Origin of the sequence: Hydrogenophaga sp. (assembly GCF_019635465.1) — a bacterium.
Lineage (GTDB): Bacteria > Pseudomonadota > Gammaproteobacteria > Burkholderiales > Burkholderiaceae_C > Hydrogenophaga.
Genome location: NZ_JAHBZK010000008.1, coordinates 169,778 through 210,931 on the forward strand (window position 1 = coordinate 169,778; position 41,154 = coordinate 210,931).

43 protein-coding genes and 2 tRNA genes (1 of these 45 running past the window's edge) are annotated in these 41,154 nt (G+C 66.6%); 20 read left to right on the forward strand and 25 right to left on the reverse strand.

Annotation, left to right across the window (positions count from 1 at the left end; genetic code table 11):
* A protein-coding gene (locus KF871_RS09400) for a heterodisulfide reductase-related iron-sulfur binding cluster (RefSeq protein WP_291141176.1) crosses the window boundary here: on the reverse strand, window positions 1-1,280 show its 5' portion. It extends 70 nt beyond the left edge of the window; only the first 1,280 of its 1,350 coding nucleotides appear in the window; the start codon lies at window positions 1,278-1,280; its stop codon lies beyond the left edge, outside the window.
* Between the two features lie 186 nt (window positions 1,281-1,466).
* Window positions 1,467-1,889 (reverse strand): rubrerythrin family protein, encoded by a 423-nt coding sequence (locus KF871_RS09405; RefSeq protein ID WP_291141179.1) that lies wholly within the window; start codon window positions 1,887-1,889, stop codon window positions 1,467-1,469.
* A gap of 245 nt (window positions 1,890-2,134) precedes the next feature.
* Between KF871_RS09405 and KF871_RS09410 the strand changes: the two genes are divergently transcribed.
* The 4 genes from KF871_RS09410 (at window position 2,135) to KF871_RS09425 (ending at window position 7,690) form a co-directional block, all read left to right on the forward strand.
* Window positions 2,135-2,761, forward strand: coding sequence for a VOC family protein (locus KF871_RS09410; RefSeq protein WP_291141181.1), 627 nt, complete (start codon window positions 2,135-2,137; stop codon window positions 2,759-2,761).
* A 10-nt stretch (window positions 2,762-2,771) separates the two neighbouring features.
* Window positions 2,772-4,502 carry an FAD-dependent oxidoreductase gene (locus tag KF871_RS09415; RefSeq protein ID WP_291141184.1) on the forward strand — a complete coding sequence of 577 codons (1,731 nt, stop codon included), beginning with the start codon at window positions 2,772-2,774 and terminating at the stop codon, window positions 4,500-4,502.
* Entirely contained in the window at window positions 4,499-4,684 is a 186-nt protein-coding gene (locus KF871_RS09420) for a DUF2783 domain-containing protein (protein ID WP_291141186.1), read from the forward strand. Before KF871_RS09415 ends, KF871_RS09420 begins: the two co-directional genes overlap by 4 nt.
* 102 nt (window positions 4,685-4,786) lie before the next feature.
* Window positions 4,787-7,690, forward strand: coding sequence for a valine--tRNA ligase (locus tag KF871_RS09425; RefSeq protein WP_291141188.1), 2,904 nt, complete (start codon window positions 4,787-4,789; stop codon window positions 7,688-7,690).
* A 60-nt stretch (window positions 7,691-7,750) separates the two neighbouring features.
* Here KF871_RS09425 and KF871_RS09430 read toward each other — a convergent pair whose 3' ends face one another.
* The 4 genes from KF871_RS09430 to cysM are packed head-to-tail and all read right to left on the reverse strand — an operon-like array spanning window position 7,751 to window position 10,513.
* Window positions 7,751-8,794, reverse strand: a complete 1,044-nt coding sequence (locus KF871_RS09430; protein ID WP_291141190.1) for an NAD(P)-dependent oxidoreductase — start codon at window positions 8,792-8,794, stop codon at window positions 7,751-7,753.
* Between the two features lie 8 nt (window positions 8,795-8,802).
* Window positions 8,803-9,030 carry a sulfurtransferase TusA family protein gene (locus KF871_RS09435; RefSeq protein WP_291141282.1) on the reverse strand — a complete coding sequence of 76 codons (228 nt, stop codon included), beginning with the start codon at window positions 9,028-9,030 and terminating at the stop codon, window positions 8,803-8,805.
* Between the two features lie 32 nt (window positions 9,031-9,062).
* Entirely contained in the window at window positions 9,063-9,602 is a 540-nt protein-coding gene (locus KF871_RS09440) for an NUDIX hydrolase (protein WP_291141192.1), read from the reverse strand.
* Window positions 9,603-9,610: 8 nt separating this feature from the next.
* Window positions 9,611-10,513 (reverse strand): cysteine synthase CysM, encoded by a 903-nt coding sequence (gene cysM, locus KF871_RS09445; protein WP_291141194.1) that lies wholly within the window; start codon window positions 10,511-10,513, stop codon window positions 9,611-9,613.
* A gap of 34 nt (window positions 10,514-10,547) precedes the next feature.
* On the opposite strand from cysM, the gene KF871_RS09450 reads away from it, so the two are divergent.
* Window positions 10,548-10,632, forward strand: a tRNA-Leu gene (locus KF871_RS09450).
* A 58-nt stretch (window positions 10,633-10,690) separates the two neighbouring features.
* On the opposite strand, the gene KF871_RS09455 is transcribed toward KF871_RS09450, so the two are convergent.
* Window positions 10,691-11,611: an NAD-dependent epimerase/dehydratase family protein gene (locus KF871_RS09455; protein ID WP_291141196.1), complete on the reverse strand. Its 921-nt coding sequence runs from the start codon at window positions 11,609-11,611 to the stop codon at window positions 10,691-10,693.
* A gap of 82 nt (window positions 11,612-11,693) precedes the next feature.
* On the opposite strand from KF871_RS09455, the gene KF871_RS09460 reads away from it, so the two are divergent.
* Complete coding sequence (locus tag KF871_RS09460) at window positions 11,694-12,725, forward strand: CDP-6-deoxy-delta-3,4-glucoseen reductase (protein WP_291141198.1); 1,032 nt, start codon at window positions 11,694-11,696, stop codon at window positions 12,723-12,725.
* A gap of 28 nt (window positions 12,726-12,753) precedes the next feature.
* The gene (locus KF871_RS09465; protein ID WP_291141200.1) at window positions 12,754-13,716 is read left to right on the forward strand and encodes a tripartite tricarboxylate transporter substrate binding protein; all 963 of its coding nucleotides are present in this window, start codon (window positions 12,754-12,756) and stop codon (window positions 13,714-13,716) included.
* An 86-nt stretch (window positions 13,717-13,802) separates the two neighbouring features.
* On the opposite strand, the gene KF871_RS09470 is transcribed toward KF871_RS09465, so the two are convergent.
* The 5 genes from KF871_RS09470 to KF871_RS09490 are packed head-to-tail and all read right to left on the reverse strand — an operon-like array spanning window position 13,803 to window position 17,852.
* On the reverse strand, window positions 13,803-14,399 hold the full coding sequence (locus KF871_RS09470) for an SCO family protein (RefSeq protein ID WP_291141202.1): 597 nt from the start codon (window positions 14,397-14,399) through the stop codon (window positions 13,803-13,805).
* Window positions 14,393-15,307: a heme o synthase gene (cyoE, locus tag KF871_RS09475; protein WP_291141205.1), complete on the reverse strand. Its 915-nt coding sequence runs from the start codon at window positions 15,305-15,307 to the stop codon at window positions 14,393-14,395. Before cyoE ends, KF871_RS09470 begins: the two co-directional genes overlap by 7 nt.
* Window positions 15,304-16,455 carry a heme A synthase gene (locus tag KF871_RS09480; protein WP_291141208.1) on the reverse strand — a complete coding sequence of 384 codons (1,152 nt, stop codon included), beginning with the start codon at window positions 16,453-16,455 and terminating at the stop codon, window positions 15,304-15,306. Before KF871_RS09480 ends, cyoE begins: the two co-directional genes overlap by 4 nt.
* Window position 16,456: 1 nt before the next feature.
* Window positions 16,457-17,134: a hypothetical protein gene (locus KF871_RS09485; RefSeq protein WP_291141211.1), complete on the reverse strand. Its 678-nt coding sequence runs from the start codon at window positions 17,132-17,134 to the stop codon at window positions 16,457-16,459.
* The gene (locus tag KF871_RS09490; RefSeq protein ID WP_291141213.1) at window positions 17,115-17,852 is read right to left on the reverse strand and encodes an SURF1 family protein; all 738 of its coding nucleotides are present in this window, start codon (window positions 17,850-17,852) and stop codon (window positions 17,115-17,117) included. Before KF871_RS09490 ends, KF871_RS09485 begins: the two co-directional genes overlap by 20 nt.
* Before the next feature lie 48 nt (window positions 17,853-17,900).
* Between KF871_RS09490 and KF871_RS09495 the strand changes: the two genes are divergently transcribed.
* The gene (locus KF871_RS09495) at window positions 17,901-18,131 is read left to right on the forward strand and encodes a twin transmembrane helix small protein (RefSeq protein ID WP_291141215.1); all 231 of its coding nucleotides are present in this window, start codon (window positions 17,901-17,903) and stop codon (window positions 18,129-18,131) included.
* Window positions 18,132-18,209: 78 nt separating this feature from the next.
* Here KF871_RS09495 and KF871_RS09500 read toward each other — a convergent pair whose 3' ends face one another.
* The 8 genes from KF871_RS09500 to KF871_RS09535 form a co-directional block, all read right to left on the reverse strand.
* Entirely contained in the window at window positions 18,210-19,091 is an 882-nt protein-coding gene (locus tag KF871_RS09500) for a cytochrome c oxidase subunit 3 (RefSeq protein WP_291141218.1), read from the reverse strand.
* A gap of 64 nt (window positions 19,092-19,155) precedes the next feature.
* Window positions 19,156-19,359, reverse strand: a complete 204-nt coding sequence (locus KF871_RS09505) for a DUF2970 domain-containing protein (RefSeq protein WP_291141220.1) — start codon at window positions 19,357-19,359, stop codon at window positions 19,156-19,158.
* A gap of 5 nt (window positions 19,360-19,364) precedes the next feature.
* Entirely contained in the window at window positions 19,365-19,970 is a 606-nt protein-coding gene (locus KF871_RS09510; RefSeq protein WP_291141223.1) for a cytochrome c oxidase assembly protein, read from the reverse strand.
* 16 nt (window positions 19,971-19,986) lie between these two features.
* Window positions 19,987-20,097, reverse strand: a complete 111-nt coding sequence (locus tag KF871_RS09515) for a cytochrome oxidase small assembly protein (protein WP_291141225.1) — start codon at window positions 20,095-20,097, stop codon at window positions 19,987-19,989.
* A 24-nt stretch (window positions 20,098-20,121) separates the two neighbouring features.
* Window positions 20,122-21,741: a cytochrome c oxidase subunit I gene (gene ctaD / locus KF871_RS09520; RefSeq protein WP_291141227.1), complete on the reverse strand. Its 1,620-nt coding sequence runs from the start codon at window positions 21,739-21,741 to the stop codon at window positions 20,122-20,124.
* 41 nt (window positions 21,742-21,782) lie between these two features.
* A complete protein-coding gene (gene coxB / locus KF871_RS09525) occupies window positions 21,783-22,988 on the reverse strand; it encodes a cytochrome c oxidase subunit II (protein ID WP_291141230.1) in 1,206 nt (401 codons plus the stop codon).
* Window positions 22,989-23,064: 76 nt separating this feature from the next.
* The gene (locus KF871_RS09530; protein ID WP_291141232.1) at window positions 23,065-23,484 is read right to left on the reverse strand and encodes a DUF2244 domain-containing protein; all 420 of its coding nucleotides are present in this window, start codon (window positions 23,482-23,484) and stop codon (window positions 23,065-23,067) included.
* Window positions 23,485-23,725: 241 nt separating this feature from the next.
* Window positions 23,726-24,625 carry a biotin synthase gene (locus KF871_RS09535; RefSeq protein WP_291141235.1) on the reverse strand — a complete coding sequence of 300 codons (900 nt, stop codon included), beginning with the start codon at window positions 24,623-24,625 and terminating at the stop codon, window positions 23,726-23,728.
* 288 nt (window positions 24,626-24,913) lie between these two features.
* On the opposite strand from KF871_RS09535, the gene KF871_RS09540 reads away from it, so the two are divergent.
* The 3 genes from KF871_RS09540 (at window position 24,914) to KF871_RS09550 (ending at window position 26,388) form a co-directional block, all read left to right on the forward strand.
* A complete protein-coding gene (locus tag KF871_RS09540) occupies window positions 24,914-25,420 on the forward strand; it encodes a ComF family protein (protein WP_291141238.1) in 507 nt (168 codons plus the stop codon).
* Between the two features lie 24 nt (window positions 25,421-25,444).
* Window positions 25,445-25,921 carry a tRNA (uridine(34)/cytosine(34)/5-carboxymethylaminomethyluridine(34)-2'-O)-methyltransferase TrmL gene (gene trmL, locus KF871_RS09545; protein ID WP_291141241.1) on the forward strand — a complete coding sequence of 159 codons (477 nt, stop codon included), beginning with the start codon at window positions 25,445-25,447 and terminating at the stop codon, window positions 25,919-25,921.
* A gap of 146 nt (window positions 25,922-26,067) precedes the next feature.
* On the forward strand, window positions 26,068-26,388 hold the full coding sequence (locus tag KF871_RS09550) for a hypothetical protein (RefSeq protein WP_291141244.1): 321 nt from the start codon (window positions 26,068-26,070) through the stop codon (window positions 26,386-26,388).
* An 8-nt stretch (window positions 26,389-26,396) separates the two neighbouring features.
* Here the strand turns inward: KF871_RS09550 and KF871_RS09555 are convergent, their stop codons facing one another.
* The 3 genes from KF871_RS09555 to KF871_RS09565 form a co-directional block, all read right to left on the reverse strand.
* Window positions 26,397-26,852, reverse strand: coding sequence for a MaoC family dehydratase (locus tag KF871_RS09555; RefSeq protein ID WP_291141246.1), 456 nt, complete (start codon window positions 26,850-26,852; stop codon window positions 26,397-26,399).
* Between the two features lie 53 nt (window positions 26,853-26,905).
* Window positions 26,906-27,523 (reverse strand): ParA family protein, encoded by a 618-nt coding sequence (locus tag KF871_RS09560; RefSeq protein ID WP_291141249.1) that lies wholly within the window; start codon window positions 27,521-27,523, stop codon window positions 26,906-26,908.
* An 87-nt stretch (window positions 27,524-27,610) separates the two neighbouring features.
* Entirely contained in the window at window positions 27,611-28,369 is a 759-nt protein-coding gene (locus KF871_RS09565; protein ID WP_291141252.1) for a sulfite exporter TauE/SafE family protein, read from the reverse strand.
* A 285-nt stretch (window positions 28,370-28,654) separates the two neighbouring features.
* On the opposite strand from KF871_RS09565, the gene KF871_RS09570 reads away from it, so the two are divergent.
* A complete protein-coding gene (locus tag KF871_RS09570; RefSeq protein WP_291141255.1) occupies window positions 28,655-29,293 on the forward strand; it encodes a trimeric intracellular cation channel family protein in 639 nt (212 codons plus the stop codon).
* Between the two features lie 20 nt (window positions 29,294-29,313).
* Window positions 29,314-29,748, forward strand: a complete 435-nt coding sequence (locus tag KF871_RS09575; protein ID WP_291141258.1) for a DUF1841 family protein — start codon at window positions 29,314-29,316, stop codon at window positions 29,746-29,748.
* Between the two features lie 66 nt (window positions 29,749-29,814).
* Here KF871_RS09575 and KF871_RS09580 read toward each other — a convergent pair whose 3' ends face one another.
* Window positions 29,815-30,483: a c-type cytochrome gene (locus KF871_RS09580; protein WP_291141261.1), complete on the reverse strand. Its 669-nt coding sequence runs from the start codon at window positions 30,481-30,483 to the stop codon at window positions 29,815-29,817.
* 132 nt (window positions 30,484-30,615) lie between these two features.
* Between KF871_RS09580 and KF871_RS09585 the strand changes: the two genes are divergently transcribed.
* The 7 genes from KF871_RS09585 (at window position 30,616) to KF871_RS09615 (ending at window position 40,472) form a co-directional block, all read left to right on the forward strand.
* Window positions 30,616-31,458: a MoxR family ATPase gene (locus KF871_RS09585; protein WP_291141263.1), complete on the forward strand. Its 843-nt coding sequence runs from the start codon at window positions 30,616-30,618 to the stop codon at window positions 31,456-31,458.
* Window positions 31,455-32,048, forward strand: coding sequence for a GNAT family protein (locus tag KF871_RS09590; protein ID WP_291141265.1), 594 nt, complete (start codon window positions 31,455-31,457; stop codon window positions 32,046-32,048). The genes KF871_RS09585 and KF871_RS09590 overlap by 4 nt, the downstream gene beginning before the upstream one ends.
* 16 nt (window positions 32,049-32,064) lie before the next feature.
* Window positions 32,065-33,252, forward strand: a complete 1,188-nt coding sequence (locus KF871_RS09595; RefSeq protein ID WP_291141267.1) for a hypothetical protein — start codon at window positions 32,065-32,067, stop codon at window positions 33,250-33,252.
* A gap of 7 nt (window positions 33,253-33,259) precedes the next feature.
* Window positions 33,260-35,323 carry an autotransporter assembly complex family protein gene (locus KF871_RS09600; RefSeq protein ID WP_291141268.1) on the forward strand — a complete coding sequence of 688 codons (2,064 nt, stop codon included), beginning with the start codon at window positions 33,260-33,262 and terminating at the stop codon, window positions 35,321-35,323.
* Window positions 35,323-39,396: a translocation/assembly module TamB domain-containing protein gene (locus tag KF871_RS09605; protein WP_291141270.1), complete on the forward strand. Its 4,074-nt coding sequence runs from the start codon at window positions 35,323-35,325 to the stop codon at window positions 39,394-39,396. Before KF871_RS09600 ends, KF871_RS09605 begins: the two co-directional genes overlap by 1 nt.
* A 48-nt stretch (window positions 39,397-39,444) precedes the next feature.
* Window positions 39,445-39,519 (forward strand) — tRNA-Arg (locus tag KF871_RS09610).
* 269 nt (window positions 39,520-39,788) lie between these two features.
* On the forward strand, window positions 39,789-40,472 hold the full coding sequence (locus KF871_RS09615; protein WP_291141272.1) for a hypothetical protein: 684 nt from the start codon (window positions 39,789-39,791) through the stop codon (window positions 40,470-40,472).
* A 94-nt stretch (window positions 40,473-40,566) separates the two neighbouring features.
* Here the strand turns inward: KF871_RS09615 and KF871_RS09620 are convergent, their stop codons facing one another.
* Window positions 40,567-41,064, reverse strand: coding sequence for a hypothetical protein (locus tag KF871_RS09620; RefSeq protein WP_291141273.1), 498 nt, complete (start codon window positions 41,062-41,064; stop codon window positions 40,567-40,569).
* Window positions 41,065-41,154 lie beyond the last annotated feature (90 nt).

Genomic DNA, 41,154 nt, shown 5'->3' on the forward strand with positions numbered 1-41,154 from the left:
ACGTCAAAGCCCTGGGCAATGTGGTGCCCGCCCAGCGGGCAGTCGGAGCTGATGACGTCGGGCGGGCTGCCGTCCTTCATGGTGGCCATGGCCTTGAACACCGGCTTGCCGATCTTCAAAGCATCCTGGTGGTGCCGCTTCTTCACGCCGTAGGTGCCGGCGTGGCCGGAGCAGCGCTCGATGGTATTGACCGTGGTGCCCGGCACCAGCTTGAGCATCTCTTCGGTCTTCTTGCCCACGTTCTGCACCCGGCTGTGGCAGGGCACCTGGTAGCTCACGTTGCCCAGGGCGTTGGGGAAGTCGGTCTTGAGCAGGCCGTCGCGCTTGCGCGCCATGAGGTACTCGAACGGGTCCCACATCGCTTCCTTGACGAGCTGGGTGTCCGCGTCATCCGGGAACATGAGTGGCAGCTCCTGCTTGAACATCAGCGCGCAACTGGGCACGGCGGCCAGGATGGCGTAGCCCTCGCGGGCGTACTTCGCCAGCACCGGGATATTGGCCTCCTTGCTTTGCTGCACCGAGTCCAGATCGCCCAACTCGAGTTTGGGCATGCCGCAGCACTTTTCCTTGTCGACCAGCTCGTAGGGGATGGCGTTGTGGTCGAGGATGCGCAGCAGGTCCAGACCGATGCCGGGTTCGTTGTAGTTGATGTAGCAGGTCGAGAAGATCGCCACCTTGCCGGGGGTCTTCTCCCCGTCAACCACGTTCGTGGCCTGGGCCTTGGGCGCGGCCGAACGGAATCTCTTCGTCGCCAGGTCGGGCAGCCAGGCGTTGCGGTCCACACCCAGCACCTTCTCCATGGCACCGCGCGCGGCCGGCATGTGATTCACCGCATTGGCCACCTGCACCACCACCGGAATGCCGGCAAAGCTGCCGTGCACATCGGTCGAGGCCAGGAACTGCTCGGCCTTGCCGACCTCGCCCTTGCGGAACTTGATGGCCTTGGCCCGCAGCATGGTGTGCGGGAAGTCCAGGTTCCACTCGTGCGGCGGCGTGTACGGACACTTGGTCATGTAGCACAGGTCGCACATGTAGCACTGATCGACCACCTTCCAGTAGTCCTTCTTGTCCACGCCATCGACTTCCATGGTCGAGCTCTCGTCGACCAGATCGAACAGCGTCGGGAACGAGCCGCACAGGCTCACGCAGCGGCGGCAGCCGTGGCAGATGTCGAAGATGCGTTCGAGCTCGTGGTTGAGCTTGTCCTCGTTCCAGAAGTCGGGGTTCTTCCAGTCGAGCGGATGGCGCGTCGGCGCCTGCAGGTTGCCTTCGGTGGCCATGTTCTTGTCTCCGTCTGAGCGGGGTCTGTCGTGGGGTCGGCAATGCAAAGGGCTCGGTGAGCCCTTTGCATTGCACTGCGCCCGGGTGGGCGCAGCTTCCAGGGTGCGGCGGATCCGGGTTTCCCGGTCCGCTCGCACCGCCCCCTTGAGGGGGTGACGCGCCGCAGGCGCGGCGCGGGGGTGGCCTCAATCCACCAGTTCGTTCAGCGCCTTCTGGTAGCGGTTGGCGTGCGAACGCTCGGCCTTGGCCAGGGTTTCGAACCAGTCGGCAATCTCGTCGAAGCCTTCTTCGCGGGCGGTCTTGGCCATGCCCGGGTACATGTCGGTGTACTCGTGGGTTTCGCCAGCCACGGCCGATGCGAGGTTCTGGCGGGTGCTGCCGATCGGCAGGCCAGTGGCGGGGTCGCCCGAGGCTTCCAGGAATTCGAGGTGGCCATGGGCGTGGCCGGTTTCGCCCTCGGCGGTCGAGCGGAACAGCGCCGCCACATCGTTCTGGCCTTCCACGTCGGCCTTGTTTGCGAAGTACAGGTAGCGGCGGTTGGCCTGGGATTCGCCGGCGAAGGCGTCCTTGAGGCACTGCTCGGTCTTGCTGCCTTTCAATGCGGGCATGTTCATCTCCTTGCGTGGGTTGAGGATTGCCCACCGGCGCACACGCGCCAGTGACGCTGGAGGACCTTAGTCCGGCCATGGACGATCGTCTAATTGTTCTGGGCTATGCGGCAAATTGCCCGTGCCTATCAGCAAATACTGATTGATAAGCGTTCTCATCGCCCCTGGTCGTCTCGACCAGGAATTACGTTTGGAGAAACGCATTTCGCTATGGTAAATTTGCCGCCCTGACGAAGGAGACCGCCATGACGCCCGCCAAGCCCCTTGCCGATCTGCCCGCACCGGCACCGATCCAGCAACTGCACCACTACGCGTACCGCGCCCGCGACGCCGAGGAGACCCGCCGCTTCTACGAAGACATCCTGGGCCTGCCGCTCTACCACATCATCCAGAGCGACTACGTGCCCAGCACCGGTGAGTACTGCCCGTACACACACTTCTTCTTCCGCCTGCAGGACGGCTCGTTCATTGCCTTCTTCGACCTGGGCGACGACGAGGCCGCACTGCCCAGCCCCAACACGCCGAAGTGGGTCAACCACATCAGCTTTCGTGTCAACACCGTCGACGAACTCGAAGCCACCAAGGCCCGCCTGGAAGCGAGCGGCATCGAGGTGCTGGGTGTGACCGACCACCACATCTTCAAGAGCATCTACTTCTTCGATCCGAACGGCATCCGCCTGGAGCTCACCGCGCAACTGGCCGACGAGTTCCAGATGCTGCAGGAGAGCAAGACCGCGCATGCCCGCCTGAACGAGTGGACGGCGCGCAAAGAGCAGTGGCGCCAGGACCGCGCCGCCGGCAAGGGCAATGCCCCTCTCAAGCCGCAGCAGAACGACCGCCCCGAAGTGGCCGAGCGCGCCGCCAAGGTCTGAGGAGGCACGCATGTCGCTGAACGCCTACCGCGAGGTGGCCCACACCAACGGCTACGAATTCACACAGGGCGGCGGCTATGAGCTGCCCAGCTACCCCTTCGTGCCGCCGCCGGAGATCGGCCAGTCCTCGCCCGCACACCACCCCATCGTGATCGTGGGCGGCGGCATCACCGGCCTCACCATGGCCTGCTCGCTGGCCCGCCTGGGCGTGGCCGCCATCCTGCTCGACGAAGACGACACGGTCGGCGTCAAGGGCGCGTCCTCGCGCGGCATCTGTTACACGCAAAAGTCGCTCGAGATCTTCGAGCGCCTGGGCGTGTACGCCCCCATCGCCGCCAAAGGCGTGCAATGGAGCGTGGGCCGCACCTACGCCGGTGACGACGAGGTCTACAGCTTCGACCTGCGCCAGCAGGGGGGCTACCACCTGAGCCAGCAGCCGCCCTTCATCAACATCCAGCAGTTCTACATCGAGGCCTTCCTGGTCGATCGCGTCCAGCAGCTGGGCCACGTCGAGCTGCGCTGGCGCAACCGCCTCAGCGCCTTCGAGCAGGACGACAAGAGCGCCCTGCTCACCATCGAAACGCCGGCCGGCAGCTACCAGGTGCGCGCCGACCACGTGATCGACGCCACCGGCTCGCACAGCCCGCTGCGCAAGTGGCTGGACGTGCCCTTCGACGGCAAGCGTGGCGATGACCGCTGGTGCATCGCCGACGTGCGATTCACCACCCGCCCGCCGCAGGAGCGCCACACCTGGATCGAGGCCCCGTTCAACGAAAACCGCGCCGTCTGGCAGCACCTGATGGCCGACGACGTCTGGCGCATCGACTACCAGATGGCCCCCGACAGCGACCCGGCCGAGGTCAGCCGCGAGGACGTGGTGCGTGAGCGCCTGGCCCGCCAGTTCGGCCCCGACGTCGAGGTCGAGATCGTCTGGGTCGGCCCCTACGCCTACCGCAGCGAGTGCGTGCACACCATGCGCTGCGGTCACGTGTACTTCATGGGCGACTCGGCCAAGATCGTCAGCCCCTTCGGCGCCCGCGGAGGCAACACCGGTGTGGCCGACGCCGACAACCTGGCCTGGAAGCTGGCGGCTGTGCTGCGCGGACGCGCCGCGCCGTCGCTGCTCGACAGCTACGACGACGAGCGCCTGGAGGCCGCGCGCGAGAACGTGCGCGTGACCAACCGCACCGCCCGTTTCCTGCGGCCGGCCGATGGCGTGGAGCGCCTGTACCGCAACGCGGCCATCGCGCTGGCCAAGCGCCATGCGTTGGCCCGTCCGCTGGTCAACACCGGTCGCATGGCGGTGGCCAACCCCTACACCCGCTCGCGCGCCTGCCTGTACCGCGCCGGCAGCGCGGCCGGGCAATCGGTGCAGAACGTGGCGTTTCGCTGGGCCAACGGCCGCGAAGGCCGCATGAACCAGTTGCTCGACTGGGCCGCGGGCGATCTGCTGTTGCTGGCCTTCGGGCCGCTGAGCAGCCAGGCCCGCCAGCGCCTGGCGGGCTTGAGCGCCACCACGCCGCTGCGGGTGGTGCAGGTGCTGGGCACCGGCGACGCGGCGCAGGCCGTCGAACAGGTGCGTGACCCCAAGGGGCACCTGCTGGGCGCCTGCCAGGCCAATCCGGGCGACTGGGCACTGGTGCGCCCGGACGGCTACCTCGCCGCCAGCGGCAGCGCCGTCGATGGCGCCTTGGTCAAGGCCATCGGCCTGTCCCTCGGGCTTACCGGAGTGCACGCATGATCACCACCCCCAACTGGCAGGACGCCGACACCTTCTACGAGCAGTTGCTCGACGCCCAGACAGGCCTCGACACCGAGCAGCAACTGGCCTTCAGCGCCCGGCTCATCCTGCTGCTGGCCAACCAGGTCGGTGACAGCCGCGTGCTGGCCGAGTGCGTCGACGCCGCCCGCGAAGCACTCTGACTGCGCTACCCCTGACCACCAGGGTGGGCCGGTAAAATCCTGGCCTCCCCCGTCTCTACCAACGGCATCCCGCGGGATGCCGTTGCCTTTCTGGCGCACCCCATGACCGACACCGTGCAACAACCCGGCCTCGACTCGCTGGCCAAGTCCTTCGAACCCGCCCCCATCGAAGCCCAGTGGGGCCCCTGGTGGGAGCAGCGTGGCGTCGGCAAGGCCGGGTTCCGTGGCACAGGCGAAGCGCGCGCCGACGCACCGGCCTTCTGCATCCAGCTGCCACCGCCCAACGTGACCGGCACGCTGCACATGGGGCACGCGTTCAACCAGACCATCATGGACAGCCTCACGCGCTACCACCGCATGATGGGCGCCAACACGCTGTGGGTGCCGGGCACCGACCACGCGGGCATCGCCACGCAGATCGTGGTCGAGCGCCAGCTGCAGGAGCAGAAGCTCAGCCGCCACGACCTGGGCCGCGAAGCCTTCACGAAGAAGGTCTGGGAATGGAAGGAAAAGAGCGGCAACACCATCACCGGCCAGATGCGCCGCATGGGCGACACGGTCGACTGGTCGCGCGAGTACTTCACCATGGACCCGAAGCTGTCGTCGGTGGTGACCGAGACCTTCGTGCGCCTGTACGAGCAGGGCCTGATCTACCGTGGCAAGCGCCTGGTCAACTGGGACCCGGTGCTCAAGACCGCGGTGAGCGACCTGGAGGTGGAGAGCGAAGAAGAAGACGGCTTTCTCTGGCACATCCGCTACCCGCTGGTGGACACGGATGGCAGCCTGGCAGCCGCGGGCATCGACTCGGTGGTGGTGGCCACCACCCGCCCCGAGACCATGCTCGGCGACACCGCCGTGATGGTGCACCCCGAGGACGAGCGCTACACCGCCATCGTCGGCAAGACGGTCAAGCTGCCGCTGTGCGATCGCGAGATCCCGGTGATCGCCGACGAATACGTCGACCGTGCCTTCGGCACCGGCGTGGTCAAGGTCACGCCCGCGCACGACCACAACGACTACGCGGTGGGCCAGCGCCACCAGTTGCCCACCATCGGTGTGCTCACGCTTGAGGCTTCGATCAACCAGAACGCGCCCGCCAAGTACCAGGGCATGGACCGCTTCGTGGCGCGCAAGGCGGTGGTGGCCGACCTCGATGCGCTGGGTATGCTGGTCGAGACCAAGAAGCACAAGCTGATGGTGCCGCGCTGCGCGCGCACCGGCGCCGTCGTCGAGCCCATGCTCACGGACCAGTGGTTCATTGCCATGAGCAAGGTCAGCGATCAGGACCCGACGGGCAAGAGCATCGCGCAAAAGGCCATCGACGCCGTGGCCTCCGGCGAAGTGCGGTTCGTGCCCGAGAACTGGGTCAACACCTACGACCAGTGGATGAAGAACATCCAGGACTGGTGCATCAGCCGCCAGCTCTGGTGGGGCCACCAGATTCCCGCCTGGTACGACGAGGACGGCCGCATCTACGTGGCGCGCAGCGAGGCCGACGCGCAAGCGCAAGCCCCTGGCAAAACGCTCACCCGCGACCCGGACGTGCTGGACACCTGGTATTCATCGGCCCTCGTGCCTTTCAGCACCATGGGTTGGCCCGACCAGAAGGCCGGCCCCACCGAGGACTACGACGTCTACCTGCCCAGCAGCGTGCTGGTCACCGGCTACGACATCATCTTCTTCTGGGTCGCCCGCATGATCATGATGACGACCCACTTCACCGGGCGCGTGCCGTTCCGCCATGTCTACATCCACGGCCTGGTGCGCGACGCGCAGGGCCGCAAGATGAGCAAGAGCGAAGGCAACGTGCTCGATCCGGTGGACCTCATCGACGGCATTGCGCTTGCCCCGCTGCTCGACAAGCGCACCACCGGCCTGCGCAAGCCCGAGACCGCACCCCGCGTGCGCAAGGACACCGAGAAGGAATTCCCCGAGGGCATTCCGGCCTACGGCGCGGACGCACTGCGCTTCACCTTCGCGGCGCTGGCCTCGCTGGGGCGCAGCATCAACTTCGACAGCAAGCGCTGCGAGGGCTACCGCAACTTCTGCAACAAGCTCTGGAACGCCACCCGCTTCGTGCTGATGAACTGCGAAGGCCACGACTGCGGCCTGAAGGAGCACACCAAGGCCGAATGTGCCGTGGGTCAGCCCTTCCACGGGTACCTGAGCTTCAGCCAGGCTGACCGCTGGATCAGCTCCACGCTGCAGCGCGTGGAGGCCGAGGTGGCCAAGGGCTTCGCCGAGTACCGCCTGGACAACGTGGCCAACGCCATCTACGACTTCGTCTGGAACCAGTTCTGCGACTGGTACCTGGAGATCGCCAAGGTGCAGATCCAGACCGGCGACGCCGCACAGCAGCGCGCCACCCGCCGCACGCTGATCCGCACGCTGGAGGCGATCCAGCGTCTGGCCCACCCCATCATCCCGTTCATCACCGAAGCGCTCTGGCAGAAGGTGGCCCCGGTGGCCGGCCGCGCGGGCGAATCCGTGGCCCTGGCCACCTACCCCGTGAGCCAGCCAGAGCGCATCGACGAGTCCGCCGAAGCCCACGTGGCACAACTCAAACGCCTGGTCGACGCATGCCGCACCTTGCGCGGAGAAATGGGCGTGTCACCGGCGCAGCGCCTGCCACTCTATGCCGTGGGCGACGCCGACTTCCTGCGTCAGGCCGCACCGGTGCTGCAGTCCCTGGCCAAGCTGGCCGAGGTGCGCGTGTTCGACGACGAAGCAGCTTGGGCCCAGGCCGCTGGCGTGGCGCCGGTGGCGGTGGTCGGCGAGGCGCGCCTGAGCCTGTTCATGGAAATCGATATGGCCGCAGAGAAGGCGCGCCTGGGCAAAGAGGCCGCGCGGCTGCAGGGCGAAATCGCCAAAGCCCAGGGCAAGCTGGGCAACGAAGGCTTTGTGGCCCGCGCGCCGGCGGCGGTGATCGATCAGGAAAAACAGCGCCTGGCCGATTTCAGCGCCACGCTGGAGAAGGTGCAGGCCCAGCTGGCCCGCCTGGGCTGAGTAGGCCTGGTCCGCTGAGCCAGAGATAACGCGGTGCCGGCCTGACCGGACCGCGCGCCGTCAATCCCGGTCCAGTGAGGCCAGCGCGGCCCACTGCGAGGGCGTGGCCGCCTGCGGATCGCCCGACTCGGGGAAGCCGGTGCTGTCCAGCGCCGAGAAATCGGAGTTGGCGGCGTCGCGACGCGCTTCGTCGGGCGAGAGCGTTTCGTGGATGCGCCGCGCCAGGTACCAGCTCGCCCGCAGCTTGGCCTCGCGCGTGTGCGAGCCCAGGCGCGGCGTGAGGTGCAGGTTGGGGATGCCGTGCAAGGGCGAGCCAACGGCGGCGAATTGCGGGTTGGCCCCGTCCAGCAGACAGGCGTCGATGCGACCGTCGCACAAGGCCAGCGCCAGCGCTTCCTGATCGAACAGCGCGCTGCGGCTCACGCCGACCCACAACTGGCCGTGCTTGCAGTGGTTGAGCACGCGCTCGTTGATCCAGCCCTTGAAGCGCGAGGCGTACACCATCTGCAAGGTGATGGCGTCGGAGCGCTCGAGCAGTTCGTTGATGGGCACAGGCTCGACGCCCAGCTTGTCCCACAGTTCGGCGGCGTGGTGCACCGCGGGGTCGTAGCCGAGCACGCGCACGCCCAGGCTGCGCAGCATGGGTGCCAGCGTGTGCGCCACCGGTGCCAGACCCAGCAGGCCCACGGTGCTGCCCGCCAGCTCGCGGCCCATGCGTACCTGGCCCAGCTTGCGGCCCAGCAGGGCACTGACCATGCCGCGGCGGTACAGCATCAGCAAGCCATACAGCAGGTATTCGGCATTGGAGCGCACCGTGGCGCTGCGCGCCTGCAGCACGCGCACGCCGCGGCGCGAGCAGGCTTCGAGGTCGGTGTTGTCGCTGGAGATCTGCATGCGCGCGACCATCATCAGCTTAGGCGCCTGCTCCAGCAGGTCCTGCGACACGATCACGTGCGGCGGCAGCACGATGGCCTTGGCCTCTGCGATGGCCTGGCGCAATTGCGCAGGGTCATCGGCCAGCTCGGGCTGGTAGACAACCTGGTAACGGTCCTGCAGCCATGCCAGGGCCTCGGGCACCAGCGGATCGACCAGCAGGACGTCCATTGCGCGTCTCACCGGCGCTTGAGCACCGAAATGTGTTCGCCACCCACGCTCTCCTGGTGCACCAGGAGGTTGCCGGTCTGTTTGGCGAAAGCCTGGAAGTCCCGGACCGAGCCCGAGTCGGTGGCCACGATCTTGAGCGTCTGGCCGCTGTGCATGTCCGCCAGGGCCTTTTTGGCCTTGAGGATGGGCAGCGGGCAGTTCAGGCCCCGGGCATCGAGTTCTCGGTCAGCGGCAATCATGAGGGCTCCGTGCTAGGTAACGCGGCATTTTAGGTCGCGCGCGGATTTGGTGTGTCTTCCAGGAAAGTCGGGGTCAGGCCGCGTGACAAAAGCCACTGTGCGAGGGCCAAACCGGTGCCAGCGCGCCAACAACGCACCGCTTCGGGCGCCATCAGGCGGTACTCGCTGAGCTCGGGCGAGAGCCTCACCTGGCCGGAACACCGGGCATGGTAGGTGATGATGACCTGGTTCATGCGCTGGAAATCGTGCACCGCCACCAGGCTCAATGCCTCGGTCTGCAACGCGGTCTCTTCGGCGATTTCGCGCCGGATGCCCTCCTCCGGCGTTTCGCCCGCTTCCATGAAACCGGTGATCAGACCGAAGAACTTGCCCGGCCAGGCGGCGTTGCGCGCCAGCAGCACCTGCCCTTCGAGCTCGACGATGGCCGCCAGCACCGGCGTGGGGTTGTTCCAGTGCGTGAAGCCACAGGCCGGGCAGCGCAGGCGCGACTTGTCGCCCCCGTCTTCGGCCATGGTAATGGCCTGCAGCGGCGTGGCGCACTGAGGGCAAAAACGGAACTCGGCCGACATCGTCGCGCTCAGGCGGGGAAGACGCCGGTGGACAGGTAGCGATCGCCCCGGTCGCACACCACGAAGACGATGGTCGCCTTCTCGACCGTGCGCGACACCTGCAACGCCGCCCACAGCGCGCCGGCCGCCGAAATGCCACCGAAGATGCCCTCCTCGCGCGCCATGCGGCGTGCCATGTCTTCGGCATCGGACTGCGACACATAGATCAGCTCGTCAACCGCCTTGGGATCGTAGATCTTCGGCAGATACTCGACAGGCCACTTGCGGATGCCCGGGATGCGCGAGCCCTCACTGGGCTGCGCGCCGACGATGCGAATGCCGGCGTCTTTCTCCTTCAGGAAACGCGATACGCCGGTGATGGTGCCGGTCGTGCCCATGGCACTCACGAAATGCGTGATGCGCCCGCCGGTCTGCTCCCACAACTCCGGCCCGGTGGTCTCGTAGTGGATGCGCGGGTTGTCGGCGTTGGCGAACTGGTCGAGCACGCGGCCCTTGCCGTCGGCCTGCATCTTCTCGGCCAGGTCGCGCGCGCCTTCCATGCCACCGCTCTTGGGCGTGAGGATCAGCTCGGCGCCAAAGGCCTTCATGGTCTGCGCACGCTCGATGGACAGGTCCTCCGGCATGATCAGCACCATGCGGTAGCCCTTGATGGCTGCGGCCATGGCCAGGGCAATGCCGGTGTTGCCGGAGGTGGCTTCGATGAGCGTGTCGCCCGGGCGGATGTCGCCCCGTTCTTCCGCGCGACGGATCATCGACAGCGCCGGGCGATCCTTGACCGATCCGGCCGGGTTGTTGCCCTCGAGCTTGGCCAGGATGACGTTGCCGCGGGCAGCGTTCTCGGCAGCGGCAATGCGCTGCAGCGCGACCAGGGGCGTGCGCCCGACCGCGTCTTCGATGGTGGGGTATGGCATGGCGCCACTGTGCCATAATCCGCGCCCTTGCCTGGCCGAAGTGGCGGAATCGGTAGACGCAGCGGATTCAAAATCCGCCGCCGCAAGGTGTGCCGGTTCGAGTCCGGCCTTCGGCACCACTCAGCGCAAGACCCCAGTCATCAAGCCCGGCCCCGCCGGGCTTTTTGCTGCGTGCGTTCAGGCGCGCAGGCCCTGCGCCACCGTGGGGTAACGCAAGCGCAGGCGCAGTTCGCGCTTGAGCCGATCGTTGTGCAAGCGGCGCGACTCGCTCATGAAGCTCAGCAGCATCAGCGGCAGTTGATCCTGCGCCGCGTCGCGGCCCACACGCGGCGGGCGCGGCAGCCCGTACAGATCGGCCGCCAGGTCGAAGTAGTCGCCCATCCTGAGTTCGGTGTCATCCACCGCGTGCACCACGCGTTGGGCACGCCCGCGCCACAGCGCCAGCACCACCGCGCGCGCCAGGTCGTCGGCATGGATGTGATTGGTGTAGACGTCGTCCTCGGCGCGCAGTACCGGCGTGCCACGCTGCAGGCGATCGCGCGGTGTGCCGCCCTCGCGGTCATTGGCGTAGATGCCCGGTATGCGCAACACGCTCACGCGCACGTCCAGCGCACGCCCCAGCCAGCGCAGTCGCGCCTCCGCATCGACGCGACGCTCGGCGCGAGGCGTGCGCGGTCGCGCAGGCACCGATTCGCTGGTCCACGCGCCCTGGCGGTCGCCGTAGACCCCGGTGGTGGAGCCGTACACCAGCACCGACGGCGGTGTGCGTTGTGCCAGCACGTGGACCAATGAACGCGTGCGCGCATCGATGCGCCAATCGCCCGGACCTTCGCTGGGTGGGGCCGCCAGGTGGATCACGCGGTGCGCCAGGCCCGCCAGTCGTTGCAGGCTTCGCGGCTCATCCAGGTTGCCCACCAATGGTGTGATGCCGGCCTGCCGCAGCGAAGCCACACGCGACGGGCTCGACGTGAGGGCCATGAGCCGGGCGCGCCGCCCCGACCCCAGCTCGCGTGCGCTGCGCAAGCCCACATCGCCGCAGCCCACGATCAGGACGCGTTCACGCCGAAAGCGTGCGGGCAAGGCGCCCAGCAGGTTCATGCCAATCCCGTTTTTGCGACAATGCGCGGTTGCTTTTTGCAGGGCACCTCTTTGGGTGCCCCTCCCGAGAAAGACCGCGAGTATGACATTCACGATCACCGTGCAGCCCAGCGGGCGCACCTTCACCGCCAACCCGGACGAAGCCATGCTCGCCGCCGGCATCCGCCAGGGCATTGGCCTGCCGTATGGCTGCAAGGACGGCGCTTGCGGTTCGTGCAAATGCAAGCTGATTGCCGGCAGCGTGGCCCATGGGCCGCACCAGGCCAAGGCCTTGAGCGCCGACGAAGAAGCCGCTGGCTATGTGCTCACCTGCTGCGGCGTGGCGCAGACCGACGTGGTGCTCGAATCGCGCCAGGTGACCGAGCTGGGCGCCTTCCCGATCAAGAAGATGCCCGCCCGCGTGAGCAGCTTGAGCCGCGCGTCGCACGACGTGATGGTGCTGCGCCTGCAACTGCCGGCCAGCGACACCTTCCAGTACCGCGCAGGCCAGTACGTTGAGTTCATCCTGCGCGATGGCGACCGCCGCAGCTACTCGATGGCCAACGCGCCGCACACCCAGTCCGAAGCACCCGGCATCGAGCTGCACCTGCGCCACATGCCCGGCGGCAAGTTCACCGATCAGGTGTTCAGCACGATGAAGGAAAAGGACATCCTGCGCATCGAGGGTCCGTTCGGCAGCTTCTTCCTGCGCGAAGACAGCAGCAAGCCCATGATCCTGCTGGCCTCCGGCACCGGATTTGCGCCGATCAAAGCCATCATCGAACACATGCGTTTCAAGGGCATCGACCGCCCCGCCACGCTCTACTGGGGCGGCCGCCGCCCGGGCGACCTGTACCAGAGCGACTGGATCGAGGCCCAGCTGGCGGCCATGCCCAACCTGCGCTATGTGCCCGTGATCTCCGACGCCTTGCCGGAAGACGCCTGGAGCGGACGCACCGGCTTCGTTCACCAGGCCGTTCTGAAGGACCACCCCGACCTGAGCGGCTTCGAGGTCTATGCCTGCGGCGCACCCATCGTGGTCGAATCGGCCAAACGCGACTACGTGGCCCAAGGCCAGTTGCCCGAAGAGTTCTTCTTCGCGGACTCGTTCACCTCTGCGGCCGACAAGGCCTGACACCCCACCCACAACAAGGAGACAAGCCATGATTTCCAGACGCCATGCGATCGCCCTCGGTGCTGCCGCCCTTTCATTGCCGAGCTGGGCACAGTCGCAGACCATGCGCATCGTGGTGCCCTTTGCACCCGGTGGTCCGATCGATGTGACCGCGCGCATCCTGGCCGAGGCCGTCAAGGACTCGCTGGGCACGGTGATCATCGAAAACCGGCCGGGCGCCGGCGGCAACATCGGCGTCGGTCTGGTGGCCAAGTCCGCGCCCGATGGCATGACGCTGGGTATCGCCACCACCGCCTCGCACGGCATCAACCCCTGGCTGTTCAAGTCCCTGCCCTACGACCCGGTCAAGGATTTCGCACCTGTCACGCAGATGCTGCGCGTGCCCAACGTGCTGGTGATGAATGCCGAGGCGGCTCAGCGCCTCAACATCAACAGCGTGCCCGACCTGATCCGCTACGCCAAGGCCAACCCCGGCCGCCTGAACTATGGCTCTGGCGGCAATGGCAGCGCCGGTCACCTCGCGGGCGAGCTGTTCAAGAACCAGGCCGGCATCTTTGCGGTGCACATTCCCTACAACGGCGGCAACCCGGCACAGCTGGGTCTGCTGTCGGGTCAGGTGGACTTCAACTTCGACAACCTCGCCACCGCGGCGGCCAACATCCGCTCGGGCAAGCTCAAGGCACTGGCGGTCACCACGGCGCAACGCAGCGGCGTGATGCCAGATGTGCCCACCGTGGCCGAGACGCTGCCGGGCTTCGAGATCGACACCTGGTGGGGCCTGATCGCGCCGGCCGGCACGCCCGCCGACGTGGTGGCGCGCCTCAATGCCGCCTTCACCAAGGCCCTGCAGTCGCCCGAGGTGAAGTCGCGCTTTGCCACCCTGCTGGCCGAACCCGCCCCCAGCACGCCGCAAGCCTTTGCCGACTTCATGAACCGCGAACGCGCCAAGTACGAGCGCATGGTCAAGATCAGCGGCGCCAAGGTGGACTGACGCGTCACACGGTCATCGACCAAACAAAAGAGGGCGCCGCTGGCGCCCTCTTTTGCTGGTGTCTCTGTCTGCGCAACAACCGCGCATCAGCCCTTGAGCAAGGCACGCACGTCGTCGGCCAGGCCCTGCGCGCCACTGCCATAACGTTCGTAGAGGCGAATGCGCCCTTGCGGGTCGTACACGAAGCTGCCCGCCGAGTGGTCCATGGTGTAGCTCGTGGGCGTCTTGCCCTCAACCTTCTTGTAGTAGACCTTGAAGCTCTTGGCGACAGCCTCAAGCTCCCCGGGGGCCGCGTACAAGGCCAGAAAGCTCGGGTCGAAATTGGTGACGTACTGCTTCATCACCTCGGGCGTGTCGCGCTCGGGGTCCACGCTCACGAACAGGCCTTGCAGCTTGTCGCTGTCGGCGCCCAGCAGGCGTTTGGCTTCGGCCAGTTCGCTCATGGAGGTGGGGCACACGTCGGGGCACTGCGTGTAGCCGAAGAAGATCACGACCACCTTGCCCTTGAAATCGGCCAGCGTGCGCTTGCTTCCGTTGTGATCGGTGAGCGAGAAGGCATTGGCGTAGTCGGCACCGGTGATGTCCACGCCCTTGAAGCTGTTCGGCGATTCGGAGCAGGCCGCCAGAAGCAGCGATGCGCTGGCCAGGGCCAGCAGACGGCGACGGGGAATGTGGTTCACCATGGCAGGTAGTGGTCGATCAGCAGCGCCGCGAACAGCAGCGACAGGTGGATGAGCGAGAAGCGGAAAGTCTTTCGAGCCAGGGCATCGGAATAGTTCCGCCACAGCGCGAATGCGTAACCGCAGAAGCCGATGCCCAGCGCCAGCGCGCTGACCAGGTAGAACCAGCCACTCATGCGCATCATGAACGGCATCAGCGTGGCCGCCAGCAACACAAAGGTGTAGAGCAGGATCTGCAGCCGCGTGAACTCGGAGCCATGGGTGACCGGCAGCATCGGCAGGCCCGACTTGCGGTAGTCCTCGACCCGGTAGAGCGCCAGCGCCCAGAAGTGCGGCGGCGTCCAGAGGAAGATGATGAGGAACAGGATGAGCGCCTCGGGCGCGACCGCATTGGTCATGGCCGTCCAGCCCAGCACCGGTGGCATGGCACCGGACGCGCCACCGATCACGATGTTCTGCGGTGTGAGCGGCTTGAGCACCACGGTGTAGATGATTGCGTAGCCCACGAAGGTGGCGAAGGTGAGCCACATGGTCAGCGGGTTGACCCAGAACCACAGGATGGCCGAACCGACCGCGCACAGCGCCGCCGAGAAGCTCAGCGTCTGCCAGTTGGTCAATTCACCCTTGGCGGTGGGGCGCCAGGCGGTGCGCTTCATGCGGGCGTCGATGTGCTGCTCCACCACGCAATTGAACGCGGCAGCGGCACCCGCCACGAGCCAGATGCCCAGGCAGGCCACCGCCGCCAGTTGCACCTGGGCCCAGGTGGGCGCGCCTGGCACCGCCAGCACCATGCCGATCAAGGCGCAAAAGACGATGAGCTGAATGACACGCGGCTTGGTCAGCGCGTGGAACTGGCGCCAGGTCGAGGGCATGGCTGCAGGGGTCATCTTGGGGGCTGGTGCGGTGCTCATCTGGTGGCTTGCGACCAGCGCAGTGAGGGGGTGGGAACAGCGGCCGCCCGCGTGGACGCCAGCGCGCCGGTGAAGGCAATCACCAGCCCGGCAGCGCCACCGGTGTGGGCCACGGCAGCCAGCAGTGGCCAGTCGAGCACGACGTTGCTCAGGCCACTGAGGAATTGCCAGGCGCACAAGGCGGCGAGCAGCTTCGCAAAGCGCTGCAGGCCCGGCTGTCGCCACAAGACCCAGGCCAGCGCCAGCAGCACCGCGAACACCAGGTAGGCAGACAGGCGGTGCACGTAATGGATCGCCGTCAAGGCAGGAAAGGTGATGGCTTCGCCCGTGTGGGTGGTGCCCAGTTCCCGCCACAAGGCAAAGCCCTCACGCAGGTTCATGGGTGGCCACCAACTCCCCTGGCAGGTGGGGAATTCGCGGCAAGCCAGCACGGCGTAGTTGGTGCTGACCCAGCCACCCAGTGCGATCTGCAGCCACAACAGGCCGAAGGCCAGCCACAGAAAGGCGCGCAGCCCTGACGAAACCGGAACCGACCCGCTCGAGCCGGGTTCGGCGAGGTGGTAGGCCACGGACTGCGCGCGCAACAGCGCCAACAGCACCAGCCCGCCCAGCAAGTGCATGGTCACGATGGCTGGGAACAACTTCATGGTGACGGTGAACGCCCCAAACGCCCCTTGCAGACAGACCCAGGCCAGCGTGACCACCGGCCATACCCAGTGCACATGGATGCGACGGCGCTCGATCCAGCTGCCCACGGCCAGCACGATGATGAGGACCCCGACCGCGGTGGCCAGGTAGCGGTGGATCATCTCGACCCAGGCCTTGGAGAAGGTCACCGGCCCCGTGGGCATGGCCGATTGCGCGGCCGAAATGTCGGCGTGTGCGCCCAGCGGGCTGGCCGCGCCATAACAACCTGGCCAGTCGGGACAGCCCAGGCCCGAGTCGGTGAGGCGGGTGAACGCGCCGAAAAGCACCAGATCGAAGGTCAGGAACAAGGTGATGAGCGTGAGCACGCCCAGGCGCCGCGCCGGCGTGGCCTGACGGTGACGCAGCCAGATCCAGGTCAGCGGACCAATGGCAATGATCACGCCCAGCAACATGAGGCGGGCGATGGGCGCCAGGTCGACCAGGGCTTGCGTGTTGTCCATGTCAGTGCGTGCGCCCGGGCGCGTCCCAGAAGGCCGATGCGCGCAGCAGGCGATCGAGGTCGCGCTTGGCCCGAGCGGGGTCGATGTTGGCCGGGAAGCGCATCATCCAGTTGCCCAGCGGGTCGACCACGTAGAGGTGGTCTTCGATGCGTTGACCCGCCGCGGGCTGCAACCATTGCGCGAGCGCCCCTGCATCGACTTGAAGAACGGTGGCGGCTGCTGTGGCGGCCTTCAGGGGCTCGCGCAGTTCGCCGGTACCCGTGCGCAACCAGACCCAGTCGAGGCGGTCCTTTTCCTTGCCCAGGGTCTCCCGCAGTTGTCGCTGCAGGTACAGATGGCGCTCGCAGGCGGCGTCGCAGGCGCTGTCGGCCACGCTGACCAGCAGCCATTGGTCCTTGAGCGCAGCAAGAGGCACCTTGGTGCCGGCCGCGTCCGTGCCGTCGATGGCGGGGAGCGGTCGCTGGGGCGAGATGAGCTCGCCATAGTTGCGCCGGCCTTCTGGGCGGATCACGTAATACGTGAAATACGAGGCAATCACCGGCGCCGCACAGACCAGCAGAATGGCCATCATCTTCCAGCGCCCGGAGCGCGTGGTCGCGCTGCGGTCCGGATGGGTGGCGTCGGGCGTGGGCAGGCTGTGCACCGTCAGCGTCAGGGGTTCATCGGGCATCTTTGCCATGGGTGCGGGCGCGTTGGCGGCGGGGTTGAATGATCTGGAACCAGAGATAGAGACCGGCGGCCAGGGCGCACATGGCGAACCACTGGAAGGCATAGCCGTTGTGTTTGGCCACATCGGTGGCTGGCAGGGCCCAGTGCCGTTGCAAGGGTCCCGCGTCGTCGCCGGTCTGCTGCATGGACAGATCCATCAGCGCCAGTCCGGTTTCCTGCCGGAATCCGGCGAGGTCGATATTTTGCCGGATCACCCCGGCAGTGGGCTCACCCAGCTGGAACAGCCGCCCGGGGGCAGGGGCCAAGCGCCCAGCCACGGTCACCTCGCCAGCGGGTGTGGACACGTCGGGTACGCGCGTGCGGTCGTTGAAGTCGCGCGGCACCCAGCCACGCTGCACCAGCACCACGCGATCACTGTCGGCCAGCTTCAACGGCGTCACCAGGTAGAACCCGGTGCGTCCGTCCATCTGGCGGTTGTCCAGAAACACGCTGTGGCGAGTTATCCACTCGCCACGCAGGCGCAGCGGTCGGTACAGGCCGGCGTTCGGATCGCTCGCCGACAGGAGATCGGTGTTGTCCCATGCCGGCAACTCGGCACGCGCCAGGATGGCTGACTGCAGCGCGGTCTTCTGCGCGGCGCGGTCGAGTTGCCACAACCCGAGCGAGGCCGTCACCGCCATGGTGACCAGGGTGGCGGCCGCCACCACCAGACGGCGGGCCCGGCTCATGCGCAATCGCCGGACCGCGAGGCCGGGTGCAGGCGGATAATCCCGCGCATGAAATACGTGGTGATCGTGGCCTTCGTGGCCATCATTGGCAGCCTGGCTGCCGCCGGGGTGTTCATGATGCGGGGCGGCGTCAATGAAGACAGCGAGGCCCCGCGCAAACGGCACATGGCGCGCGCGCTGGCGTTTCGGGTGGGGTTTTCTGTCTTGCTCTTCGTCATCGTGCTGGTCGCCTATTTCATGGGCTGGATCCAGCCCACCGGCCTGCCCCTGCAACGCTGAGCGCGAACCGGGACCGGAAGCAAAAAGGCGCCACGGGGCGCCTTTTTGTTGCGGGGCCCGTACCGACCCGATCGACCATCACATCCAGTAAACGAGGATGTAGAGGCCCAGCCACACCACGTCCACGAAGTGCCAGTACCACGCAGCACCTTCGAAGCCGAAGTGGCGCTCTTTGGTGAAGTGGCCCTTGTGCAGGCGCAGGGTGATGAACAGCAGCATCAGCATGCCCACGAACACGTGGAAGCCGTGGAAGCCGGTCAGCATGAAGAAGGTCGAGCCGAAGATGCCCGAGCTCAGCTTCAGGTTGAGTTCGCTGTAGGCGTGGGCGTATTCGTAGCCTTGCACACCAAGGAAGGTGATGCCCAGCAGCACCGTGATCCACATGAAGCCGATCGTCTTGCCGCGCTCACCCGCTTGCAGCGCGTGGTGGGCAATCGTCAGCGTGACGCCCGAGCTCAGCAGCAAGGCGGTGTTGATCGTGGGCAGCCAGAAGGGACCCACGGTCTGGAAGGGCTCGACAATGTTGCCCGGCGATGCCGTGGCACCCGCTTGCAGGCTGGGCCAGACGGCCGAGAAGTCGGGCCAGATCAGGGCGTTGTCGATGCTGCCCAGCGTCGGCACCGAGTGGGCACGCGCCCACCACAGCGCCGTGAAGAAGGCACCGAAGAACATCACCTCCGAGAAGATGAACCAGCTCATGCTCCAGCGGAAGGACAGGTCGATCTTGCGACCGTACATGCCGGTCTCGCTTTCGCCGATGGCATCGCTGAACCACTGGAACAGCACGAACAGCCAGAAAGCCATACCGAAGGCCAGCGACCAGGCGCCCCACTGATGGCCGTTGACCCATTGGCCAGCGCCAAGGATCACGAAGAACAGGCCGAAGGCGGCCATGACCGGATGGCGCGAGGGTCCGGGGACGAAGTAGTACGGCGTCGAGCCATGGGTTGCTGCGGACATGCTCACTCCTGTGGTGCTATCTCGGTATGGTTGTCTGAAATCGAAACTGGCAAGGGCGCCCGGCTCAACCGGCCACCCAGTTCACAAGCGCGATCAACGCGCCCACGAAAACAAAGGCCATCACAATACCCATCACCACCAGATGCAGTGGATTCAGGCGCTGGATGTCCTTCTCGTACTCGGACCGCTTGCGCACGCCCAGAAAGCCCCAAAGCACCGCCTTGAGGGTGTCCATGAACGTACCGCCACGCGGTTTCTGCCCGGTCATGCTGCTCACACGGCCCCCTGCATTGCGGGCACCTTGGCCTGCGGCAGATCGGTGCTGGGTGCGGGGGGCACATGCCCGCCGACTTCGAAGAAGGTGTAGGACAAGGTGATCGTCGTCACGTCCTTGGACAATCGGGGATCGATCACGAAGACCACCGGCCATTCCTTCTTCTCGCCGGGCGCCAGCGTGTACTGCGAAAAGCAGAAACACTCCAGCTTGTTGAAGAACGCCGCCGACTGCTTGGGCGCATAGCTGGGAATCGCCTGCGCCGACATGGTCCGGTTCTGGGTGTTCTGGAACTCGTACATCACCGTGGTGAGCTCGCCCGGGTGAACCTGCAGCGAACGCACGGCGGGCTTGAACGCCCAGGGGCCCCGCGCGTTGGTGTCGAATTCGACCGTGATCGTGCGGCTGGTGTCGACCTGCGTGTTGGCGGGCAGCGTTGCGGTGGTGCCAGGTACTCGCCGCTCGGCGACGGCCAGCACATTGATGCCCAAGGCGTCACAAACCGATCGGTAGATCGGCACCAGCGCATAGCCGAAGGCGAACATGCCCAGCGCGATCACGCCGAGCTTGCCCACGATCTTGAGGTTTTCCTGACGCAGCCCCATGGCTCGATTCCGGTGCTTAGCCGCCCAGCAACACCAGCTTGGCCACGAATCCGAAGAAAAAGACCAAGGCCACCGAGGCCAGGATCAAGCCCAGCCGGAGGTTGTTCTTCTTTTGTTCAGGAGTCATGGCCATGGCGGGTTCGGCGTGGCGTCAGCCGATCACCTTGGTGGCGGTGGCGTCGAGCTTGGGCGGGTTCTCGAAGGTGTGGAACGGCGCCGGCGAAGGCACTTCCCACTCGAGACCTTCCGCGCCTTCCCAGGGCTTCTGCACGGCCTTCTCGCCCTTGCCACGCATGGCGGGCACGACCACGGCCAGGAAGAAGTAGACCTGCGCGAAACCGAAGAAGAAGGCACCGATCGACGCGACCATGTTGAAGTCGGCGAACTGCATCGGGTAGTCGGCATAGCGACGGGGCATGCCGGCCAGACCCAGGAAGTGCATCGGGAAGAAGGTGACGTTGAACGAGATCATCGACCACCAGAAGTGGATCTTGCCGCGGGTCTCGCTGTACATGACGCCGGTCCACTTGGGCAACCAGTAGTAGATGCCAGCAAACATGGCGAACAGCGAGCCGGCCACCAGCACGTAGTGGAAGTGCGCCACCACGTAGTAGGTGTCCTGCATCTGGATGTCGATCGGCGCCACCGACAGGATCAGGCCGGTGAAGCCACCCATGGTGAACACGAAGATGAAGCCGACGGCCCACAGCATCGGGGTCTCGAAGGTCATCGAGCCTTTCCACATGGTCGCGATCCAGTTGAAGATCTTCACGCCCGTGGGCACAGCGATCAGCATGGTCGAGTACATGAAGAACAGCTGCCCTGTGACCGGCATGCCGGTGGTGAACATGTGGTGGGCCCACACGACGAAGGACAGGATGGCGATGGAGCCGGTGGCGTACACCATGGAGGCGTAGCCGAACAGCTTCTTGCGCGCAAAAGCGGGCACAACCTGGCTCACGATGCCGAAGGCCGGCAGGATCATGATGTAGACCTCGGGGTGACCGAAGAACCAGAAGATGTGCTGGTACATCACCGGGTCACCACCGCCAGCCGGGTTGAAGAAGCTGGTGCCGAAGTGGCGATCCGTCAGCGTCATGGTGATGGCACCTGCCAGCACAGGCATCACGGCGATCAGCAGGTAGGCGGTGATGAGCCAGGTCCAGACGAACATGGGCATCTTCATCAGCGTCATGCCGGGCGCGCGCATGTTCAGGATGGTCACGATGATGTTGATCGAGCCCATGATGGACGAGGCACCCAGGATGTGCATCGCGAAGATGCCGGCATCCATCGACGGACCCATCTGCAGCGTCAGCGGTGCATAGAGCGTCCAGCCCGCAGCGGGTGCGCCGCCGGGCATGAAGAACGAGCCGACGAGCATCAATGCCGCCGGGATCATCAGCCAGAAGCTGAGGTTGTTCATGCGCGCGAAGGCCATGTCGGATGCGCCGATCTGCAGCGGGATCATCCAGTTCGCAAAGCCCACGAAGGCCGGCATGATGGCGCCGAACACCATGATCAGGCCGTGCATGGTGGTGAGCTGGTTGAACAGCTCCGGGTTCACCAATTGCAGGCCAGGCTGGAACAGCTCGGCACGAATGCCCAGTGCCAACAGGCCGCCAACCATGAGCATGGTGAAGGCGAACAGCAGGTACAGCGTACCGATGTCTTTGTGGTTGGTCGCGAAGACCCAGCGACGCCAGCCGGTGGGCGCGTGATGGTCGTGGTCGTGACCGTGGGCGTCGTGATGGTCGAGCACAGCACTCATGGTGGTTTCCTCAGGTTCTCAATCGATGCGCACGTCGCGGATCACTTGCGGGCAGCCTGCACGTCGGCGGGCTGCACGATGGCTTCGGTCTTGTTGCTCCAGCTGTTCTTGGCAAACGTCATGACAGCGGCGAGCTCGGTATCGGACAGCTGCTTCCACGAGGGCATGGCACCGTTGTTCTGGCCATTGAGCAGCACGTGGATCATCTTGCCCTTGTCGGCGTCCAGCACCACGGCCGAGCCGTCGAGCGGCTTGATCGGGCCAGCGCCCTTGCCGTTGGCCTGGTGGCAGGCAGCACAGTTGGCGGCGTAGACCGACTCACCACGCTTGACCAGATCGCCCAGCGTCCAGACCTTGCTTGGATCGTCTGCGGCGGCGGCCATGACCTTGTACTTGTCACCGACCCACGCGGTGTACTCCTCGGCGGAGACGACCCGAACATGGATGGGCATGTAGGCGTGCTCTTTGCCGCACAACTCGGCGCACTGGCCATAGAAGTCGCCCGTCTTTTCGGCGCGGAACCAGGTGTCGCGCACGAAACCCGGAATGGCGTCTTGCTTGACGCCGAATGCCGGCACCATCCAAGCGTGGATCACGTCGTTGGCGGTGGTGATGATGCGGATCTTCTTGCCGACCGGCACGACGAGGGGGTTGTCGACCTTGAGCAGGTAGTTGTCGACGGCTTCGGGTTTGCCGCTACTGGAGGCCACACGCTGGGCGGTGTCGAGCGTGGACAGGAAGCCGATGCCCTCGCCCTCGCCCTTGAGGTATTCATAACCCCATTTCCACTGCATGCCCACGGCCTTGATGGTCACGTCGGCGTTGGTGGTGTCCTTCTGGGCCACCAGCACTTTCGTGGCGGGCAGCGCCATGCCGATCACGATCAGCAGCGGAACGATGGTCCAGCCCAGCTCGACCCAGATCGGCTCAGCCAGCTCTTGCGACTTATGGCCAACCGATTTGCGGTGCTTGAGGATGGAATAGAACATCACGCCGAAGACGATCACGAAGATCACGGCGCAGATGGCCATCATGAACCAGTGCAGCCAGTGCTGCTCTTCGGCGATCTTGGTCACCGGCGGCGCAAAGTTGAGCTGGTTGACCGCTGGCCCACCGGGCAGGTCATTGACCTTCTGCGCCGCCACCGAGGTCCACACCCCGGCACTCAACAGCGTCAGGCCCACCGCGTTGCGCACCGCTTTGACGCGGTGGCGAAGGCTAAGCAGCGTCTTCGTCGTCTTACTCACTTGTTGCGCCTCAAATATAAGCATCGATTGATATCGACACCGATTACACCAAACTTTTCCGCCTTGCGAAACGCCATCAGGCGCCTCGCAAGGCCTGTCGCATCTCTCGGGCCAGCAGCGGCCGCAGGTCCGTGCGCACGTGGCGCCCGATCTGCACCGACCGGCCTCCTTCCCTGACCTCGATCAGGCTGGAGCCACCTTCCCTTGCCTCGATGCGGACCCAGTCGCGGGAAAATTCCCTGCGCTGCACCTGACCACCGCGCTCCTGCTCAACCACCAGCCGCTCCGGCATGAGCCACACGCTTTCGCCATCGGCCGCATGCCGGGCGTACACCACGAACGCCACCGCCACTGCCAGCAACTCCGCCGCGGCGAACGGCAGCACCAGCGTGGCGCCATGCGCCCAGAAGAAGCCGGCGACCCCCAGCGACACCACGCACAGTGACGCATACAAGGCTCCGAGTTGCGAAGGCGAGATGGAGCAGTTGCGACGCATGCGCCACTCCATGCCGGCATCCGACAGGGTTGCAAAGCGATACGCAGCTCGTGGCTCGATCACACCCACCTCACTCAGCAGGCGGCACACATCGTCCCGACGCGTGCCCGGTCCGGGCAATCCATTGCCCCTCAAATTCCAAACCGCGGGATTGTAGCCGCCACCGTAAGCACCTCAGGCGCTCTCACCAGTCACATTGCTCAGGAATGGGGCGGCCCCGGCACACCCAGTGGCAACCGAATCAGCCTCGACGCGCTCGCAACTGGGCGCGCACATCGTCCAGCGACAGACTGGTTTCGCTCGATCGGGGCCGGTCCGCCACCCGCACAGCATGGCCATAGACGATCTCGAACGTCAATTGCAGGCGCCCGCTGGCGTCGCGGGCGCCGTGCGCCTCAAGGGCATCGATCAACCGCGCACGCCAGCCGCGCCCGCGCAGGGCACCAAAACGTTGCGACGCCAGGTTTCGACCGATCTCGCGCAGCTCTGCAAGCAAAGCCTCCGCACTGCCATAGGTCAAGGTGAGCCGCTCCATGTCCATGACCGGTTCGGCAAAACCCGCCCGCACAAGCAGATCGCCCCAGTCGTGCATGTCCATGAATTCGTGCGCCGGCGCCGGCCAGCCCATGGCGCGGTAAACAGCGCGCAATTCGCCGAGCGAATCCGGCCCCAGACACGACATCAGCAGAAACCCCTCCGGGGCCAACCAGTCCCGCCATTGGCTGAGCAGCCGGTGCGGCGACGGGTGCCCATGCAAGGCCATGTTGGCCCACACCAGCTGCACCGGCGCCGCGATGTCCTCGGCACGGGCCTCTGGCCGCCGCCAAGTCAGCCAGCTGCGCGGTGCCGGCTCGCGGGTTGCCGCCTGGGCGCGCGCCATTTGTGTCGAGGCCACCCGCCAGCGGGCGTGGGGCAGGGCCGCGCGAAGCTTCGCGTGTGCCTGCAGCCCACCCAGGATGGGCTCCCAATGCACCCAGCTCTGTGGCGGTTGCCGGAACCATTGAAGGCGCTCCAGCATGCGCGAGGCCACCTCTTCATGCAGCCAGGGGCTGCGCTCGTGAGGAAGTCGTTGCCAGCGATCGCTCGCCGCGGGATCGATGCCTGGCAGGCGCTCGGGGGAAGGGGTGGATTCGACTGACAACAGACACCGCCGACGCGTGTCGGCCACCGGTATGCACACGGGGCGCTGAGTATATTGACCGCCATGCGATTGCGCTTCACCTGGCCCAGACTCCCCGGCACTTGCCAGGTTTGCGGGCATTGGCCCTCCCTACCGTTGTGCGAATCCTGCGTTGACCGCTTCGCACGGCCCAGAGCGCGCTGCGAGGTATGCGCCACCCCACTGGAAGCAGACCGGTGTCTGCACTGCCTGCGCCAGCCGACGTCTGCCAGCCAGGGGCCTCCTGCGCTGAGCAGGCGACACGCAGCAGTGGACTACGCTTTTCCCTGGTCAGGGCTGATCGGGCGGTTCAAATTTGGTGGCGAGCCGGGCTGGGCCCTGCCGTTTGCCGATCTGATGCTTCAGCGCCCCGAGGCGCGCACCCTCCTGGCGTCGTGCGATGCCCTGGTACCGATCGCGCTCACCCCGCAGCGGGTCGCCGAGCGAGGCCACCACGCACCGTGGGAGCTGGCCCGGGCACTGGGTCGGCGCGCAGGCCTGGCGTGTCGCCCCGACTGGCTCCAGCGCGTGAAGGAAGGCCCGGCCCAGCGCGAACTCTCGCGCGACCAACGCCTTCGCAACCTCGGCGACGCGTTTGCGGTGCCGAGACATGCCTTCAACGCCCTGCGAGGCGCCAGGCTTGCCCTGGTCGACGACGTCACCACCACCGGCGCAACGCTGCAAGCGGCGGCCAATGCCCTGCGGCAAGCAGGCGCACGCGAGGTCTCGGCCCTGGTGTTCGCGCGCACGCCGGCGCCGCACGAAACCCCCGGCTGATCCGGTGGCTATCATCCGCGCCCCATGTTCAATGTCGTGCTCGTCCACCCCGAGATCCCGCCCAATACGGGCAACGTGATCCGCCTGTGTGCCAACACCGGCAGTGCTCTGCACCTCATCGAGCCGCTGGGTTTTTCGATGGAGGACAAGCAGATGCGCCGCGCCGGTCTGGACTACCACGAGTACGCCGACGTGAAGCGCCACCCCGACTGGCAGTGCTTCCTGCGGGATGCGGCCCCCGAGCCGTCGCGCATGTTTGCGCTCACTACCCGAGGCACGCAGGGCGTCCACGATGTGGCTTTTGCCCCAGGTGACTGGCTGGTTTTCGGCGCCGAATCGAGCGGCCTGCCCGCAGGCGTACGCCAAGCCATCGACCCGGCCCGTCAGCTGCGCCTGCCCATGCTGCCCGGCCAGCGCAGCCTCAACCTGTCCAACGCGGTGGCGGTGGTGGTGTACGAAGCGTGGCGACAACAGCGGTTCGCCAAATCCGGGCCTGCGTGATCCACGTCACGCGCGGGGCGAGCGCGTCGTCAGCCCTTGGTGAGATGTGGGTCACCATTACGTGCCATGGACCGCCTGTTCATCTGCGCCTCGCCCGAGGCCGTCTCCTCTGGAACCGGTGACCCTGCCCGCAAGGGAGGTGACCGGTGATCGCCGCGCTCGTCCGTTGGCTGGGTGTGGCAAAGCAACCACGCCAGAAGCCGCGCACGGCGCGGCTGAAGGACGTGATGGCCATGCGCCAGCAGCTCACACGCACCATTGAGGACTGCATGAGCGTGCCCGCACACCGGCTGCGACTTCAAATCGAACGCGCCCGCACACCCCAGGACCTGTGGATGCTGCGCAACGATGCGTTTCAACTCATTGCGCAGCGCCACGACCAGCGCACCGCCGCACAGCGCATCAATGCGCTCGTACAGTGTTTTGAGGGCTGGCTCGACCCCAAGCAACTGGCCCGGGTTCGCTGAGCCCGCTCTCAGGGGTATCGCCTGACCAGCGACTCCGCAAGGCAGACAGGCTTCTCGCTGCCTTCGCGCTCGACCACCACCGACCAGGTCATCTGGCGCCCGCCATGGTCGATGGCCTCGATCTCCTTGAGTGTCATGCGGGCGCGCAATCGGCTGCCCACGGGCACCGGCGCCGTGAAGCGCACACGGTTGAGCCCGTAGTTCACGCCCATGGCCGACTGGCGGATCGCCATCGCCGACTCAAAAAACACCGGCAATAGCGACAGGGTGAGAAAACCATGGGCGATCGGCGCGCCGAAAGGCCCTGCCTTTGCCTTCTCGACATCCACATGGATCCACTGGTGATCACCGGTGGCTTCGGCAAATCGGTTCACCTGCTCCTGGGTGATGGTGACCCAGTCGCTGATGGCCAGCTCCTGTCCCACGCAGGTATCAAGTTCTTCCAGGGTGTCAAAAGTACGCATGCGCGGACTCTACGGGGGGCCCTCGCCAGGGCCTGTCGGCACTGCGACAGTACTCAACGGTCCAGCCACTGGCAGATGCCCTGCCACTGCACCAGGTCCTTCTCGACCCGCCCGGGCGCCACGTCAAAGAGCGTGAGTCCGCGCGCCGCCAGGTGGATGTAGTTCTGGGTGTCGCGCAGGTAGCCCAGCACCGGCAAACCCAGCCCGCCCACGAACTCGGCCAGCTTGTCGGCCGCAATGGTGCGCGGCGACACCCGCATGCCCACGATGCCCACCTCCAGCTTGCTGGCCTGGCGTGTCTCGGCCAGCTCGTCAAGAAAGGCGCGCGTGGCGTATATGTCAAAGATGCTCGGCTGCAGGGGAACAATCACCTTGTTGGCCAGCTTGAGCACGTCCTTGAAGCGCCAGCCGTGCAGACCGGCCGGCGTGTCCAGCACCACGTGGGTGGCCTCTTTGGGCGGGCGCGCGATCAGGTCGTGGGAGATGTCCCAGGTGTGGATGGGGCGTGCCGCTGCGGGGCGCAACTTGAGCCAGAGCGCGGACGACTGCTGGCGGTCCACGTCGCCCAGCATCACGGTGTGGCCCTGACTGGCAAAGTAACCCGCAACATTGGTCGACAGCGTGGACTTGCCCACGCCTCCCTTGGGATTGGCAACCACCACGATCGGCATAGTCACTCCTCGGCTGGCGGCCCTGGGGCCGGAACTGGCACAACGGATGCGCGCAATGGTAGCCGCAGCGCCGGGCGCGCGCGGCGATCAGTGCAGGCCGTCCCACACCAGCTTGCACCCTGTCAGGAACATGCCGATGTGGATCAGGCGGTAGAACAGCGCCGGACGGATGCGGTGGGCAACGCGAACACCGATCCAGACCCCCACCGGCGCCAGCGGCAGCAACACCAGCGACGTGGCCATGTTGCGCAGGTCGAGCAGGCCCAGCCAGGCGTAGGGAATCCACTTGGCCAGGTTCACGAAGAAAAAGAAGAACGCCATGGTGCCGGTGAACAACAGAGGTGTCAGTCGCATCGGTATGACGTACGCGTTGATGGGCGGGCCGCCCGCATGCGCGATGAAGCTGGTGAAGCCCGACGTCGCCGTCAGCAACGCCCCCACCCACCTCGGCGGCGCCACGCTGTCGGCGCGCGGCGGGAACAGCAACCGCTGGGCAAGAAACACCAGGGTGAACAGCCCCACAATGCCCGCCACCAGGTGCGCGTCCAGCCACTTGAACAACAGCGTGCCAATGAGCACGCCAATCAGGCCAAAGGGCAACAGGAACATCAGCAGCCGACGGTCCACGTTGTTGCGAAACGCGGCCATGCCCAACAAGTCCATCACCAGCAACACCGGCATCAGAATGGCCGCCGCCTGCGGCACGGTCACGGCCAGGGCCATCATCGGCACCGCCAGCGAGCCGAAGCCGGCGCCGAAGCCGCTCTTGCTGATGCCCAGCAGGATCACCGCCGGAACGGCGACGAGGTAGAAGTAGGGGTCGGTGATCAGCGGCAGTGAGGACACGGAAGACAATCAAGGACCTGCTCACACTGTTCTTCCCAGTGCGAACGAATTGAAAACAGCGCCAATCGAGGCGCGCGACGACGGCCAGGCTGGGTGCCTGGCCCAGGAGTGCAACGACGGGTGGCGCTGTTTTCAATCCGTTCTCTCCGGGTTGCGGTCAAAAAGGCCAGGCGCGCTTTTGCGAAGCCTCGCCGGGCCACCCGGCCCGTCTGCGTTTCGCGCCTTGCGCCTGGCCTTTTTTGATCCGCAACGCACCTCGGAAAACAGTGTGAGCAGGTCCTGACGATGCAAAACGTGACATTGTGGGGGGAAACCCTCAGGCTGCTGGTCGAGCTGTCGGCCACCGCGGCCTTTGCCCTCTCCGGCATCCTGGAGGGCGCGCGCAAGCGCCTCGACGCCGTGGGCGTGGTCGTGGTCGGCTTCCTGGCCGCCTTCGGTGGTGGCACGCTGCGCGACCTGCTGCTGGATCAGCGCCCCTTCTTCTGGGTGCAACATGTGGGCTTGCTGTGGGGCGTGCTCGCCCTGTGCGTGCTGGCCATGCTGTTCCTGCGCACGCGCCATTTCGAGGTGACTGAACGCGCCATCCAGTGGCCCGACGCACTGGGCCTGGGCCTGTTCACGGCCTCCGGCGTGCACCAGGCCCTGCTGCTTGACCTGCCGGGCCTGGTGGCGGTGCTGATGGGTCTGGTCACCGGCGTGGCCGGTGGCGTGATGCGCGACGTGGTGTGCAACGACATCCCGAGCGCCTTCCGGGGTCACCGCCCCTACACCGTGTGTGCTTTCGCCGGTGGCTGGGCCTATGTGGGCCTGTGGTCGGCGCAGGCGCCGGGTTGGCTGGCGCTGGTGGCCTGCGTGTCGATCACCGCCGGCCTGCGCGGATTGGCGCTCTGGCGCGATTGGCAGTTGCCACAGTGGCGGCTTTGAGTCCGCGGGACAATCCATCCATGTTCAATCCTTCTCAGGCCGACGTGCGCCGCTTCTTCTGCGGCGCCCACGCCAAACAGCATGCCGGCCAACCCATGGATGCGCTGGAGCAACTCGCGGCGCAATGGATCGGCGAGCACCCCGAATACCACGCCGAGCTGAGCGACGCCGACGCCGCCGTGGCCCGTCTCAGCCAACCGGACGCCGAGCGCGAGAACCCGTTCCTGCACCTGTCCATGCACCTGTCGATCAGCGAGCAGTGCAGCATCGACCAGCCCCCGGGCATCCGCCAGGCCGTCGAGTTGCTGACGGCGCGACGCGGAGACCTGCACCAGGCGCACCACGAGGTCATGGAATGCCTGGGCACGATGCTGTGGGAAAGCCAGCGTGCCGGGCGAGCGCCCGACGGCCAAGCCTATATCGACGCCGTGCGTCGGCGCGCAACCAGGGACTGAGCGGGCAACACGCGCGCAAAACAAAAGCCGCTCAACGAGCGGCTTTTGGGCAGAGCGATACGGCGATCAGCGGAAGCGCGACTGCGGAACGGTCTGCAGTTCGCCAGGCACCGTGGCCAGGTACTTGGCCAGCGCGCGCATCTCGTCGTGGCTGAACTGTTTGGCGATGCCGCCCATGATGCCGTTGCTGCGGCCAATCACCTTGTTGCCCTCGACCGTGTAGGCCTTGAGCGCCACGTACAGGTAGTCGGCGTGCTGGCCCGCCACCTTCGGGTAGCTCGGGTCGATGGGCTTGCTCAGATTGGCGCCGTGGCAGGACACGCAGGCGCCCTTTTGCAGCAGGGCCGACACGTCCGCGCTGGCCGCGGGCAGCGCCTCGGGCGCGGCGGGGCCGCTCTGGCTGGCGTAGAAGGCCGCGAGGTCGGCCATGTCCTGCTCGGACAGCGAGCCCGCGATGCCACGCATCGACGGGTGCTTGCGGTCGCCTTTGTTGTAGGCCTTGAGCGCCGAGACGATGTAGCCGGCCGACTGACCGGAAATCATCGGCACCTTGTGGATCTCGGGGAAGCTGTTCTGGTAGCCCTTGATGCCGTGGCATCCGATGCACATTTCGGCCTTCTTGTGGCCAGCCTCCACATCACCGGTGACGCCTTGCGCCTGGGCCGACATGGCAGCAACGAACAACGTCGCAGCGGCGACAAGGGTACGGACGATCGGGTTCAGCATGGGGGTCATTTTGCAAGCACAATGAAGAACGGCCGGGAAAAATCAACCGCGGATTATATGAGCGGTCCCGGCAAGTCTGGCCCCGCCCGAATTCCTGGCGTGGCGCCCTCCCCCGCCGACACCCGATCGAGGCCGCAACTCATGAAATTCCAGGGCTCCCAGAATTACGTCGCCACGCAGGACCTGATGCTGGCGGTCAATGCCGCCATCACGCTCAAACGACCGCTGCTGGTCAAAGGCGAACCCGGCACCGGCAAGACGATGCTGGCCGAAGAGGTGGCGCAAGCACTGAACATGCCCTTGCTGCAGTGGCACATCAAGAGCACCACCAAGGCGCAGCAGGGCCTGTACGAGTACGACGCGGTGAGCCGCCTGCGCGACTCCCAGTTGGGCGACGAACGCGTCAAGGACATCCACAACTACATCGTCAAGGGCGTGCTGTGGCAGGCCTTCACCGCTGACCAGCCGGTGGCCCTGCTGATCGACGAGATCGACAAGGCCGACATCGAGTTTCCCAACGACCTGTTGCGCGAACTCGATCGCATGGAGTTCTACTGCTACGAGACGCACGAGCTCATCAAGGCCAAGCACCGCCCCCTGGTGTTCATTACCTCCAACAACGAGAAAGAGCTGCCCGACGCTTTCCTGCGCCGTTGCTTCTTTCACTACATCAAATTCCCCGATGCAGAGACGATGCACAAGATCGTCGACGTGCACTTCCCGAACCTCAAGCAGGACCTGCTCAAGGTCGCGATGAAGACCTTCTACGACGTGCGCAACCTGCCGGGCCTGAAAAAGAAGCCCAGCACCTCCGAACTGCTCGACTGGCTCAAGCTGCTGATGGCCGAGGACATTCCGCTTGAAGCGCTGCAGAGCGCCGACGACAAGGTGTCCATCCCGCCCTTGGTGGGCGCTCTGCTCAAGAACGAGCAGGACACCACGCTGTTCGAAAAACTGGTGTTCATGAACCAGAGGAACCGTTGATGTTCGTGAGCCCGGTCATCCTCAGCGAGCGCGGGGTGCGACTGGAGCCGCTGGCGCTGCGCCACGAGGACGGCCTGCGCGCCGCGGCCAACGACGGCGAGCTCTGGAAACTGCGCATCACGTCGGTGCCCGAGCCCGAACAGACACGCCAGTACATCGAGGACGCGCTGGCCATGCGCGAGCAGGGCCACCGATTCGCCTTCGCAGTGGTGGAGGACGCGACCGACACCGTGCTCGGCAGCACCAGCTACCACGACATCCTGCCCGCCGTGAAACGTGTGGAGATCGGCTACACCTGGTACGCGAAACGGGCACAGCGCAGCCACGTCAACACCACCTGCAAGATGCTGATGATGGGCCACGCCTTCGACACCCTGGGCTGCCATGTGGTGGGCTGGCGCACCGACAACTTCAACTTTGCGTCGCAGCAGGCCATCGAGCGACTGGGCGCGAAGAAGGACGGTGTCATCCGCGGCCACGCGATGCGCCGCGACGGCACCATCCGCGACACGGTGATGTACAGCATGCGATCGGGCGAGTGGCCCGAAGCGCGCGCGCAACTGCAGTACTTGCGCAGTCGCCACGATTGAACCAGGAGAGATCGCCATGCTGATCGACTTCTTCTACACCCTGCGCGCGGCCAAACTGCCGGTGTCGGTGAAGGAGTACCTCACCCTGCTGGAGGCACTCAAGGCCGACGTGGTCGGGCCGACCAACCCCGACGCCTGCAGCATGGACGACTTCTACTTCCTGTCGCGCACCGCGCTGGTCAAGGACGAGAAGCATTTCGACAAATTCGATCGCGCCTTCGCCGCCTATTTCAAGGGCGTCGAAATGATCGCCGACTTCACCAAGCCCATTCCCGCCGACTGGCTGCGCCAGGAGATGGAACGCATCCTGTCCGAAGAGCAAAAGGCCAACGCCCCCAAGCTCGACTGGGACGAGCTGATGGACACGCTGCGCAAGCGCCTTGAGGAGCAGAAGGAGCGCCACGAAGGCGGCAGCAAGTGGATCGGCACCGGCGGCACCTCGCCCTTCGGCAACGGCGGACAGAACCCGCAGGGTGTGCGCATTGGCGGCAAAGGCGGCGGCAAGAGCGCGGTGAAGGTGTGGGAGCAGCGCAGCTACCGCGATTACGACGACACGCAGGAGCTGGGCACGCGCAACATCAAGGTGGCGCTGCGCCGCCTGCGCAAGTTCGCGCGCGAGGGCAACGACCTCGAGCTGGACCTGCCCGACACCATCCGCTCCACCGCGGCCAACGCCGGCTACCTGGACATCAAGATGATCCCGGAGCGGCACAACAACGTGAAGGTGCTGCTGCTCATGGACGTGGGCGGCACCATGGACGAACACATCCAGCGCGTCGAAGAACTGTTCTCGGCCGTCAAGACGGAGTTCAAGCACCTGGAGTTCTATTACTTCCACAACTGCGTCTACGACTTCATGTGGAAGAACAACCGCCGCCGCTACGCCGAGAAGTTTCCGACCTGGGACATCATTCGCAAGTACAACAAGGACTACAAACTCATCTTCGTCGGCGACGCGACGATGAGCCCCTACGAGATCCTGCAACCCGGCGGCAGCGTGGAATACAACAACGAGGAAGCCGGCGCCGAATGGCTGCAGCGCCTGACGCACACCTTTCCCAAATTCGCCTGGATCAACCCGGAACCTCAGGGCGTCTGGCAGTATCGACAGAGCATCAGCATCATCCAGCAGCTCATGAGCCATCGCATGTTCCCGCTCACGCTCAAGGGCCTGGAAGACGCGATGCGCATGCTCTCGAAATAATCGCGCCATGTTGAGTTGTTCGCCGGCCCGCGCATGCCGGGCCGGGTGGCACCGGCTCGTGCGTGCGCTCTACGTCCTCACCCTGCTGTGCCCGCTGTGGCTGGCGCCGGTGGCGCAGGCGTGGGCGCAGGATCCAGTCCCTGCGGTCACCCCTTCGGCCGACAACGCGAGCAACCCCGGCAATGCCGATGACGCCGCCGACAACGCCACGCCAGACCCGGCCACCACGCGGCGCAGCACCCGCACGGCGCGCCCGCCGGTCAGCCCGCGCTTCGAACTCGACATCACCGCCCCCGATGCGCTGCGCGAACTGCTGACGCGCCACCTGGACGTGCAGCGGTTTCGCCTGCAGCGCAGCCTCGATGCGGCCGAACTGGATCGGCTGCTTCTGGAGCTGCCCGCCAACGCACGCGAGCTGCTCGCAACCCAGGGCTATTTCGCGCCCACCGTCACCCTGGCGCCGCTGCAGCCGCCCAGCGCCGACGCCCAGGCCGCGGCGGGCGAGGGCCCGGCACCCCTGGGGCGGATCGGGTTGACCATCGTCCCCGGGCCTGCCACCCGGGTCGCATCGGTGCAGGTCACCTTCCTCGGCGACGTGGCCAACGACGTTGACGCCACCGCCCAGCGCGAGGAGATTCGCGCCGACGCGGCGGTGCTCGAAGGCCGACCGTTCACCCAGGACAGCTGGGACCAGGCCAAGACCGCCACGCTGCGTCGGCTCACCGCGCTGCGCTACCCCAACGGGCGCATCACCACCAGCCTGGCCGACGTCGACGCGCAAAGTGCCAGCGCGCGGCTGTACATCGAGCTCGACTCCGGCCCGCGGCGCCGCTTTGGCGCCATCGAGGTCGATGGCGCACAACGCTACGACGCCCAGGCCAGCGAACGCATCGTTCGCCTGGCGGGCCTGACTCCGGGCAACGACTACGACCTGGCCGCACTGCAGCGCGCACAGCAGCGGCTCATCGACAGCGGCCTGTACGACGCGGCCTTTGTCTACGTCGAGCCCGACGCCAGCAACGCGCCGCTGGCGGTGAAGGTGCAACTGCGCGAGGCCACGCGCCAGAAGCTGGTGCTGGGCATTGGTGGCAGCACCGACAACGGTGCTCGCCTGTCGATCGAGCACACGCACAACCGCATGCCGGTGCTGGGCTGGCGCGCGCTGTCCACATTGCGCCTGGAACGCAAGGACAGCCTGCTGAGCACCGCCTGGGATTCGCCCCTCAACGACGACGGCTGGCGCTGGATCTCCCTGCTGCAGGCCGCCCGCCAGGAAGACGATCTGGTCACCACCACCAGCCAGCGCGCGCGCTTCGGTCAGGCGCAGGACGGGGAAGAGTTCGATCGCAGCGTGTACCTGCAGTACGACCGCGCACAAACCGTCAGCGAGCTGTCCAACATCACCGACGACGGCGCCAACGGGCGCATCGAATCGTCGATCACCGCCAACGTGGCCTGGTCGCGCCAGCGCTTCGACGACATCATCTCGCCGCAACAAGGCTACGGGCTGGGCCTCGAGCTCGGCGCCGGCACCACCCTGGGCATCGACCGCAAGCCCTTTGCACGCGTGCTCGGGCGCTGGCTGGGCGTGCTGCCGCTGGGCGACGCCCGACCCAGCGTGACCCCCGGCGCACCCTCGCCCGGCCCGCGCCTGGGGCGCCTGGCGTTGCGACTGGAAAGCGGTGCCGTGATCGCTCGCGAAGACACGCCCGTGCCCGACACCCAGCTCTTTCTGACCGGGGGCGACAACAGCGTGCGCGGCTACGGCCTGCGCGCCATCGGCGTGCCCCAGGCCGACGGCACCGTGCGCGCCGGCCGCTTCAAGACCGTCGCCAGCCTGGAGTGGCAGCGCCCCATCGGCGGTGACGGCCTCACCCGCTCGGCGCTGGAGCACGTGCTCTTCATCGACGGCGGCGCGGTGGCCAATCGCGTGCGTGACCTCGACATGCAATGGGGTGTGGGCACCGGCCTGCGCTACAACAGCCCGGTGGGGCCGCTGCAGATCGACCTGGCCTATGGCCTTGAGCCGCGCCAATGGCGGCTGCATTTCGCCGTGGGCTTTGTCTTCTGATGGCGCAAGACCGCACCCCGACCGACGCCGACGCCGCAACGCCGCAGCACCCGGCCGTGCCGGCGGCCATGCCTCGCCCCGGCGCCCTGGGCTGGCTCGGGCGTGCGCTGCTGTGGTTGCCGGGCACGCTGCTGGGCATGGCCCTGGCGGGCCTGCTGGTTGGCGGCCTGTGGGCGGCCAGCGATGGCTCGCTGGGCCAGGGCCTGCGCTGGGCGCACAGCTGGCAGGCGGAGCACGCACCCGAGGCGGGCCGCATCGAACTCGGTGAGGTGGACGGCAGCCTGCTGCGCGGCGGCCACATCGACCGGCTGGCCTGGGCGCAAAACGGCCTGGACGTGCAGGCCGAGAACGTCGAGCTGCGCCTGGGCACACGCTTCTGGCTGGGCCTGCTCGGCGGGCGCATCGACGTCGCATCGCTGCAGCTCGGCGCCCTGCGCATCAACGACCAGCGAGCGCCCGACACCGCGTCCGACACTGCCCCGCCCGCCTCGCTCGAATTGCCGCTGCCGATCGAAGTCACCCTCGGCGTCGGGTCATTGCAGGTCGCTGGCGCGGCGAGCCTGCAGGCAAGCGATCTGCAGGCGCACTACCGTTACGGCCGCGCCGAGGCCGATCTCGGCACGGCCGACGCACACACCCTCACGCTGCACTCGCTGCAATGGGCCGACGGGCGCTATCAGGCCCAGTTGGCGCTGGGCGCGCAGGCGCCCATGCCGCTGCGGCTGCAGTTGCGCGGCGAACTGCAGGCCCAGGTGCCCGACGGCGAAGCCCTCACGCTGCGCGCGCGCGCCACCGCACAAGGCCAGCTCGCCGGCGCCGACGCGGTGCTGGACCTGGGCGCGCAGATCGAGCCCGTGGCCAGCAACGACGCCACACCCACCCTGGCCGCCACCGCGCGCGTGCGACCCTGGGCCAATCAACCGTTGTCCACCGTCGATGCCCGCCTGCACCGACTGGACCTGGCCATGCTGTGGCCCCAGGCACCGCGCAGCGCGTTCACCGGCACCATCAGCGCGCAGCCCGACGGCGCCGACTGGCTGGCCAAGGTGCAGCTGCAGAACGAGCGCCCCGGGCCCATCGACCAGCAAAGCCTGCCGCTGAAGAACCTCGCGCTGGACCTGCGGCAATCGGGCGACACCTGGACCCTGTCGGCCCTCGACGCCGAGGTCGCGGGCGGGCGCCTGCGCGGCCAGGGCCAGGCCCGCTGGCCCGTCGACAACGCGCCCGCCGGGGCCGCCGCCAGCACACGCACCTGGCAGGGCGAGCTTCGCTTCAGCGGACTGGACCCACAGCAACTGTGGCAAAGCCTGGCCCCCGCCGCGCTGGATGGCAGCCTGAGCGCGCGCAGCGCGGCTACGCCAGGCCAGCCCGGTGACATCGCCTTCGACGCGCGCATCGCACCCGCGGGCCGCCAACCCCAGCGCAGTGCGGCCGATGCCTGGCGCCTGCGCGAGGTCGCCCTGCAAGGACGTTGGTCACCCGGCACCGGGTCCGCCACGCAAGGGGTGCTGACGCTGCAGCGGGCACACGTCGATGCCTTCGACAGCCAGCTCGACGCACAAGGCGTGTTCGACACCCAACGCACCGTCGCCCAGGGAGAACTGGCGCTGAGCGTGCCCGGCCTCACGGCACGCTGGCAGGGGCGCGCGGCGGCCACCGACGGCCAGGGCGACGCCCGCCTTGATGTCGCCGACGGCGAACGCACGCTGGCCTGGCTGCGCGCGCTGCAAAACGCCCCCCTGATCGGCGAGGCCGTGCGCAGCCAGCTGGCGCCCTGGGCCGCGCTGCAGCTCAAGGCGCGCGGCGACGCGCGCCTGACGTGGCAAGGTGGCCTGGTCGCCCTGGGCTGGCCCGGCCAGACCGCGCCCGCCCCCAGGCTGACGCTGGCCGCCCGCGTGCAACAACTGCAGCTGCAGAGCGACGACGCGCAGGCACCACTGGACCTGCGCCTGAGCAACACCGCACTGGACCTGAAAGGCAGCCCCGATGCGCTGACCTGGGGGCTGAGCGGGCAACTGGCTCAAGCGGGCCGCCAGTTCGATCTCGACAGCGCAGGCGGCCTGGGCATCGGCGGGCCACCCTTGCAGGCCCGCAGTGGCCAGCTTCTGGTCGAACGGCTGCGGCTTGATGTGTCGACGGGCGAAGACACCATCCGTTGGCGCCTGAGCAATGGCGCGCCCTGGCGTGCCAGCTGGCAGCGCCGCGCCAACGGCGTCGACGTCGCCGCCGACGCTGGCAGCCTGCGTTTGCAACCCCAGCGCGGCAACACCGACGCCCAGAGCGCAGCCCTCACCTGGGACGCCCTCAGCTGGCAAGCCGGCGCGCTGCTCACCCGTGGCCGGCTCACCGGCCTGCCACTGGCCTGGGTCGACCAACTGGCGCGCAACGAAGGCGGCGACAGCCCCGGCCCACTGGCGCGCGCCGGGCTCGGCGGCGACATGGTCTTCGATGGCGAATGGGACTTCGCCCTGCCCGCGCAAAGCAGCCAGCCGCCGCGCCTGAACCTCACCATCGCGCAACGCTCGGGCGACCTGGCGGTGCAGACCGATGGTGCTTTCGACGACAACGCCAACCGCAGCCAGCGCGTGCAGGCCGGCGTCAAGACCGCGCGGCTGGTGGTGCGCACCGAGGGTTCGCGCGTGCAGGCCGACCTACAGTGGGACAGCGAACGCTTTGGCAACGCCACCTTGCAGGCCAGCACCGCGCTGTCGCCCCCGAACGCCACCCACGCCGCCTGGCACTGGGCCGAGCAGGCCCCCATCAGCGCCCGCGCGCAAGCCAGCCTGCCCCAGGTGGGTGTGTGGAGCGTGCTGGCGCCGCCGGGCTGGCGCATACGCGGCGCCCTGCGCCTGGAAGCCGCCGTCAGCGGCACACGCGACAACCCGCAGGTCAGCGGCACCCTGCAGGCCGACGACCTGGCCCTGCGCTCGCTGGTCAACGGCATTTCGTTTCGCGGTGGCGAGCTGCGCGCCACGCTGGCCGGCGAGCGCGTGGTGATCGAACGCTTCCGACTCGAGGGCCGCGGCGGCGCCGAGCGCGGCGGCGTGCTCACCGCCACCGGCAGCGCCGAATGGCGGCGCGTGCAGCGCGATGGCCAGACCCGGCGCGAGCCCCTGATCGAGCTGCAGGCCAAGGCCGAGAAGCTGCGCGCCTCCAGCCGCGCCGACCGGCGCCTCACCGTCAGCGGCGAAGTGCGTGCCCGGCTCGAAGGCGCTGCCTTGCAGCTGCGCGGCCAGTTGCGCGCCGACGAGGCCTTGATCGTGTTGCCCGACGAGCTGGCCCCCAGCCTGGGCGACGACGTCGTGGTGCGCGGCACCGAGTTTCCCATCGAGCGCGGTGGCGGCGTGCGCGTGGTGCCCGACGTACAGCTCACGCTGGACCTGGGTAACAACTTTGAGCTGCGTGGCCAGGGCCTGCAGACCCGCCTGGCGGGCCAGCTGGAAGTGAAAAGCCTGCCCGACGCGCCCGCTCCGCGTGTGGTGGGCGAGGTGCGCACCGTCAGCGGCAGCTACCGCGCTTACGGTCAGCAGCTCGGCATCGAGACCGGCGTGTTGCGCTTCAGCGGCGCCTACGACAACCCGGCGCTGGACATCACGGCGGTGCGCCCCAACAGCAGCCAGCGCGTGGGCGTGCAGGTCAGCGGCACCGCGCAAGCGCCGCGCGTGCGCCTGTTCTCCGACCCCGACATGCCCGACAGCGAGAAGCTGGCCTGGCTGGTGCTGGGCCGCCCCGCCAGCGGCACCGGCGCCGAAGCCGCGGTGCTGCAGCAGGCCGCCATCGCGCTGATCGCCGGCAATGGCGGTGGCCCGCTCGACGGCGGCCTGGCCAGTGCGCTCGGGCTGGACACCCTGAGTCTGGCCAGCGACGGCACCAACGCCGACGGCAGCTCCAACACGGCGCTCACGCTGGGCAAACGCCTGGCCGACGACCTCTACATCAGCTACGAACGCAGCCTGGCCGGCACGCTCAACACCGTCTCGATGTTCTACGACGTCACGCGCAACCTCACCGTGCGCGGACGCGCCGGCAGCGAGAACGCGCTCGACCTGATCTTCACCTTCCGCTACGACTGAGCGCGGGTGTATCGCCACAGACCGGTCGATACAATCGCCGCTCCCTGCGCCGCCGTAGTTCAATGGATAGAACGAGCGCCTCCTAAGCGCTAGATACAGGTTCGATTCCTGTCGGTGGTACCAACATGGCGACGATCCAGATTGGCCGCATGCAATTCGGGTACAGAACCGAGGCATTTGCAGCATCCCCCAGCGGTTCTTTTGTTCGCCGCAGCACGCCACTATCAAATTCAGCCACTTCAGCCATGCTGAGGACAACTGCGCAAGGTGCGGTGTCTCAATGGTGGACAAATATGCGACATGCCTGAGTCAGGTTGCGCCTAATGAATGCAGCGGGGGTGCGATCAGCTGCCGAGCCAGAATGCGGAGGAAGTTCAACACGGTCAAGGGCAATGAAGTACGACACAACCAAGACGATAAGCGCCCTGTCTGGGGTTGCATTCGTCTGCATGTTTGTCACAAGCGGGGAACCTGCGATTCCACTGTTGCGCGGCACAGTCGTCGAACCGGTTCTGAACGCACTCAGCTACCCCAACGCCATTGCGTTCAACTTGTCGGCGGGCTTCCTGATGGGGGCCATCATTTGGGCACTGAACGTCGCCATTCCCGACCACCGACAAAGAGCAGTGCTGAGAAATGGACTTGCTGAGCGATATAGGGCGTTCAGGCTAAAGGTGCTCTCCACTCTGCTCCACTCGTACTCTGGTGACCTTCCTGAGCAGATATGTGAGCCCGCAGCGTGCTACGAATACTTCAAATCCGATGGTGGTGCGCGCCAAACCGAGGCAATGCTTCGCCTGAATGACCGACCAGACATGGTTGAGCGCATTGCGGGCGAAATCCGGCTTCTGGTGCGAGAGATCGAGTACGTTCTGCAAAAGATTGACGTGGCCGACGAGCCACACGCATTCCTGAAGGAAGTCACCTCGCATGCGGACTTGGTTCTCCGCTCAGGGGAATACGGACCGTCCGAACTCAAGAACCTGCGCGGATTGGCTTTCTTTGTTCTCTTCGGGTACTCCCACGATTCGACTCCGCGCCAGGACAAAATCGCCGCAGCTATTGAGCGAATCTGAGAATCGTTCAGTCAGCCGCCGCTGCCGGCTCCCACACTCACAGGAGGGGTCGCTTGGGTAGATCGACCAGCGCAGCATGCAGTCCTAGCGGCCTTCAGCGGGTCAGCAAGCGGGCCTGCTCGGCCCCCACGAGCGGTTCGATTTCCTGGCGGATGGCGCCCATCAACTCGGGCCAATGGTCGGCCGGCGAATGTGCTGACTCGCAGCGCGCCACGATGGCGTCGCCGTCAATGCCCAAGGTCTTCGTCATCAGGTCGCGCAGCACGTCGAGCTGTCGCCTGCGCTCACCTTGAACGGCCATCGGCCTGGCCATGTCCAGCCACACGGCCACGTCGGGCAGGGGTTGCGAGGCCGCCATGAGACCGTTGGCCACGGCGAACCAGCGCTCCTTGCGCAGGGCAACGGCTTCCAGCAACAAGGCCAGCGCCGCATTGCCACCCATGTCGCCTGCCTGCGCGGCCACCCACTGACCCTTGAGAAAGGACAGCGTCACATTGACCACCCGGCCATCGGGCAGTTCCACGACCAGGGTCAGCAGACCCGACAAGTCCTGCTCGTGCACATGCTGGATGGCGCTCTGGATCGTGTTCATGGGGTGTCCTTGGTTCAGGGCACGTCTTGCCGTGCCCTGGTAATCGGCGTGTCTCGCCAATATGGTCAGCTGCCGCCTGCGCGGTACGGG

Excerpts from the sequence above, each read along its gene's own strand:
- KF871_RS09615 (WP_291141272.1), top strand. The coding sequence starts at position 39,789 with ATGAAGTACGACACAACCAAGACGATAAGCGCCCTGTCTGGGGTTGCA.
- KF871_RS09605 (WP_291141270.1), top strand. The coding sequence starts at position 35,323 with ATGGCGCAAGACCGCACCCCGACCGACGCCGACGCCGCAACGCCGCAG.
- KF871_RS09500 (WP_291141218.1), bottom strand. The coding sequence starts at position 19,091 with ATGTCCGCAGCAACCCATGGCTCGACGCCGTACTACTTCGTCCCCGGA.
- KF871_RS09420 (WP_291141186.1), top strand. The coding sequence starts at position 4,499 with ATGATCACCACCCCCAACTGGCAGGACGCCGACACCTTCTACGAGCAG.
- KF871_RS09555 (WP_291141246.1), bottom strand. The coding sequence starts at position 26,852 with ATGCGTACTTTTGACACCCTGGAAGAACTTGATACCTGCGTGGGACAG.
- KF871_RS09415 (WP_291141184.1), top strand. The coding sequence starts at position 2,772 with ATGTCGCTGAACGCCTACCGCGAGGTGGCCCACACCAACGGCTACGAA.
- cyoE (WP_291141205.1), bottom strand. The coding sequence starts at position 15,307 with ATGAGCACCGCACCAGCCCCCAAGATGACCCCTGCAGCCATGCCCTCG.
- KF871_RS09495 (WP_291141215.1), top strand. The coding sequence starts at position 17,901 with ATGAAATACGTGGTGATCGTGGCCTTCGTGGCCATCATTGGCAGCCTG.
- KF871_RS09600 (WP_291141268.1), top strand. The coding sequence starts at position 33,260 with ATGTTGAGTTGTTCGCCGGCCCGCGCATGCCGGGCCGGGTGGCACCGG.
- KF871_RS09440 (WP_291141192.1), bottom strand. The coding sequence starts at position 9,602 with ATGTCGGCCGAGTTCCGTTTTTGCCCTCAGTGCGCCACGCCGCTGCAG.
- KF871_RS09530 (WP_291141232.1), bottom strand. The coding sequence starts at position 23,484 with ATGCGTCGCAACTGCTCCATCTCGCCTTCGCAACTCGGAGCCTTGTAT.
- KF871_RS09585 (WP_291141263.1), top strand. The coding sequence starts at position 30,616 with ATGAAATTCCAGGGCTCCCAGAATTACGTCGCCACGCAGGACCTGATG.
- KF871_RS09580 (WP_291141261.1), bottom strand. The coding sequence starts at position 30,483 with ATGACCCCCATGCTGAACCCGATCGTCCGTACCCTTGTCGCCGCTGCG.
- KF871_RS09505 (WP_291141220.1), bottom strand. The coding sequence starts at position 19,359 with ATGACCGGGCAGAAACCGCGTGGCGGTACGTTCATGGACACCCTCAAG.
- KF871_RS09465 (WP_291141200.1), top strand. The coding sequence starts at position 12,754 with ATGATTTCCAGACGCCATGCGATCGCCCTCGGTGCTGCCGCCCTTTCA.
- KF871_RS09480 (WP_291141208.1), bottom strand. The coding sequence starts at position 16,455 with ATGGACAACACGCAAGCCCTGGTCGACCTGGCGCCCATCGCCCGCCTC.
- KF871_RS09490 (WP_291141213.1), bottom strand. The coding sequence starts at position 17,852 with ATGAGCCGGGCCCGCCGTCTGGTGGTGGCGGCCGCCACCCTGGTCACC.
- KF871_RS09570 (WP_291141255.1), top strand. The coding sequence starts at position 28,655 with ATGCAAAACGTGACATTGTGGGGGGAAACCCTCAGGCTGCTGGTCGAG.
- KF871_RS09560 (WP_291141249.1), bottom strand. The coding sequence starts at position 27,523 with ATGCCGATCGTGGTGGTTGCCAATCCCAAGGGAGGCGTGGGCAAGTCC.
- trmL (WP_291141241.1), top strand. The coding sequence starts at position 25,445 with ATGTTCAATGTCGTGCTCGTCCACCCCGAGATCCCGCCCAATACGGGC.
- KF871_RS09485 (WP_291141211.1), bottom strand. The coding sequence starts at position 17,134 with ATGGCAAAGATGCCCGATGAACCCCTGACGCTGACGGTGCACAGCCTG.
- KF871_RS09470 (WP_291141202.1), bottom strand. The coding sequence starts at position 14,399 with ATGGTGAACCACATTCCCCGTCGCCGTCTGCTGGCCCTGGCCAGCGCA.
- KF871_RS09455 (WP_291141196.1), bottom strand. The coding sequence starts at position 11,611 with ATGAACCTGCTGGGCGCCTTGCCCGCACGCTTTCGGCGTGAACGCGTC.
- KF871_RS09410 (WP_291141181.1), top strand. The coding sequence starts at position 2,135 with ATGACGCCCGCCAAGCCCCTTGCCGATCTGCCCGCACCGGCACCGATC.
- ctaD (WP_291141227.1), bottom strand. The coding sequence starts at position 21,741 with ATGAGTGCTGTGCTCGACCATCACGACGCCCACGGTCACGACCACGAC.
- cysM (WP_291141194.1), bottom strand. The coding sequence starts at position 10,513 with ATGCCATACCCCACCATCGAAGACGCGGTCGGGCGCACGCCCCTGGTC.
- KF871_RS09510 (WP_291141223.1), bottom strand. The coding sequence starts at position 19,970 with ATGGGGCTGCGTCAGGAAAACCTCAAGATCGTGGGCAAGCTCGGCGTG.
- KF871_RS09430 (WP_291141190.1), bottom strand. The coding sequence starts at position 8,794 with ATGGACGTCCTGCTGGTCGATCCGCTGGTGCCCGAGGCCCTGGCATGG.
- KF871_RS09620 (WP_291141273.1), bottom strand. The coding sequence starts at position 41,064 with ATGAACACGATCCAGAGCGCCATCCAGCATGTGCACGAGCAGGACTTG.
- KF871_RS09575 (WP_291141258.1), top strand. The coding sequence starts at position 29,314 with ATGTTCAATCCTTCTCAGGCCGACGTGCGCCGCTTCTTCTGCGGCGCC.
- KF871_RS09405 (WP_291141179.1), bottom strand. The coding sequence starts at position 1,889 with ATGCCCGCATTGAAAGGCAGCAAGACCGAGCAGTGCCTCAAGGACGCC.
- KF871_RS09460 (WP_291141198.1), top strand. The coding sequence starts at position 11,694 with ATGACATTCACGATCACCGTGCAGCCCAGCGGGCGCACCTTCACCGCC.
- KF871_RS09425 (WP_291141188.1), top strand. The coding sequence starts at position 4,787 with ATGACCGACACCGTGCAACAACCCGGCCTCGACTCGCTGGCCAAGTCC.
- KF871_RS09595 (WP_291141267.1), top strand. The coding sequence starts at position 32,065 with ATGCTGATCGACTTCTTCTACACCCTGCGCGCGGCCAAACTGCCGGTG.
- KF871_RS09515 (WP_291141225.1), bottom strand. The coding sequence starts at position 20,097 with ATGACTCCTGAACAAAAGAAGAACAACCTCCGGCTGGGCTTGATCCTG.